A 57,671-nucleotide genomic window follows, 5' to 3' on the forward strand; every position below is an offset into this window, starting at 1 on the left:
CAGTCGGAGCGAGAGCGTCCTGTGCCGGGCGGACTTACGGCAGGAAAAGCGTCTGTTCCGGCGCCGCAAAATCATATGCATAAGTCCCCGGATTGCTTCGCAGCCCTGCTGCTCTCGCAATCCTTAACAGGTATTCACATTCCGGGCTGCCGCCCTCCATGCTCATACCTGTTGTCCTGTCAGATGCCGGAGCAGCCGCCCGTATAAACACGGCGTCTGCTCCGGCGCCTGACAGGGACTTATGCAGTAAAGTCCTTCTTTGTCTGGATCTCTTCGGTTTTGCTGCAGTAGGGCTGGAAGGCCTTTTTTATGTCCTCCAGAGAATATCCGAGCTTTTCACAGGTCTCCGTATTGATGGTCGCGATTCCGCTGTCAAAGGTCTGCACCGGAGTCTCCGCCGGATCCTTTCCCTTTTCCAGGATATCGGAAACCATGTCCGCCGTGGCCTTTCCAAGCTGAACATAGTCGACGCCGTAGCCGCAGAAGGCACCGTTTAACGCAAAGGAGTCCGCTCCGCCGTAGTGCGGGATCTTTGCCTTTTGAAGCTTCTCATAGAAGGAGAGCTCTGCCTTCTGCACGGTATTGTCCGTAGGAGTGAAGACCGCATCCACTCCCTCCGCGATCAGTGCATCCACCGCCTGAGACACCTCGTCCGTGCTTGTCCCGGTTTTCTCGATATAGCGGATTCCCTTTTCCTCGAGATACTTCTTCGCCGTCTCGATCGGAAGCTTCGAGGAGTCCTCGCTCTTGGAATAGAGGAGTCCCACATAGTCCGTCTCGGGATTTGCCGCGAAGATAAGGTCCATGATCGCATCGGTATTCAGAAAGTCGGAGGTCCCGGTGATATGTCCTCCGGGTTTCTCCAGAGAATCCACAAGCTTTGCGGATACCGGATCAGAGGCCGCGGAAAATACGATCGGGATGCTCTGCCCCTCTGTCTGAGCCTGCACGATCTGGATCGCCGGCGTCGCGATCGGAACGATGATATCGACCTTATCCGAGAGAAGCTGCGCCGTCATCTGATTTAAAGAAGAGGCGTCCCCCTGCCCGTTCATACGGTAGTCCTTGTACTCATATTTCACGCCGTCCTTCGAGAGCGCATCGAGCTCTGTACAAAGACTGTCCTCGATCTGATTGAGGGACGGATGGTCCATGAACTTCAGGATCCCGACCTTGTAGGTCTTTCCCTCCCCGGACTTCTCTGCCTTTTCCGCGCTGCTCCCGCTCTCCTTTCCGCTCGTCTCCGCATTTTGCGAAGAAGCGCCGCAGCCCGATGTCAATACCGCTGCCGCCGCAAGAAATGCCGTCCCCGCCCTAAGAATCCTTTTCATAAATCCTCCTCTCTCCGCATAATAAACGCCCCATACACAGCAAACAGCCATGTATGAGGCGAAATATTCCGCGGTGCCACTCATCTTGCCGGATCAGCTCCGGCCCCTCTGCCGCGCACTGACATGCGCGCCGCCTGATAACGGTGCGGTTCCCGTCGCTTCATACTCGATCTCTCTTTCTGTCGCGCCCTCCAGAGTCCATTCGTCTCAATCCCCCGGTACTGCTTCTCAGCCCCTGCAGCTCTCTGTAAGCGGGATAAGAGAGATTACTACTCTCTGTCATCGGTTTTGTTCTCCGCGTACTCTAGCACAGCATAGCCGCGCTGTCAATCCCCCGTCATGCCTCTGACGCGGCAATCTCCTCTTCTTCGTGTCCGAGCTTATCCATCGCGATCAGCTTCTCGAGGAAGGGCTTTACGAGGAACATCAGGATGCCGCAGACGATCAGCGCTCCGCCGAGGACGGAGAGAATCTTCTCATAGCCCCAGACCTTCGTCACCGCGACGAGGGCCCCGGAGGCGATGCCGGAGAAGAAATAGCAAAGATACCAGCCGCTCATTGCGAGAGAGGAAAATCTCTCCGGTGTGAGCTTACTGAAGAGCGCCATACCGACGGGAGAAACCAGGAGCTCTCCGATAGTCAGAATCGTATAGGCGACAAGCATATACCAAAGCGCCATCTTCACGCTGCTGTCCACTGCTCCTCCACCCCGGGACAGATAGCCGGCGAGGATGATAAAGAAGGCAAGACCGGTGATAATCATGCCGACCGCCATCTTCATGGTGACAGGCGGGTCCTTCTTCATGTGCGAAAGCTTCACCCAGAGATTTCCGAAGAGCGGAGCCAGAATGATGCAGAGGATGCCGTTAAAAGAAATCAGCCATACGACCGGCATATCAAAGCTTCCGATTTTCAGATTGACATACTCATTTGCCATGGTGTTTACGGTATAGGAGGTCTGGAAATAGGAGGTCCAGTAGATCGTGACAAAGACAAAGATGATGGCCATGGCGAGGATCCTCTTCTTGTCCGTATCTGTCAGCTTCTCCTTCTTCGCCGGGCTCCCGTCCGACTTCTCCGGGGCCTTCGCGGCCGGATATTTTCCGACCTCACCGAGCCACTTCGGAGTAAGGACGAGATAGATCAGGAAGGTTATGAACATTCCGATGGACACCATCAGATAGGCGTACTTATAGCCGTAGGTCACGATATTCCCGGCCTCATCCCTCACAGCCATCCAGTGGTCTGTGAGCATGCCGCCGAAGATCGGTCCCAGGAAGCTTCCGATATTCACCGCCATATAGAAGATCCCGTAGGCGGCGTCCTTCAGGGAATGATCCTGCTTGGTGTAGAGAAGACCCACGATGGCACTCAGATTATTATTCATGAAGGCCGCGGAGCATATATTGATCGCAACGCCTACCAAAACCAAAGGCACATTCGGCGTAAAGAGAAAGAAAAAAAGATAGGCGATGCCCTGGAAAAACAGCGCCCAGATCAGCGCCTTCTGCAATCCCAGAAAGCGGTCCGTGATGATGGAGCCAAGCACCGGGAGCAAAGATCCCAGAGCCCCCGCGATGGAGATGATGAGTCCCGCATCCTGATCGGAAAGCCCCAGTCCTCCCTGCGCGACGGAATAGGTGTAGTAGAAAATAGCGATACCGGATACCGCATATTTCAGGTAACTGGACGCGCCCATCCCGATGCAGGACAGCCACAACCCCTTCGGGTGATGAAACTTCTCACCCTTTTTTGAAAGTGCTTCTGACATAGATTCCTCCTCTTTATCCTGAGCCCGCGGCTCAGGAAACGATTTTTGGTAATACTATCGCATTTCAAAGGATACATCAAGCCATTTATGATAATTCCTACAAAACTCCGCCGATTGTTCACCAGTGATCCCCCATGAAGTTGTGCTTCGGGAATCAGACGGGGGACCGCGTTCAGGAGCGTTTGTTCATCGGTCCATCTCCGAGTGGAAGCCTGAGGAGGAGTGATCCGAAATGACGTGGTCCAGCTCCCTCCTGTCAGACTGCAAAAGATCGCCGGGGATCGTATTTTTCATCGCGGCGGAGGCATTGCCGTAGATGACAGCCTGCCTCACATTTCCCCCGGAGGAAAGAAGTCCGTAGAGAGCGCCCGCAATATAGGCGTCCCCCGAGCCGATCCGGTCCACTACCTCGATGTCCCGGTAGGGCTCCTCCTCATAGAAGCTTTTCTCCTCCGCGGAATAGGCGAGAGAAGTAAAGTCATGCCTCTTCGGGCTGTGTACCGTCCGCTCCGTCGCAAATACCAGACGGACCGGAAAATCCTCCGTAAAGGAGCGAAGAATCTCTCTCGTACTTCCCTCTCTTTGAAAGGTAAGCCGGGCTGTCGACTCGGAGCAGAAGAAGATGTCGATATAGGGAAGGAGCTCCTCGACGCAGCGCCTCGCCTCCTCCCCGCTCCACAGATTCCCCCGGAAATTCACATCAAAAGAGATGAGGGCCCCCGCCTCCCGAAAACGCCGTATCACCTCCGTCGCCGTCCTCCGAAGTTCCGGGCAGAGAGCGAGTGTGATCCCGGAAATGTGAAAGCAGCCCGCATCCCGATAGACCCGCTCATCGATCTCCTCCGTTCTCAAGGAGAAAAAGCCGGGATCGCGCCGGTCATAGATCAGCTTTGGCTTTCTCGGATAAGCTCCATACTCATAGAAATAAATCCCTACCCTGCCGTCCGGCCGGTCGTCATAGATAAAATAATCGTCGGAGACCCCGTAGGAGCGGATCGTCGACTTCAGATACTGCCCGAGGTCATGGGAGGGAAGCTTCGAGATCACGCCGGTGTGAAGCCCGAGAAGAGAGGCCCCCACCGCGACATTGAGTTCCGCGCCGCCCACATTTTTCTCAAAATGATCCGAGCGGATCATCCGTTCATTGCCGGGAGGGGAAAGACGAAGAAGAATCTGTCCCATCGTAATCAAATCAAAGCTCCTCTTCCTGATTTCCATACCGTCTCCCTCCCGCCGGTCTCCCCGCCTTATATCCGGGTCCCTCCGGCGATATGGACCCGCATTCTCCCCGCTGAACCGCCGCAAAAAGATAGAAAGCGGCAGAAGCAACTTGATTTTACTTCATTCCTATCCTATAATCAAGGAAAATGTAAACGCTTACAAATCAGAGGACAGCATGAACATCTACGATATCTCCAGGGCAGCGGGCGTATCCATCGCCTCTGTCTCCCGTGTCATAAACGGCGCGCAGAACGTCAGCGAAAAGACAAGGCAGAAGGTCACGGAAGTCATAGAAGAGCTCGGCTATACGCCAAACGTCTATGCCAGAGGCCTGGGACGCGGCTCCATGCAGACGATCGGAATCATGTGCTCGGACTCCGCAGACATCTACTTCGCGCACGCGATCTCCTATCTGGAAACCGCTCTTCGGAAAAACGGCTATAACTCCATTCTCTGCTGCACCGGATACGAGCTCCGGAATAAGATGAGCTCCTTCGAGCTCCTCCGCTCCCGGCAGGTGGATGCCATCATTCTCGCGGGCTCCCGATATGTGGAGCTGAAAGCGGAGGACAATCAATACATCCTGGACGGTGCGAGGGAGATTCCCGTCATGCTCATAAACGGCATCCTGGAGGGCGAGAATATCTACTGCACTCTGAGCGATGATGCCTCCGGCATGAAGCAGGCGGTGAGAAAGCTCCGGGAATCCGGCTGCCGCGACTTTATCTATGTCTATTCCTCGGACAGCTACTCCGGCCGAGCAAAGCTTCGGGGACTCCGCATGGGCTGTGCATCGTCCGGAGTAGCGGAGGATGCCCTCCGCATCGTCCGGGGGAAAAAGGACTTTCAGAGTATCGCCGCTCTCCTGGAAGAGGAATACGAGAAGCGCCCCTTCGACGCCGTCATCGCAAGCTCCGATACCACGGGAGTCGGAGCTGTCAAATTCGCAAACCGGCGGGGACTCTCTCTCCCGGATGAGCTCTCCATCCTAAGCTTCAATAATTCTGTCCTCGCGGAATGCTCCAGCCCGGAGCTAAGCTCTGTCGATCCCCGCTTAAAGGACGTCTGTGAGAAGACAGTCCGGCGCCTTCTGCAGCTTCTCTCCTCCGATGCCCAAGGGGCAGACGGGCGGAGGGATCCGGAAAGGCTTCCCGCGAAAAAACTTCTCCTCCGCCCGAAAATCGCGGAGAGGCAGACCACCCGCTTCCTCTCCTAGGAAGAGCGGCAGAAAGCGGATCTTCCGAAAAAAAAGCTCCGCCTTTTAGCCGGAGAGAGCATCCTTTTACGGCAGAGCGGTCCGGATCCAGGCCGCATGCCGTAAGACAATGTCCTTCAAGTTCAGGGGCAGAAGCTCAGAGGCAGACTTTTGACAGTAGCAGCAAGGATCACAGGAGGAAACAGATGAAAGCATTTATGGACAGGGATTTTCTTCTCTCTACAGACACGGCAAAGCGGCTCTACCGGGATCACGCAGAAAATGCGCCGATCCTGGACTATCACTGCCATATCAATCCGCAGGAAATCGCGGAGGACCGACGCTTCGAAAACATCTTTCAGGTCTGGCTCGGCGGAGACCACTATAAGTGGAGGCAGATGCGAATCAACGGCGTTCCGGAGGAGTATATCACAGGAAACCGGCCGGAACGAGAAAAATTCCAGAAATGGGCGGAGACACTCCCGAAGCTGATCGGGAATCCGCTCTATCACTGGTCCCACCTGGAGCTTCGGAAGTACTTCGGATACCGGGGCTATCTGAACGGCGATACCGCGGAGGAGGTCTGGCAGCTTTGCAATGAAAAGCTGAGAAGCCCCTCTATGTCCGTCCGGAATATCATAAAGGCCTCCAATGTCCGCCTGATCTGCACTACGGATGATCCCATCGACAGTCTGGAATGGCACAAAAAAATCGCGGAGGACCCCGATTTCGAGGTGCAGGTCCTCCCCGCCTTCCGTCCGGACAAAGTCACTAATATCGAGAAGGAGGAGTATCCGGAATATCTCCGAAGGCTCTCTGCCTGCTCCGGGATCGAGATCAGGGATTTCCGAAGCCTGAAGGAAGCACTCTGCCGGCGTCTCGACTACTTCCAGTCCCTGGGCTGCGTGGTCACGGATCACGCCCTCCGCTATATCATGTTTTCCCCGGCCTCAGAGCCGGAGCTGGATGAGATCGTAAAAAAGCGGCTCCGGGGAGAGCAGCTCAGCGCCGCAGAGGCCGCGGCCTATCGGACCGGCGAGATCCTCTTCCTCGCAAGGGAATATAATAAAAGGAACATGGTCTTCCAGATCCACTTCGGCTGCATCCGCGACAATAACGCAGCGATGTATGAAAAACTCGGAGCGGACAGCGGCTTCGACTCGGTCGATAACTACGCCCCCGCCGATCAGTTGGCAGCGCTTTTAAACGAGCTCTCCCGGACAGCCGATATTCCAAAGACCATACTCTACTCCCTGAATCCCTGCGACAATGCGGTGATCAACAGTCTCTGCGGCTGCTTCTGTGAAGCCCCCGTGAAAAACCGCGTCACACAGGGCGCCGCCTGGTGGTTCAACGATCACAAGGAGGGAATGAGCGCACAGCTCAAGGACTACGCGAATCTCTCCGCCCTCGGAAACTTCAACGGCATGCTGACGGACTCCCGTTCCTTCCTTTCCTACACAAGGCATGATTACTTCCGCCGTATTCTCTGTGAGCTCCTGGGAGGCTGGGTGGAAAACGGAGAATATCCGGACGATGAAAGGTCTCTCTCCGATATCCTCCGGGGGATCTGCTTCAATAATGCGGTCCGCTACTTTGATTTCCGGCTCTCAGAGTATTGATCCCGCCCCGTCTTCCCGGCTCGCCCTTCAGAAGTTCTCCCGGAGGATCCCGCTCTCGATCTCATGCTTTACGGCCCGGATCCTCGCTCCCTTCGCAAAAATCGTGAGCTCTCCTGCCTCCGCCGGACAGTCATAGAGGGTCCCGCTCAGAACGGACTCACCCCCATTCAGAAAAATCTCAAAGGAGAAGCGATCGAGGAGGAGGCGGAGACTCGCCTCCTTCTCCCGCTTCGGAAGGAGGACCTCCCGGTACTCACAGATCGAGGCCGCGCGGCCCGCGGCCCTTCGGTCCAGAATCAGCCGGCCCTCGGCCGGTCGATAGGAAAGGGATGTGAAAATATTCCCCTTTTTTGCAAAGCAGAGCCGCAGCTCGCAAAAACCCTCCCTCTCTGCCCTGAGCTCAAGGGAAAGATCCATCGTCCGTCCATAGAGCTCCGGGACGGACCTTTCTGAGTCGGCGCAAAGGTCGAGCTCCGTGCTCTCTCCGTAGAGCGACGAGATCTCCCGGATCGGGCTCTGAAAAAGTCTTCCATCCCGGATGGAAAGCTCCCTCGGAAAGCACATCTGCCCGTACCATCCCGCCCCCTCCGGCGCGAGATTCCCGCTCTCCGGGGCCTGCATCCATGCGATCAGTATCCTTCTCCCGTCCGGACTCAGCATCGTCTGCGGAGCGTAAAAATCAAAGCCGAGGTCCAGAGCCTGCACCTTCTCTTCCCGAAGATCCGGCTCTCCGCCGAGATCCTTCCCGAGAAAGGCGAGACTGCAAAAGCCATTTCTGAGCTCCGGCGAAAGGGCCTTCATCGCCATGGCGGAGACAAAGAGGACGGAGTGATCGTCCAGGCGGAAGAAATCCGGGCACTCCCACATCCTCCCGAATCTCCCGTCATTTTTCTTAAGGAGCTTCACAAAATCCCAATGAAGGAGATCCGAAGAACGGTAGAGAAGGACCGCCCCCAGGCCATCCTCAAAGCGGGAGGAGAGCACGGAATAGAAATACTCCCCCTCCCTCCAGATCTTGGGATCCCGGAAATCGGAGAGGGAAAAGCCCTCTGGAAGCCCTTCTTCAGAGATCACCGGATTTCCCTCCTCCTTCACAAGCTCCCTTTCTATGAGGCGTGCGATGCACTGCGTCTCCCGGACGATCTCCTCTCGTCCGTCCGGAATGATTCTGTGAGCCGTATACATGAACACAGGATTTCCCTCCCGGTCCAGGGCGGCACTCCCGGAAAAGCAGCCGCTCTCATAGGCTTCATCCGGCGCCATAGCCGCTCTCTCAAAGCTCCAGTGAATGAGATCCGGAGAGCTCCACTCCCCCCAGTGCATTCTGTCCCAGTGTGTGCTGTAGGGATTGTATTGATAGAACAGGTGGTACCTTCCCCCATAGAAGGAAAAGCCGTTCGGATCATTCAGCCAGCCCGTCCGCGCCGTGAGATGATAGAGAGGCCGCTCCTTCGCCGCGATTTTCCGCTCCATCCTCTCCTCATATTCTCTTGCCTCCTCTAAATATGACATTCTCAGCCGCTCCTCCTCCCGCTGTGTCCCGTCGTCATCCCCCTCCTGAGCTTAAGACTCAAAACGATCTTATCCCTTCGGAGCTTTTTCCCCTCGATTCTTTGAAGGAGAAGCTTTACACCGGCTTCCGCGAGCTTCTCAATCGGCTGCACGAGTGCCGTGACCGAAGGGTAGGCAGTGTTCAGCGCCTTTGTCCCATCATAAGCCACCAGTCTGAGCTCCTCCGGGATCTTCCTTCCCCGCATGAGCGCCGCTCTCATACAGTGCAAAACGATTCCATCCGTCCCGAAGATCCCATCGACATCCGGATGCTCCGAAAGCGCCTTCTCCGCGATCTCGGCGTAATAATCCTCCCGGAATTCGTTCCACTCGAGATAGACATTGCGGCATTTTGCCCCGGCTGAATGCACACTCTCCTCAAAGGCACGGTGCCTCTCCATAAAGGAGAAGCGCCCCGCCTCCTCGGCATCCCGAAACTGGAGAAGTCTGCGGCAGCCGGCCTGGAGCAGCTCCTCCGCCGCAAGCCTCCCTCCCCGCTCATGATCCACCGTGACCATCGGAATCTCTCCCTCGTGGTAGAACATATCGAAGGAGACGATCGGCTTATGGGAGCGGAAATACTGCTCGTGCTTTAAGGAATGCGTGGCCGTCAGGACACCGTCCACGATATTCCGATCCAGCATGGAGAGATGCTCCTCCTCATTCGTGCTCTGGCGGACCGCATTGCAGATCATCGTCTTATAGCCCTGCACCATAAGCCTTTGCTCCACCGCGCAGGCAAGCTCTGCGAAGAAGGGATAGGAAAGATCCGGTACGATCAGGGCAATGATCCTCGATCGATTCTGAAGGAGATTTCTCGCGAGTTCATTCGGCGTATAGGAGAGCTCCGCCACCGCCCTCTCCACCCTGTCCCTGGTCTTAGAGGAGACGTAGCCGCTCCCATTGATCACCCGGGACACCGTTCCGGTCCCCACTCCCGCAAGCCTCGCAACATCCTGTATCCCTGCCATCTTTTCTCCCGCCTGAAAATAAGCGTTGAGCCGGGCTCTGTCTGCCTTCACAGCGCCCGCTCCTCTTCCTTTGCACCCTCGCAGAATTTCGCCCCGCTTTTCCCCCTCCTTCTCCCGGAGGCAAAGCACGGAGAATGGGTTTTTCACAGCAAAAATCACTCTACGCTCATTCCGAAATCATAACACAGTATCCGGAAAATGACAGCATCTATCCCTAGCCCTTGATCCCGGTGGAGGCGATGCCCTCGACATAGTATTTCTGCATGAAAATGTAGATGAGAAGCATGGGAACAGAGGCAAGCGTCAGAGCGGCCATGATGGAACCATAGTGAATCGGCTGCGTGCCGAAGAAGGTCTGAATCGCAAGCTGCACCGTCCTTTTATCCTCTCCGGTTGTGATCAGGAAGGGCCACATGAAATCGTTCCAGCGCGCCACGAAATCCAGGATAAACACCGTAGCGAGGACCGTCTTTGCCAGCGGAAGAACGATCCGGAAATAGCAGCGGATCTCCCCGCAGCCGTCGATCCTCGCGGCCTCGATCAGCTCATCCGGAATATCCAGAAAATAGGAGTAGAACATGTAGATCGAAAAACAGTTCATCATAAAAGGAAGCGCCAGCCCCGGAAGCGTGTTCCCGAGACCAAAGCGGGAGACCTCGATGTAAAGCGGAAGAAGTATGGCCTCCACCGGCATGGACATCAGCGCGATGACCAGAGTGAGGATCGGCCCCCTGCCCCGGAAATCAAGCTTCGCAAGGGCATAGCCGCACATGGAGCCGAAAAGGAGATCTCCGAGAAGGACGATCGCGATATACGAAAAGGTATTTCCGAGAATCTGCGGGATATTCAGGCGGCGGAAAACCTCGATATAATTTGCCAGGCTGAAATGCTCCGGGATAAAGGTCCGGATGGAGTTAATATTGGAAAAGATTGCGAGCTCCGGCTTGAAGGATGCCGCGACCATCCATAGAAGCGGCGAGACGAAGATCAGTCCGATCAGCGAATTCCCGAGATAAAAGCCGAGGTCCCTCAGTCTCTTATGATTCTTTTTGCTTTTCATAACGCCACCTCAGTTAGTGCGGGTCAGCTTCTTCACAAGAAGAGACATCGTGACCACGATCAGGAAAAAGATTGCCGCGACAGAGCAGGCATAGCCGAAATTTCCCTTCTGAAAGCCCTGCTCATAGATGAAGTAGACCAGCGTCTTCGTCCGGTTCTGCGGCCCTCCCTTTGTCATGATATAGGGCTGCGTAAAGAGCTTCATGGCCTGAATCAGGGTAATCATGAAGACATATTTTATCGTATTTTTAAGCCCCGGGAGCGTGATATACCAAAACTGCTCCAGCCTGTTCGCTCCGTCCGCAGAAGCCGCCTCATACTGCTCTGCCGGGATCCCGTTCAGCCCCGCGAGAAAGATCATCATCTGATATCCCGCACCCTGCCAGGCGGACATGAAAATGATGGAATTCATCGCCGTCTTCGGATCATTCAGGAAGTCGATCGGCCCGATGTGAAAATGCTGCAAAAGCGCGTTGATCAGCCCGGTGCTCGCATTGGAATTATAGAGGATGACCCAGAGTATCGCGATGACGACCATGGAGGTCAGCTGAGGGCTGAAATACATGGTCCGGAAGATCGAGACACCGCGCCTCCTCGAATGGACGAGGAGGGCGAGTCCCAGCGCGAGTGCGCACTGAAAGGGCACGACAAGCAGCGTGAAATAAACCGAATTCCTCAATGCCGCCCAGAAATTCTGGTCCCTGAACAGCTTCTGATAGTTCCGAAGGCCGTTGAAGAGAATGTTGTCGGGCCTCATGACCTGATAGGTGAAGAAGGAAAAATAGATCGTTCCGAGGATCGGCACAATCAGGAAAAGAAACAACAGGAAAACGGCGGGGGCGGACAGGATCACACCGCTCAGAGAATTTCCGCCTCTTCCGCAGTTCGCAGCAGCTCTCATACTCTACCTCTCATTTCTGTCTTCGGAAGCGCTGCACCTCTCTCCGCTTCCCGCAGTCCCAGTCAATTTCTATCCATCATTTCTCAATTTCTCATCGGGCATCGTTTCTTCAGACATCATTTCGGATATCATTTCTTATAGTAGGTATCGTAGTCTTCCTTGAAATCTGCCGCCACAGTGTCCAGCTCCTTCTTCGGATCCGTGCCGGAAAAGACATTCAGGATCGCCGTCGAGAAGCCCTGAGACAGTACGGAATAGGATGGCGTTCTGGGCCGGGCCACACCGGTATTCTGAAGCTGCCAGAGGAAGAGTGCTCTCGCTCCTTCCTTCCAGCCCTCCATATGCTCATAGGCAGAAGTTCTGGAGGCCGGCTTGGAGATCGTATCGGCGTAGGACGCGATGTTCTCCGTGTTCATGAGCCACTTCAGGACTTCCTTTGCGGCCTCCGGATTTTTGCTGTCCTTTGTGATGGCGGCGGACCAGTCCCCGGTGGGGGATACTGCCTTTCCGTCATTGGAGACCGGGTAGTAGCTGACGCCCCAGTTCAGATTCGATTTCTCAAGATCCTGAACATTCCAGGAGCCTCCGAGCAGCGTCGCCGCCTTGCCGTTTAAGAATTCATCCTTCACCGGATCGATATTGGCATAGCCGTTCTTGATGAAGCGGTTCAGATATTCCATGGTCTTTACGGAGGCCTCACTGTTCACATAGCCGTCCGCAGAGCTTCCGTCTTCATTCACAAATTCCGCTCCGGCCTCCAGGAAGAAAGGCTCAAGCGCGTAGATCAGTCCCTCCCCCTTATCCATGATGATATTCGTTCCGACATGATCCTTCGTCGTGAGCTTCTCCGCGTTCTCATAGAACTGATCCCAGGTCCAGGCCTGATGAATATCCGTGTCCGAGGGATAGGGGATCCCGGCCTCATCGAGATAGTCCTTATTGTAATAGAGAGCGACCGAGGACTCCGTCGGTCCCATCGCATACATATGTCCGTTGTAGCTGTCCTGCTGCACGGTGCTGGCGACGAAATCCTTCTTGTCCTCCTCCGTCCAGACATCATCGATCGGGATGATGGTCTGATTCTCCGCGTAATAGGAGATCGTGGGGCCATCGACAAAGAGAATGTCCGGAAGATCCCCGGAGGTCATCGCCGTGGTGATCTTGTTCTCATAAGCATAGGAATCGGAGCGGTCAATCGCCTCCCTCTTCACCTGGATGTCCGGATGCTCCTTATTCCACTGGTCGATATGCTCCGTCCACCACTGCTCGATTACCGCAAGATCCGTGGGACTCCAGATCGTCACTGTGGCCGCGGCGCCGCTCTTTGCGTTCTCTTCCTTCGCGGCAGTGCTCTCCCCGCTCTTCTCCCCGCCCGATGCGGAGCTTCCCTCTCCTGTCTTCGCTCCGCCGCCGCAGGCGCTCAGGGACAAAAGAAGAGCAGCGCTGAGAAGCAGTGAAATCGCTCTTTTTTTCATAAATTCCTCCTTTAAAACCAAAATACTTCTTCTCTGCATCTGTGGAACCCGTTCCATGTGGAAAGGTTTCCACCTTTTCACAAAAAATACCACCGCTCCCCCGTCCCGTCAATAGCCTGCGTATATTTTCGTTATTTCCATGAATCCGGCGGGACTTTCTTGTGCAATTTCCCAAGAAATTCCCGCCGGATTCCGTCCCTGCCCGATCCTAATCCCAGCCTCAGAAAGGCTCTTCTCCGATCGCGGGATAAAGTCCTGCCCCCCCTCGCAGAAGCACATCTCCCGACCGCGCAGGCACCACTCTCCTTCTTCCTTCCCCGTCACGACTGCTGCTATTTCCTCTGAAAGACAGGTCCTCCGTTCTTCATAATCTCCTCTGCAAAATCTGCCTTCTCGTAAGTGATGAAATCCATCAGGAAGGTCGTTCGCATCACATCGCGGCAGCTATGATAAATCTGCGGAAATACCCTTTCCCGCGCCTCTTCCGGAATATCGACAATCACAAGATAGGATCTCGTCTCTCCATCATCCTTAAGCAGAAAATAAATGGATCCCACTTCTCTGTGGCTTTCCCCATATCGGAAAAGCCTCTCTCTCAGAGCCTCCGTCTCCTCATTGATCGCCGGATAGCTCAAAAGGATACTGCTTTCCGAAGGAAGCTTTACTTTTCTCACCTTCGCTTCTCCAAAGTCTCTCTGGTAGGCGCTGCTGCTTTCGACCGATCGAATCAGCTCCGGATCCATAAAGAACGGCACCGGGCCGAAGGGATTGATTACAACTGCATCCTCTTTCCTCATGCTCAGTGCGTCCGGAAAGCTGAATATCATGGTCTGCCTCTTATGTTTCAAAAAGGCAGCCTTCCACAGGTCGAGTGCGGGCCAATCCGTAAAGACCGGAAGCGCCCCGCATCCCCCTTCATAGCCCAGTGACGGCAGGGAAAAAACCGTTCCCTTATCCAGGGTGACGCTCCCCGTGGCAGAGGACGGGAGCTCCCCATAGACCGGAATGATATAATGGGCGTGACAGACCTCCCTGAGAAGGATATTCCTGTATTCCCGGTCCTGCGAGCAGCTCTTAAGTTCATACAAAAGTCCGAGAAGATAGGGATTTTCCACCGCCTCCCTCACCTTTGCCTCGATCTGAAAGGGTATATCGCTAATTACACTGTACTTCCAATCCGAAACGGTTCCCTCCGGGGCAGAGACAGAAAGATAAGCCTTCTGATCTCTGACAGAGGAACGCTCCTTCTTCTTTTTATCATAAACATGCGTGAGCGCCGCGTGTACAACTCTTCCGTCCGGACAGAGCCAGGAGACCTTCTCCCCCGCCCGCGCTGTTCCGTGCACATTTCCAAAGAAGAGCAGAGTCTCCTGCTCCCCTCTCTCCATCCTCTCCGGCATCATGGTGAAACGCTCTGACGAAGTGCCGGAATCTCCCGTCGGATGATTCTCCGTATTCTCAGGCTTTTTCCGAAATTTTTCAAAGATCTTGAACATATCCCCTCCAAATGCTGTCCTGCCGCACGGTAAACTATCTCGCCCACCGTGAGCCGGAGCTCTTCACAGCGACTTCTATCTGTCCCACAGGACTTATCACAGTACTTTCTTCTCTAAAATCCCCGTTCCTCCGCGATAACGGCTTTTTTCATCACGGCCACGGCGCAGGGGATCCTGCCATCCGCCATTATAATCTTCGCATCCCCATATCCCGCATCCAGAACTGTCCAAAAATCCCTCCGCTCTCCTCTTCGCCCCTCTTTCATAAGATCCTCCCCGCTTAGATGCACTGACCATCATAGCACAGCCCGCCCATGAAGGGAAAGAAACAGGCTGTCCCGCGCTCAGACGGGACAGCCTGCAAATGCGTCTTTATTCACGAAATCTTCTTTTCGAAGCTGTAAGTATATCTGAATTGGTCCGGGACATAGTTGTCAATCCTTTTCCCGTCAACTTCCCTTCCTCATCGATTCTCATCTCCATGCCCGTACTTTCCCGTAATGCTGCCTCTTGCAAGAACTCCGCAGCGGTCAAGCTCTGCCTCAAGACGGCGGAAATTACATGGAGCATCCATACCGGCTTTTATGCCGGACGGGTCCCTCGCAAGCGCATAGACATAAAGCTTATACTCATGCTCTCCCGTTCCCGGAGGCGGATATGGTCCCACATAAGCATCCTCCCCGAGAGAAGCCTCCGAAAGCTCCGTAGTCCACGCGCCGCTCGTAAACATGTGGAGCCAGTTTCTGGCAGATCGATCCACCATAATCGCAACATAATACTCTGCACCCGGGACCTCCTCCCACATCAGCTCAGGGTTCTTATTCTCCCCCTCGGGACGGTTCGGGCTGTGTGCCGCCGCACAGACCGTCTTCAGCCTTCCATCGACGATGGATTCCGAGCGCACATCCATCTTTGGGAATTTATCTTCTTCTATCTCGTTTCCCTGTCCTCCCAAAAATACGATCAGCAGAGCCCATAGAAGACACGCTGCCGGCACCAGAATCCGGAATTTCCATTTCCGTGTTTTATGGCGAAACAGAAGCATCCCAACAAGAGCTCCGGCCGCCCCGCCCAGGAAAGCCGAAAGGAGGAGAATCTGCTCCGGAATCCTCCATCTCTTATGGACTGCCTTATACTTGTCAATTCCATAGAGAAAAAAGCTGATCAGGTTCATAAACAAAGCCAGAGGCAAAAGTACCTGCGCTAAGCCGCCATATTGTACGGATTGGACTGTGATAAAGGAAAATACAGGAAAAAGATTTGCCCTGTCGAATAATACCGCCATCAGTTCTGCCCTCCCTCTTCCCTATGGAACCGGACAATCCTTCTCTTAGATTCGGATTCGCACTTACGTGACGTATCGACGATCCTCTTTGCCTGATTATTGTAATCGATCAGCCACGCCCGCTACAACTATAATATCACAAGCTCCGTCAGCATTGTAAAGAAATTTGCCTCCGATCTTATGCACAGAGGTGCACAGAAGTCTGCTGTCAGACGGATTCAGAGCATACCCGAGCCATACTCCCGGCACGAAGCTCACTGCATCAGTCCCTGTTTTTTCAGTAAACGCATTTTCAGCGCACGGAGCTTCTGCCCATGCTTCCCTGTCATCAAGACACCAACGACAATCATCCCGAAGGAAATCCCCAGCGTGAGTCCCTGCGCAAAATCAAAGAACCCATTCGGTGTTCCCGGCTTCAAAAAGAGCGTCACAAGATAGATGAGAAAAGAGATCAGCGCCGCAATATAGCAGCCATGCAGGCGCCTCATATACTTCAGTTTCTTCTCATTACTGTAATCCAGCATCTTCCATACGGTTTCCTTCATTTCTTCTTCCATTTGCCCGCTTCTCCTTTCACCATCCAATAATTCTCGGATATCGATCTTATAGTAATCCGCTATTTCGATGAGGATATCCAAGTCCGGCATATTGCTGCCGGTTTCCCAGCGAGAAACTGTGCGGCGTGATACATTCAGCATCTCCGCAAGCTGCTCCTGGGTCACAGCCCTTTGCCTCCGAAGCTCTTTCAGAAGCGCCCCGATTTTTTGTTGGTCCATCTAAGATCCTCCTGCAGTTTCATGCCTTCCCAGAAAGCTGAGACATCGTCAGAGGCAGGTATCTCTTTGCCTCCGGATGCAAAATAGCATAGACGGACAGAGGAAAACAGGACACAAAGCGAGCAAATCCCCCGTTTTCCCGAATGAGACAGAGCCTGTCCCCTTTTATCTTCCTGTTCCTTCGCTCTTTTTCAGAGTCTCCCTGATTTGGATCCCGTTCTCTCTTGTGTTGAGAAGTGCAGGCGGCTGCTTTCTGTATTCCGGGAGCTTCCCCATATACTGCACCGCGATTCGGTTCTCCGGATGGACCTCCGTAAGATACAGAAAAGCGACAAAGAGCCACTCGAGCGGCTTCATGAGAAAATAGACGAAGTCGGCTGCCCATTTGCTGCGGATCAGCCTGGCGATTGGGAAGCCGTATCGGTCATAAAAGGCCCTGAGCACTCTGTGGAGGCGGGGCGTTCTCTCCTCCAGAAGCTGCTCAAAGGCATTCGCCACACAAAGCTGCCGATTTACGATAACTATATGTCCGTGCCGGACGCCCCTTCGGATCGGTTTTACCACATTCCGGTGTCCGCCTGCCGCCACCGTACAAAGATAATGCTCATCGTAATAGATATTCTGCGGTGCCTCTTTCGCTGACAATGCCCAGTCACTGGTCTCGGTCCATGCCTTCACAATGGAATCCGGCGCCTGTCCGAACAGCACAAGGACCGCAATTAAAATCCCAAGAAGCGGCAGCATAAGGAGCAAAGCATAGATCGGCCAGAATCCGGAGTCGGACAAAAGACGATCGATCCTTCGAAAAAGCGCATTTTCCCGGATTCTTCGCTTCTCCATCGGCAGCTCCGGCCACGCATGGACCTTGCGGAGGATCGTCCTTGCGATGATGAGCGCGATACAGATCGGATAAATCAGGAGAATCAGATCCTCCCTCTCCCTCCCCATGATCTGTACGGTAAACACAATCAGTCCCGTCATCCCAAGATACATGGCAGACATGGAAAGAACGATGAGAAGGGGCGGCATCTTCTCCATCGGCCGGAAGCTAAGATAATAATACCCCGCCAAGGCAAGCAGGAAGATCACGATAATGGTGGGAGCCGCAGCGGAATAGATCGGAGTATGCGTTTCTCCATTCGAGAGCTGTACCTGCCAGTCTGCCCCCGTGATCTCTTTCATCAGTGCGGCATAGAAAACTTCCAGAAAAAGTCCGTACCAGATCGCCGCCTGATCAAAATGCCATGCGGCTTCCACAGGATGCTTCCTTGCCTCCAAAAACAAAAATACCGCCTCACATACTGTCAGAACCAGCGGGTAAAAAAGGAGAGCGCTGATGAGAGCAGCCGCCGGAATCGCTGCCATCACCGACTCCCCAGATAAGTCCGATACGGATCCCCGGACAAAATCTCTGATCAGTGTGTAAAAAAATATCCCCAGCGTCCCCGCCGCTTCCGTTAAAACGATACTGGCCGCAAGAGGATATTGAGACAGGAATTTTTTCATGGCAAATCCATTTCACTGTTTTCGCAGAGCAGCTTGCTTTTCTATGAGATTCGATCAGCGGCATCGGATGATTTCTGTGATTTTCCACTTACATCCCCGGGAAACCTTGCCTCCCCGGAAAATTTTCTATCGGGACTATAGCAAAGATCGAAAAGGATTGCAACAGTATTGCCCGGCGGGGGCAAAGAGTCTCTTCTTATTCCATCCTTTTCTCCCTCAGAATATCGACAATCGTCTTTTCCGTGCCCACCATACCCGGGGAAGCGATGTATCCCATATTGCGCATGGTCTCCTCCGGAGTTACAGCATTGATGCCGTGAACACTATCGATGAAAACATCCTGCATCGCCATCTCCACCGACTGCCACGCGGCGTCCACCGCGACCACGCCTTTCATGGTGCAGCCCTGATTCCCTCCGTCGCAGATCATGCCGGTGATGCTGCCCGCCATATTATTGATGCTCTCTGCCATCTGCCGGGTGCTGCCGCCGCGGAGCAGAACGAGTCCGCAGGCCATGCCGGTCCCGGCCGCAATGGCGCAGCCGCAGAAGGCGGAGAGCTTCCCGGAGTACTCCTTAATGTACATACAGACCAGGAAGCTCAAGGCCGTCGCCCGGAGCAGCTGCTCTTCGGAATAGCTCCTGACCTTAGCGGCAGCATAGAGCGGCATGGTGGCGATGATGCCGTGGGCACCGGACCCGGTAATGCTCATCGCCGGCTCCGAAAGCCCCAGGACACGGGCTTCGATCGCGGCATTGCAAAGCAGCGAGGCAGTCCTCTGCTCATCTTCCGAGATAATTCTGCCTCCGTTTTTTTCGAGCAAATAGCGGGAAAAACGAGTTTTCCTGCTGCTAAGCCCCGCTTCACACAGGGCATAATTGAGCTGAAACGCTTCTTGGATAAATCGAATCTCCTCCAGCGGAACGCTGAGAGCATAGTCATGAAGCTGCTTCAGGGTATAGCTGTGGATGAGTGCGCTGCTCCCCTCCCCAGAGGGCTCAGCAGACTCTTTTTCAAAGACGGTGCGTCCATTTTCCGTGATCCTAACGATCTTCGTATGGGCATCCCGGATGGTGACGCAGGCACTGCCTCCCGTCGATTCCACCGTCGCTTCAATGAAAATACGGCTGCTGATCTCACTCATTTCGACCCTGATTTTCCCTGCCTTTACCATGGCCCTTGCGCTCTCGGCCTGTTCCGGGCTGATGCCCTTAAGGCACTCCAGCCCCTTCTCCGGATCGGCCCCTACGGCGCCGAGCGCCGCGGCATGGAAGTTTCCAAGCTCATCGGAAGAAGGAATGCCGCAGGTGAAGGCATTCTTATAGATTCCGCTGTTGAGACGCAGTGTCACCCTCCGGACGATGCCGGGGGCATGCCTTCTGGCCGCTGCGACGGAGAAAGCGATCGCGGCGGGCTCGGTGACTCCCAGGGCAGGGCGCATATCCTGACGGATGAGTTTCGTTAATTCATGCATGAACGATCTCCTTCTGAAGCTGAGCTTTCCATAAAAATATCCTGGCACGGCCAGCGGAAGACTGCCCGGTTCTTTGATCCTCTGCCAGCCTGCTTCTCTCAGCTCTTCAGAGAGTTTTTTATCTGTCTTCGGAAGATGCTTCGTATATTTCATAAATGATTCTCCCTTTTCGATAGATAATACCCTCTGAGCCATGACTGCTGCGATACTAGTATACCACAGCGGACAGCCTTTCAGCTGCCCGCTTAGTACTTTATCACAGAGCCCGGTCGCTCTCTTTTCATTAATCAATGTATCCCGCAAAAAACTTCACGCTGTTTCCGGCTGAGAGCAGGGAAGCTCTTCCTAATACAGACGAGAAATCATGATTGTTCAGACGAATCACTTGATTCGAGTTTGCCAAGATAGCGCCAGAGTGTAGTACGGCTGATGCCAAGCTGTCTCGCGAAAGCGGCGCGATTCCCTCCATGGGCGGCGACGATTCGCTGTACGACATCACCGGTATGCGCGCCTAAAAATAGAACAAATTTCGCAGAAGATATAGTCCATATACGATCTTTATCTATCGAGATTTCGTATCCTCTTGATCATGGGGATACTGACCGCAATGCCAATGAGGCAGATTCCTGAAATCCCGATTATCATGGCAGAGCCTCGCCCCACCCCACGTCCGCTTAACGCTCCTAAAAAGTCAGCGGCAAGGCCTGATACGGCATATGCGGCGAGATAGCCAAGTTGGGATAGAAAACCAATCAAGCCCCAGGCTCTTCCCTGAAATTCATCAGGGATATTCGTTCTCGCAAGATAGTCCAAGCAATTATTGGCGAAAGGCAAAGCCGCAAAAAACAAAAATCCAAAGACGCACATCAACGGTATACTCTCAAAAGCGCTGAAGCCGACCATGAAAACGCCGGCGAGGGCAAGGGATATACTTAAGATTTTTATAAACTGCCTCTTGATTCCCCATATCCCTAAGATCATTCCGGAGACAAGCATTCCGCAGGCGCATATCGTTTCCATAATGCCCATAGTATTGGAATCAGAAAAGGATAATATCGCAGGAGCTGCCAATACCTGAAACACACCCATAAAAAGCGTAATGACCGATGTGACCATGATGAGCATGAATACGCCTTTTCTCTCATATACGGCTTGCCATCCTTCCTTCAGACGGATAGAAAACCTGTCTCTTATTTCCGTTTTCTTGTTGTCAATGTTTCTTCTGACGACTGCCGTGGATAGTACTGTCAAAAAGAATGTGCAGATATCAATCAGCAAAAGCAGCTTCACATCAGAGATGCTAAGAAGAAAGCCTGCGATGATAGGGGAAAAGAGATATTTTGCGCTTCCCGCCAGGGATACCAGCCCGCTCGCTTTTGAAAACTCCTCTTTCGTCAGCAAATCCGTAATTGTGGCTCTGTAGGACGGTTCCAGAAGAGAAGCGAAAATAGAACTGATGAATACCCCGATGCAAATCTGGATAAGCGTTGCCCCGCCGTTTATCATGCAAAATAGAATGAAAACGACGCCTGCGCCGGAGCATCCATCGCCAATCATCATGAGCAGCCTTCTGTCGTACTTATCCGCGAGGACACCTGCCGGGGCGCTCAAAAGGAGGCTGGGAAGAAAGCCAAACAGAGTGATAAGCGCCATGTCGGAGGCTCGTCCGCTCTGCTTGAAAACATAGACGCCTAAACCAAAGCTGCTAAGACCACCTCCGATTTGAGAAATCAGTTCGCCTGCCCACAGCAATATGAACTTCCCGTAATTATTCGCTTTATTTATCATGATTCTCTCCGCCCTGCATTGCAAGAAGTCTTCCAACATGATCGCTCTCAAAGAACATATCTTTTTTGAGCAAAACTATGATCGCGGCAGCCAGTGTAATGACTATCGTCTCTACGCATTTTGTCTCAGGAGTCATCGCGATCTTCTCCTGCATGAAGTTCACGAAGAAATGGAATATCATGCAGGCCAATATGGAACGGTCACTCACAAGGTACACCCATGTGATAACAAAGCCCATAGGCACTGCACTCACAAAGAAATTGATTGCATAAAGCGGATTCACCATAAGACCGGCATGATACGTTCCCTGAATAAAAATGAGAGGAAAATGCCAGAAGGACCAGAGCGCTCCGAAGATCATGGATTCCCAAAACCAGTTCATGTAGTTCCCGATCGAATCCTCACAATATCCCTTCCATCCCACTTCCTCGATGATTGCGGCGACCGTAATGGTAAAAAACGCACCCGCTATGCCGACACCGGTAAAAGAAAAGTCCTTCGTAAAGGAAAACTGATCCAACGACTGTCCGAAAAGGAGGGATAAGAGGATGGAGCAGACGATTATGATCGCAAATACGATCACTGCCCAAAGAACATTCCGCCATTTCACCTTGTAAAAGCCGAAAACCTTATTTTTCAGGTCCTGCTTCAGTGCATCTGAGCCCGATGCCATGACAAAAACAGTAGAGACTACGGCAGGTGCCATAAGTCCGATCAACATCAGGAAGGGGCTGATGCTTTCCGGCAAAAAGATCGCCGGAATCCAAAAAATCCAGGTAAAGAGATACGCGCATATAAAGAAGAGTATCGGTCTGTATCGGTAGCTGTCCTTTTCCTTCCCCATCATTTCCTCCTTCCGATCAATTCTCTGATAAAGCCCATTGTTCCCGCTTTCGCACCGAATGATTTTTCAACGATATCTATAAATGCGATTACGTCATTCGCTGTGAAATCACCGCTGTCGAATAGCTGAGAACTTATAATGAGTATCATCTTTACATGTTCTTCAATCTGCTCACAGTCAAAGACTCCCTGCCGGATACCCTCCCTTACTATCTCAGAAATCAGAGGAACCGCTTTGGAAATCAGTTTTTTGTAAACCTTATCGTGCAGGTAAATATTTTCCGGCCGATTAAGGGTATCCTGAATCACCAGCTCATCCGCCATCGGCCGATAGGCGAGCACGGTGCCGACGATTTTTTCCGGAATGGAAAGAGTGGAGTTCGACACTTTTACGGCCCGCTCCGAGCCATTTTCCAGCATCATTTCGACTACTTCTTCAAGCATCTCTTCCTTGCTCTGGAAATAATAGTAATACGTTCCTTTGGCAATATGCGCCTCTTCTATGATTTCATCCACACTGGTTTGTTCATAGCCCTTTTCCAGAAACTTTTTATATGCGATTTTAATCAGCTCCTCTTTTCTCCGTTCACCCTTTTTCATGATTTGCCTCCTATAATCGACTATTGGTCGGTTTTCTCTATTATAGGCTGTGCGAATTCCGATGTCAAGATATTTTCGACTATTAGTCGATTTTTCTGCCATATAAAGGTTTTCCATGCAATAAAAAAAACAGCGAGATCATAAAATATCCCGCTGTCCCTCTGTTTTATCGTTCCTAAACATGCTTTCGCGTTGGTTCTCGCTGCAAAGCATGGCATCGCTTTCTTTCCGAGTGCGCTATACTGCAAGCGGCGCATAGCGCTCCGAATTCAGAACCTGCAGCATGAAATGGTACGGGTCCAATGTATCCGTCTTCAGCATGGAGAAGATCCGTGCATTGCAGCCGGATATAAGACATACCCCCTGTTCATTCCGCGTAACCGGCTGCTGACGCCTTCTGCTCTGGACATTCCAAAACACAAGGCGCGGCAGCAGATATCCATGCTCCTCGAATTTCTTCTTTGCGGACTGGAAATTTGTCATTCCCGCGTTCCTGCAGCAGTCAAATTCCATATCGGAAATGATGTACAGCTTTACAGGAAGCTCCGCCTGGGGCAGATGATTCTTCAAAGCGGTATTCAAAATCAGGTCAAATACCTTCTCCAGATCTGTATTGCTGCAATCATTAAACTGCATGCAATAGCGCAGCTTCTCTGCAATATCCCGTCCTTTCACCTTCACAAGCTTCGGCGTGCTCGAAAAGGTAATGAAATGATCCTTAAACGCGCCCTTGTTTCGCTCCGCAAAATAGATCCCAAGGGATTGCGCCACCGCGGCCGGCAGAGGCGTCCCTCCCCAATACATGGAAGCGGAACCATCCACGACCACCAGCACATTCTCGTTGGCTGTAAAGTCCGGCTGCGCATTCCAGCTGATATCCATGCTTCTGCGCTCTTCTTTTGTGAGAGAGCGCAGATTTCCGCCTGAAATGGCAGGAGCGATGATGTCATATGGTGCAAGCGTTCCCGTATGCAGCACGGAGGGATTCGTCTCAGCGGCATTTAAAAATGCCTGATACCTGCGGGAATCATTTCTCTGAAAGGCCCTTCTGTACTTAAAAAGCGCTCTGGAAGGCTGTTTCTCATAATCAAAGCTATAGTCCTTCTCCCGAAGATTATTCTCCAGAATTCGGATCTGCAGGCGAAGTTTAGACAGAAGCTTCCGATACTGTGCCTCTGTCATGGCCAAGGCGCGGGCAATCTTCTTTGCCATGCGGACCGCTTCTGCGTTGGAAGTATTGACCGACGGCAGCCATTTCCCAAGGAGTGACACAGGCTTTCCGGAGGACATTGCTTCCTGATCCCTTTTCAGCTGTATGCGAATTAGATCCATCATATCCCGCTCGCAGGCAGTACCAAGAAGACAGAGAAGATCATCATACCTTCCATATTCTCCGATCAGGGCTAGATTTTTTCTGCATGCCTCAGGCTCATTGTCCGAAAGCCACTTTAATAAGACGCGAAACAGCCGTCTCTCTCCGAGCCCGCCGCGAATATCGCGGGCAAAGAACAGGATTTTTACCGCGATATTTGCATCCTCGGCATACGCACGCAAAAAAGGGCCTATGATATCTTCCTCGGATGCAAAGCGGAGGGCTCCGATGAGCGCGAAGAGATCAAGGCATTCTGAGCCCGTGCTCACGTTGCTCAGGGCATCGTTCTCTGTATACGTTCTATTCGCCTCTTTTCTTAAGAGCTCCAACATGACTCTCCCCTCCGGATACACATCGATCAAGCCGCCTGGATTCCTCTTTAGATATAAAATAGCTGCAAAAAATAAAATCCGTCTCTCCTAGAACCTTTTCCCATTACAAGACACTGTTGATTCATCAGACGCCGATGGATATCGGAATCCGTCAGGACGCTCTGTACATCGCATCTCTGTCTCCCATGTTTGCTGGCAGTGTCTTTATCTTTAAGAAGTTTCCCCAGAGGACGGATTCTCCGTACTTTGAGCCGCTGATCGCGGTCGGAACCTTTGATGCACCTATCTTATCAGGAAGAAAAACGTGAGTCATGGAAAAAAAGTTGCGAATTCGTCAGGATCTGAAGCCTTTCAATCGTTTCTGCATGCTGAGCCGCTCTCTGAGCAGCCGTACAAAACTCTCAGGAGAGGAAACCCGAAGCTTCGGGCCAAATGACAAAACCCGGATCAGGATCTCCATCTCGTCATCTTTCCTATAGCGCAGCGCGATCCTGTAATGCGTATCATCCAGTTTCACGGTCTCTTTCTCAAGGTCGGAAAAATGGATCATGGCCCGTTCCAGAGTATTTCTTTCATCCGAAAGCTCCAGCAGCACGGTTTCCTTCTCTGCCCTGGCGCCCGCCTCCTCCTCCGCCAGCTTCTCTGAAAGGCTCAGCTGACAGATGCCGGACATCCGGATCACATATGGCGTTCCCTTCGGAGAATGCGCGATCAGTCGAAACTTATCATCCTTTGCGGAATACTCCAGCCTTTCGGGGATATACAGCCGACAGCGTTTTCCTCGGCAGCGAAGCCGCAGCCCTCTCCTTTCCTTCAGGGCAAGAAGCACAAGGCGGAAATGCTCCCGGTAAAGACTGTCCTCATAGGGATCTCCATCTGAACAGCGATCAAAGCAGACAAAAAAACCCGCTTCAAAAAGCGGTTCCGTATCTTTAAGCTCCTGAATCGGAGGATCAAAGAGCCTTATGCGCGGATCCTGACAAATCGCTTTCATCCACTGCTTCTGAACCTCCGTGAGCGGCATCGTCGGCACATGCTCTATCGGCGTCGTATAATTCTCTCGAAGAAGCGGCCATTCCTTTTCCTCCAGCGCCTTCGGAATCGAAAGTCCGCTTTCCAGATAGGCCTTCTCCTCTACGATCTTCCGGATTCGTTCTCCGGACAATTCTCCCCGGACGGCCTCAGTGAGAATCTCGGAGACAACATTATAATACGTGCTGTACAGCTCATGAAAAATCACTGCCCTCGCCTCCATAAAGCAGATCCATTTCCTGAAGATCTCTATAAAACTGTTTCGTCACTTCCGGCTCTGTACATACAAGGCTCTCAATCCGGCCGGTAAACGTCCGTATCCACGGAAGCATTTCCTTCGCATCATATACGTCAATCGTAAACTGCCAGGTATTTTCATCGATCCGGACAAGCGCTCCCTGTCTTTTCTCCCGTTTTAACCTGTCTATGACAAAATACTCCTCTTTCTCAATATGGATATTCATCGTAAGCTTCTGCAATCTTCTGCCGCGGCCCGAACCGGCTGAAGTCCCCCAAAGATGCTCTGAAAACCGTTCCCCGGCGTAATCCAGCTTTTCCGAATCCGGCTGAGCGTCTGCTGCCCTTACGGAATGTATCCTGTCCAGACGATACATGCAGGGTCTTTTCTCACAAAAGCTGTAGGCGAGGAGATTTTCTCTTCCGTTCTGTGCGCTGATATAAATCTTCAGCGGGTAAACCAGGGCCTGATGCATTCCAGCCTTATCTTTCCTTGTGGAAAATGTAAGCAATGCATTTTTCTTCTCTTTACGGCAAAGAAGAATTCCTTCCAAAACTTCTGAATCCATGGCATTCAGAAGATAATGGTGCTTAAAGCCGAAATAGTCCGCTGACTCCGGCATTTTGTCGAGCAACTGGGAAGCGATAAGCCCAAGCGGCATGACTTCAGAAGCAAATGCCGCCGCATCCCGCCAGCCCTCCCTATCCCAAGGCGCATCATTTCGATAATAAAGCAGTTCCTTTCCACGCTTTTCCGCCTTTAGAATTCCAAGAGAAGCATATTCCTTCAGCTTATTGCGGATCGTGGAATCATCCGGCAGAAATTCCTCCCCCGCGATCTCCTGACAAGACGCGAGTACACGGTTTACGATACCCCTTAGCGGAAGCTTCTCTCCATCTGCGAGCACGTCAAGGATATAAAAGTGCAGTGTAAGATCCATATCGGTAAAGCTCTTCGCCTTCAGGGCCCTGTATAATGGATTATGGGGCACTTCCCGCTGATCCACGGAAATAAAAACTCTCTTCCCGGACGCATCCTGCCGGAAGGACATGGAATCTCCGAGCCAGCTCTCGATCCTGCGGCGTTCATTATCATAGCTGCGGGCACTCTTCTGCTCAAAGTCGCCGCGGCTTCGAAAGCCGTAGACATAGAAGTCACGCATATAGGACCGGATTTTCTCAAAATTCTTGATCAGCTCGCTGTACGCCATGGACTGCACCTTTCTGCCCCGATCAGAAGGAAATACCTTTTCCTATACCCTATCAAAGAGATGCCTTATTGGCAAAGCTCTCCGCAGCACTTAGGGATATCGGACATAACGTTGAAATATCCCTAATAATTCTCTCCTATTAAATCATTAATCTCTCTTACCTCATTCTTAATGCTAAGCATGTCAAGGTATCCACATAAAACCAGCATCACAAGAACCATAAAGCATAATACAGGGGTCGATAGACTCGAATACCAGCCGAAAATAATCCCGCTGATAAGCACAAGCGAGATGGAATACAATAGCTTTAAAGCAATCTCAGCAAGATAATAGCGAAATTCAATACTATTAAGCAGGGATATCCCTGCGTAAATTACCGCATTCAGCCCCAGTGCCTGAAAAACCGTGTCAAGACATAGGAAGCTGGCATGATAGCAAAGTGCCACCAGGGAAAGCACTGTCAAAGTCATTCCGGTCATGGCAAAGATATTCAGAATGGCCTTTTTCATCAAGCGTTCCTCCTTAAAAGCACTGCTCTGATCTCCTTAAGATACTTTCTGCTTACGCAGATTCTCTCATTATTGGAAAGAAATGCCTCAAGTCTTGAATTAGCCAGATTCTTGACCCCCTGAAGCTTCTCGATATTTAAAATTACCGATTTGCTGACCCTCACAAAACCCGCATGTGAGAGCATTTTCTCCAGCTCGGTAAGCCTTAAGCCTGTCTGATAAACCTCAGTCTCGCCATATACGAAGGTTTTCTTATCTACACTTTCTATGTAAAACACATCGCTTAGCGGAATGGAAAACTCTTCACCTTCTCTTTTACAGGAAATGCTCTGATCCACCGAGCGGACAAAAGCCGACACTCGTTTCACCCCATCCGTCAGCTCACGATATTCGATGATAACCTCAGGATGCTCTAAATCCTGCCTCTCTCTCAGTATTAAACGCATTGGTTCTCCGCCATTTGCAGTAATAAATAAGCACGAGGACGAAGGAAAGAGACTGAGCGATAAAAATCCTGGCAGTCATCATCTCGTCGGCACCGGTATTCGTCACCACGTGTAAAAGATTGACTATGGTATTGTTGAAAAAGTGATCCCCCATACTCATATAAATGCTGCCGCTCATCTTTGTCAAGATCGTAAATTTTAATCCGATCAGTGCGCTTATGACAAGTAAAAGTACGCATTGCACGATCATTCCGCTGAAGCTTTGCTCTCTATCCACATAGTTTCTGAGAGGCAAAACAATATGCCAGAATCCAAACAGCGCCGACGTAATGGCTGCTGCTTTGGCAAAAGCATATTTCTCTCCTAAAATCCCGGGAAACAATCCTCGGAAGTTCCCCTCTTCCATAAGCACATTTATCACATTTCCGATAATGCAGAGGATAAAAAAGAGGAATCCCGTTCTGTTTCCGCTGTTTTTATCAATCGCGTAGGCGCTTACATAGAATCTAAGTGAATCGAAGGAGCCTGCGGCCTTTGCCATAATTATTTCAGCTGCATAGGCGATTCCATATACAGCAAACCCAAAAGCCAGACCGTAAAATACCTTGAGAATGCTTTTCCCTTTGGAAAATCCGATTTCCTCAGGCTTAAATCCGAGTCTGCAGGCGATGATCGACATTATAACAATTCCCAGCAGCTTGTGAATGATGGCCTCCCCCACCCAAGTCTGATCGGTACGAAGTATAAAAAGGTCCATCACACGCAGTATGAAATAAAGGATGTATATTGCAGCTACCAGCGTAAAAGGCTTTGTGATCTTCTCTTTTTTCATTCTATTTACCCTCCCGTGCATCGTTATAGACGTTAGCACAGCCGTAAATAGACTTCAATACCTCCTCTTCCAAGCTGCAAAATTTCGATCCCCAAATGCAAAAGGGGAAAAGGATCCCTTTTCCGGGATCGCTTACCGTAGAAAGACATATTCCGTCTCCGAGGATCTTCCCTCATCAAAGCGGTAGCCGCTCCAGTTGAAGTCCTTTATCTGCTCCGGATCCTCTGCGTGAATACCGGACAAGAATCGAACCATCTCTCCTCTGGCCATCTTGGCATAAACCCCTTTCTGCACGATCTTACCGCCCTTTTCCTCAGCAAAGACACAGCTGATATAACGATCTTTCGGCTGCAGGTACTTCTCGATGCATTTGGAATACTCCTTCGATGCCAGATTGATAAGTATGTGACTTTCATCCATGACTTCCCGGTAAAGATCTCCGCCCCAGAAATCATAAAGATTCTTATACCCGGAAACCGCTGCCTTCGCCTGCATTTCCAGACGGTATGGCACTACGCCATCCATTGGCCTGACGACACCGTAGAAGCCCGACAGAATCCGCAGCTGCTCCTGCAGATAAGCATACTGGCCGTCCTCAAAGACCGCAGGTGCCATGTAGCTGTATTGAATCCCGTCATAGGCGAGAATCGCCGCTGTCAGGTTCCTCCGCAGATCCATATGCGAAAATCGCTCGGCGTTCAGCCGGGCAATCTTATCATTGCAGCCCCATAAGCTTTTCTGCTCATCATAACTTAGGCCCCGGATCCATTCTTTCAGGATTTCCGTCTTCTCCATAAGCACGGGGAGTTCCGTACAGAGAAAGGAATCCCTGTCCGTCCGCATCTGTTTTGCCGGAGAAATTATGATCCTCATCCGAGCTCCGCCAGCATCTGCGCCGGGTTATCAGCGGCCTTCACCTGATCGAACGCCCTTACGATAATCCCATTTTCATCGATCAGATAGGTCGTCCGGACAACACCCATGGAGACCCTTCCATAGTTCTTCTTTTCCTTCCAGACATCATACGCCTGAATTACTTCTTTTTCCGTATCGGAAAGCAGCGTGAACGGCAGGCCATATTTCTCTTCAAACTTCTTATGAGAAGCCACACTGTCCTTGCTCACACCAAGGACTGCCGCGCCTTTCTCCTGAAACTGTGGGTACAGTTCCCCAAACGCACAGGCCTGCTTTGTACAGCCGGCAGTCATATCCTTCGGGTAGAAATAGAGGATAAGCTTCTGTCCCCGATAATCCGACAGACTTCTCATTTCTCCGTTCTGATCCGGCAAGGAAAATTCCGGCGCTTTGATTCCCGTCTCCAGCATATGAGATCCTCCTTCTGTATAACTGGGGCTTATCATTCATGGCACATATACAGTTCATTTACCATGTTACCGGCCCGCAGTCCGATCTTTCTCTTCTCAAAAATAGACGGCAATTCACATTCTACCGCAGCCGGAGTAATGGCATCACATCTCGAAATGTCGATCTTAATGCTCTGAGCTGTGCTGCAAACAAAATCTATTTTCAGCTACCCGCAAATGCTGCTGCCCTTCTTCTCATTGATGCCGTATCGTACACATCTGCGTTGAAGCATCTTTCCGCAGTTATTTTTGAAGATTTTTCGGTTCCAGCGCATTCTGAATCTTTGATATTTGAAACCATAAACTATCAAATTGACTCATAGCTGCATTCCAGTGTATATGTCAGATCTTCAGCACCAATGTCCCGGATTATTAATTTTACATCGCCTTTGATATCTTCGTCAAACAGATATCTGGAAAGAGGATTGATCAGGAGACTTTCTACGATATTCCCCACACCACGGCCGCCGTTTCCCAGATTCTCCAATGTTTTTTCTTTCAGCTTGGCATATGCATTTTCCGCAATCACAAGTCGAATCTTCTTCTCTGCTTCCAAATTCTTAACGATCTTTTCGATCTGTGCTTTCAGAATCAACTCTGCCACTTCCGGGCGAATGAAGTCAAATACAACGATGTTCTCTCCGATACGATTCAGAATCTCCGGCCGTCCGAGCTCCAGCTTGAAGTAATCTTCAATCGCCTGACGCACTCTCTTCTGCACCTCCGGGTATTCCATATCCGGCGTAACATTCGGCTCGCGAATTCCCATTTCATTGCGGGTATAAATTCCCAAATTGCTGGTAAAGATAATAATGCACTCAGAGAAATAAACTGTATTCCCCTGCCCATCCGTCATGCGGCCATCCTCCAGAATCTGAAGAAACTTATCAAAAATCGTAGGATGCGCCTTCTCAATCTCATCAAAGAGCAGAATGGAGAAAGGATTGTTCTTCACAGCATTCGTCAGCTGACCGCCTGCTTCATATCCCACATATCCGGGAGGTGCTCCCAGCAGTTTCTGATCGCTGTGCCCCTGACTGTATTCACTCATGTCGAAACGAATGCAGCAGCTTTCATCTCCAAAGAGTTTCTCAGCCAGAGTCTTTGCCATTTCTGTCTTACCGGTACCGGTAGGTCCCGCGAAAAAGAGGATTCCCTTCGGCTTTCCATGCGCTGAGCCCTGCAGTCCGGACATGCCGGTCACTGCTCGTTTAATGACGTCCAATGTCTTCACAATAGCGAAATCCTGTCCCTTTACACGCTTCTGAAAATCCTCTTTTGCTGTCTTCAATTCGTTCACATCCAAAGAATCCCACGGATTATCTTTCACGCCATAGCGATATAAATCAATAATCGAGGACATCCGGCGGATATGGGTTCTCTCGTTTTTGCATAGCCTCCGTAAGCCATTGATTTCCGTGAAGGAAAACCCTTCCGTCAGCCCTGCAAATTTATCTTGCACCTTTTCCAGTTCGTCAGGATGTTTCTCATAGTACTGAATATCCTCATCATAGATATCTGCCGAAAAAAAGCTGGCGAAATTCTCCCCCTTGATGAGGGCTTCCCTCTCTTCCTTGGACGGCGTACTGATGCTGACTGTTTTTACATTCGGATTATCCAGATAGAACCATGCGGGGATGTCATTGACCTTGTTTACAATCATGACAACAATATTCTTAAGTGTTTCGCCCTCAGTACGCACATCCTTTCCTTCCAAAGATGCCAGCAGCAGATTGGTAAAACTGTCCACCTCTGCCTGATCCACATTATCCGGGGAAGTAATATATCTCGATGCCAGATTCATGATGATGGCAGTCGGCACCTGGTTCTGACCGATGGCCGTTCTGACGATAGAGGTCGCCGAATTGGACTTCCCCTTAAAATCGCAGTGGATAAAACGGCCATCCAGCTTGGAATCCATCATCCGGGCAAACGCATCGATATGCCCCTCTTCACAGGAGTTATAAAAGCCCTGCATGCTGTCATAAAATACAATCGTCTTATATCCAAGATCCGTGAAGTAATAGTGAAGATATTCCGGCAGCCGCAGAATACTGCCTTTGGAGATACTTCCTTCCGTCGGATACTGATATACGTCCAACACGTTCCCTTCCACGATGATCATCGGCTTTATTCTGCAAAATATAGCCAGCTCACGATGCCATTTTGCGATATAATCGGACATTTCCGCCTCCTCTCAGCTGCCTCAGCCGCTGAATCCTTTTCTGTGTATCCCTACCGAAACCACCCCGTTTAAAGTAGTAAAATTCTGAATCTGATTATGTGCTGATGCCAGATACTTCTCATAGCCTTCTGCCATCTCCGGAATCAGGATGTGAATTCTCTGATTGGATGATCCACGAAGCAGCACATCCATGTTCTCTTCCTCCCGATACTCTCCATCAATCAGCACCGCTGCCCGGGACAAAATGATATTCGTCGCCGGATCTTCTCTCTTCTTCAGCTCGTCTATGCGGTATCCGGTATAAATCAGGATGTCTTTGGAATACGCCGAAAGCTGTGTAATAAGCTGCGAAAGTCCTTCAGGCTGATCCATTGGTTCCCCGCCGCTTATCGTGAAGCCATCGATCTTATGTAAGTCGGAAATCCTGCTCACCAGACTCATGATGTCTTCTACCGTCACTTCATACTCCGGCTTTTGCACCCATAGTTCCGGATTACTGCATCCCTTGCAGCCTCTTCTGCAGCCGCAAACCCAGATGCCAAGTCGCTTCCCCGGCCCCAGAACTTCTACCGGGTACAGAATTCTCGCCACATTCATGATTTCACATGGAACAGGAAATAGGCTGCCTGATTCTGCCGCTGTCCACCAATCTCTGTCCCTCCAAGACCGATCTCATCCCCATCTGCAAGCGATATGGGCTCTGAACCGGGAATCATTTTATTATTGATAAATGTCTTATTGGTATTGCTCAAATTCTCTATTAAAACTTTTCCGGCAACGATGGTAAGTTTCGCATGCTGTCTGCTGACGTACATCTTACTGTCAAGATAGTCCTTCAGCCCGGATTCCCGTCCGATGATACAGACAGGCTGATCAAGCGTCACCGTAAACTCATCGCCGATTGCCGTCAGTTCATAGGAAAATGCCTGCTTATCCTGCGTGACGGTTATCGGCATAATATCTGAAATATCCTCTCCGCATTCCCTGCACTTTCTTGCCTGAGGCGGATTATGTGCTCCACATTCGCAAACACGCACCAGTACGGGCTCTGTATTTCCGGATGTCGGCTGCTCAGCCACTCTCCGGGCTTCTTTCTCCTGCTGTTCCAGGCACATGTCCATGACTTTGATCCCGGTGAGGTCAGCTTCGCATTTTCTGCATTCCAGAAGACTTGGCGGATTGTGTTCTCCGCAAGCAGGACAAATCTTATATTTTTCGAGTGACATTATTCTCCCCTCCTGAATACCTGCTTCGCACCGGTACCTTTTTTCCGTTTCTGTGTCACATTCATCTCTGTCACCTGCTTTCCGCTTCCCATCTCGTAGTCGCTCACATTGATGATCGCAGCATAGTCAGTAGTCGGAGGCATCAGGGCAATTCTGTTTCCTACGATGACCCCTTTTTCCCTCATTCGCTTCTCAAATTCGGCAAACTCACCACAGAAGGATTCCATGTCTTGTGTAAGGACATCCGTCTCTTCCGCTGTCGGGATTCTGTCTTCCCTGGCGATACCTCCCAACTCCATGGAAATCTGTCCTTCCGGAGAATATGTGATATTGATGGCCGTTTCTTCTCCGAATCGGTAAAGCTCATTTTTGAATTGCTTGCCGCTTTTCTTTCGTACCTGTCGATAGCCTATGAGATCATATCCCATATCATGCATGACTTCGTCTACACAATCCGCGATATAAGCCTGCTCCTTCTGCTTCACAACAATCTTTTCCAGCTCGGCGATTGCTTTGTCCAAAATATTTTTATCGGAAAATATACTCTCTCTGTCTTCCACTCGGCCGGCCATGTCACAGAGCATCCGGTAGCGCAAAAGTGCCTCCTGGAATTCATCTTTCTTTCTCTTACACTCCAGCCGATAGGATTCCAGATCACGAAAGATTTTCTTCACGGTAATACTGTCAAATGTGTCCAGTTGCTCCGCTCGCGCTATGCTTTCCAGATTACTTATGGCATTTCTGACTTCATATACCAGCTCCTCAGACAGGTTGCGCTTTAGAAGCTCCGCCAGCTCATTGCGGATTGCTTCTTTTCTATCCTCAAAGCTATGATCTTCTTCCGATGCATCAAACATATCAAACGATAAGACGCTGCTGATATCCTCTGCAATGCCGGATGCACGCATGGATAAATCCCGTCCGTCCGGTCCTTCCGGCATCTCTCCATCGCCGTCATTCAGATAGTCCGCAATGACTTGCTGCGTCTTCTTCCGTTCGTTTTTACCGGCTTCTTTTCCCGCTCCGACCGCTTTATCAAGCTTTTCCTTCAGCGCCTGTGCCTTATCTCTAATCGCGGCGAGCTTTTCAAGCTCCCGCTTTTTCTTATCCAGGGCTTCCTCGGATATAACGTATTTATGGAAGACATGGGGGATATTCCGATTAAACTCGCTTTGAATCCGTTTTCTTTCATGATCCATACTTTGCCGTATGGATTGAATCTCTCGGATCGCTTCTTCCTGTCCTCCATACTTTCTCTGGAGGACAGTCAATACCGCCAGTGATTGATCCAGTTCTCTGTCCATGCCGGAACAGCCGGCAAGAAGCTGTTTGATCTGTTCTCCGTAAAGCAATCCCTGCTGCTCGCATTGCATCAGTCCGACAAACACCCTCCTTGCCGGGCCGCTGAGATCATATACAGATATTTTCGGTCCGCTCATTGCATCTTCTCCCTCGGCTTTTAATTCATTGAAGCACGCCACTTATCAATCTCTTTCTGCTTTCCAATCGCGATCAGCCAGGTTTCAAGCTGAAAATCCAGATTGCCATCATAATCAATAAGTTTATGGCAAAGCGACTCAAAGCGTTCAAAGGACTCATCCAACACGCTTCTCATATAATTTGCCAGCTCCCCCGTAGTGCGGAACTGCTCTCCGTTTAAGAGCAGAAGCTTTTGCCCGGATAAGGTATACGCCATGAGATAATAGCTGCGCTTCATGTCTGTCCCGTTAATCAACTCCAGCTCATAGGAGTCTTCTATCGCAGCAGCGGCCTTTTTGAGTTTTTCATTCCTCGGTGCGATCTGATTCACATAGGCAGAGAGCATCTTTTCAGAGAGAACCGTGGCATAATACGGAAACTGGGACTCATCTTTATCCCAAAGACGCTCCAACACATCTCTTCCAAATGCAGCAATGCTTTCAAAGGCCTTTCCCTTCCAATAGAAGCCTTTCAGCTTCGGATTGATCTGGTAGAGCAGCCGCCAGAATATAATATCGTCCTTGCCATTTTCCTTTCCGGCCTCTTCCTCCGCTGCCTGACATTTTCTTGCCAGTTCCTGGTTGAACGTCCTGAAATGCGCCGTCACATGGCCGCGAAACAGCTGTTTCTTGCCTTCCTCCCAGTTCTTCGCAAAAGCTGCCGCCAGTGCGGCCGGATCTGTAAAGTCCTCTCCCAGGAATTTGAATGCAGGCATGCTGCCCTTGTCGACATTTCCGATTCCTTCCCCCGGAATCACAAGGCTCTCGCCATCCAGCCACTTCTTTACCTCTTCATATGTCCAACGCCGGTTTGGATTATTTTTATTTTTGCGGTTTGTAATATCGCAATAAGTCAGCGCGGATATAATGTCCTGTAAGAGCGCGGGCATCTCATCCGGGAACGGGATCCTCTGCACAGAAACATACTGCTCAATCTCATCCGGCTGCATATTGGCATAGGGCGTATATCCGCAGAACAGCTCAAAAAGAGTAATTCCAAAGGAATAGTAATCCGAACCCTCATAAAAGATATTCTTAAATGTTTCCGGAGCAGAGTATTCCGGAGTCATCCCGGTCTTTGTCACAAGAATCATATTGTCTCCATCGACAGCGGAACTAATTCCGAAGTCAATGATAGAGACCGTCTCCCCATCCGCATTCAGCATGATATTTGAGGGCTTCAAATCCTTGTGGATGATCCCTGCTTCATGAATCGCCTTTAATCCCTCGTTGATATTGGGAATAATCGTCTTCAAAAGCTCAGCCTCTGAATATCGTTTCCCCTGGAGACTGCCTTTCGCATAGTAATGCAGGATCTCTACAGGGAACCCATTGTGCGACTCCAGCTCATAGAGCTTCGCGACAAACGGCGAATCAATGGTCATGAGCTTGTTCATGACCTCCTGCTTGATCGCAAATTTCCGCTTATATACTTTTGCCACGTACTCCGCCCCATTGCGGGTGCAAAGATATAGATCCGCTTCTCCCGAAGACAGCTCGAGCTGCCGAATAACTTTGTATTTTCCGCAGATCTCATCCCCCTCATTGATCGGCTGCCCTGTACCGGGAGCATCCCCGTTCTGAGCGTCGTACTGCAAAGAGATCTCCTGATTAATCACGGTTGAAGACGAATCCTGCAGATGGCGATTGATGATCGTCGATGACGCCCCCTGCAAAGCCGGATTTATCACTGTCTGATTTGCCATAAGTACACCCTCCAAAGCTACGCTCAGCCCTCTTTCAGGAGCAGGCGCTCCCATTTGGCCTCTCCCTGATGATTTTTTTCCTCTGCCGCCTTCTGCACTCTTACAGCCTCCAGTCTTTCCTCTGCCTCAGCAATCGCATGGCTGATAAATTTCACCAGCTTCTGCCCTTCCATTTCAGGATTGCGATACCACTCTGCGGACCAGACGCGGTACAGATTCCAGCCCATATTCTTCAAGACTGCACTGCGCAGCCGGTCGCGGTCGCGGGCCGTCCGCGCAGATGCGTAGGATAAGCCATCACACTCTATCCCTGCCACAAACTCGTCCGGCAGTTCCGGATGCTCTACCGCTATATCAATTTTATAGCCGGAGCAGCCGATATACTGCCTTACCTTATAGCCCCTTTCGGAGAGAAAGCGGTAAATCACATGGACAAAGTCATCCGGAATGGTGCTCTGATTCGCAGATACAAGTGCAGCCCCGCCATGCATGGCAAACTCTATATAGGATCGGAGCATACGAATGCCTTCTGACTCCGTTCTGCTCAGATCAATATCGGAAGGCAGAATGGATGAGACCAGCTTCACATTAATCTTTGACCTGGTTACGGCAACATTCAGACGGCGTTCTCCGCCGGCCTTCATCACCGGGCCAAGGTTCATGGTCATAGGCTTATCACTCTGTATCTGTGCCTTGGTTCTTGCATAGCAGACGCTCAAGAAGATGGTATCTCTCTCATCCCCCTGCACATTCTCAAGGTTTTTAACAAAGAATTCCTCTTCCCTGTCCTCTGCAAAGAACGACTCGTACTTTGGATTCTCCTCTCTGAATTTCTGGATCTCATTCAGAATCGTCTGCTGTTGTGCTTCACTTAAGGCAATGATCCCCAACGATCTTTCCGGATGTTTTTCGATATGTTCTTTTACAAGCTCCACACACCGTTTTGCTTCCAGGATATTGTTTCTCTTTCCGCCCCTGTCGTAATAAGCTCCTTCCACAAAGGAAAACTCAACACCGGTATCCGGCTCATTCCCATGACTGCTCGGAAAAGTGACCAGCTCGTTCCTGTAGATCTCTTGGTTCGAGAAGGCAATCAGATGTTCATACTTGCTGCGGTAATGCCATAATAATGTGCGGTTTGGCAGCACATTTTCCATCTCTTCCAGGATGGAATCGTAAACCTCCTCGTAATCATCATGATCCTCGTCATAATCATCGCCGCTGTTTCCGGTGCTGGCAGAAAAAAAATTTGTCGGCGGAAGCTGCTTGGTATCCCCTGCGATAATGACCTGATCCGCCCTGAATATTGCTCCCACTGCATCCTGGGGAAATATCTGCGAAGCTTCATCGAAGATAACCATGTCAAAGTGGTAATCCTCCGCATTCAGAAAATACGCCACTGAAAGCGGTGACATCATAAGACACGGCTTCAGCGTAAGCAGCAGTGTCGGAATCTCGTGGAAAAGCTTCCTAAGGGGCATAATTCTGCGCTTCTTCTCCATCTCATGCCGAAGAATGCCGAGTTCAGACCCGGCACTGGTTATGGAATTCCTGCCGGGAAATGTACGGACGATGCTTTTTCTGATACGTGCTTTTGAGATCTCAAACTGTTTCTCATCCAGCTTTATAAACTTTTCAAGGCGCTGTTCATGAACGCTCCGGCGAAAGGTCTGTACTGCCGGTACATCATCAACAGCAAGATTGAGCCATTGCACATAGAATCCGCGCTCAAAGGCTGCGCGGACATCCTTCACGGGAGGATTCCTCTTTACGATCTTTTCTGTAAAATCCTCAAGCCCTTTCGCGTCACATTCCTTCCTGCTCTCTGTGAAATCAATCCATTTGTTCAGTTCACCAAACCCATTCAGGCAGGCAGTATACTTTTCAGCCACCTCATGAAATGCAGTGTTCTTCATATCCAGGCTCGGGAAGAGGCCATCGAAATATGTGAAGCCCTTTTCTCCGGCTTCCAGGAGTTCCCGGATTTTTCTGCACTGACTGGCAGCTATATCCCTTTTCGTGATATCATTCGATACGATACTGATAAATCCGGCGATTTCCTCCGCTGCGCCTTGGTTTTCGAAGGCGGATACCGCATCAATTTCCTGTCGAATCCGCTGCCAATCGGTATTTAAGCCGGCATACTTTTCACCGAACATCACTTCCAGATCCCCCGAACGAATATATTCTGTTCTCCCCGCATACCGTGATGTAATCGCAGATGCAAATTCCATCTGCTGCGCTAAAGTGCACTTGGAGAGTTCCTCTTCTTTTTCTTTAAACTGGAGTGTATTGCTGATAAACCAGCTCATCTCCCCGTGAAGAGCATCAAATATTTCTGCCAGTTCTTTGATATTCCGACAAGTGGATCTCTCATCTCGTCTTGCCGCATCCAGTACTGCAATCAAAGAGCGGATCTTTTCTTCCTGCCCTCTCACATTCTTAATACCAGGAAGAATGGTGGACTTAAGGGAAAGTTTTAGTGGAAGATCCGGAGTGTCCAGTGCCTTTTGTATGTCACTGGCACATTCCATAATCTTATCTTCCGCCAGATCTTCAGAAAGACGTTGTATAACGGATTCCTTTTCAGGATCCCCCATCGCATCCAAAATAGACCGGATCGTCTCTTCCGGTATCGCGCGTCCAGGACTCTGTGCGGCCGCATCCACAGCAATGCGAATGCCCCTGATCACCTTATCCCAGTCGGTATCCAATCCCGCGTAATTCTGCCGAAAACTCTCACGAAGATAAACGTCTTTATCCTGATACCACGCTTTTTCTGTGTTGACTTCCTTGATGGCAGCCAGAAGCTCCGCCGCAGCTGCTCCTGTAAGTTTTTCTCCGATACGCTTTGAATAGCCCATCAGATAGGCAATGTCCTGTTTATATAGATCATTTGTGATCCGGTATTTCTCGGTATATTCTTCGCGGAATCGTCTTAGAATATCCACCGGATCGATTTCCAAAGCGGAGACATCCCACTTTTTCAGGATTCCGACTTTCTTTTCATTCAAGGCAGCCCGATGCTTCCTCGCCTCATCCACAATTTTTACGGTTTCCCGGTCAACCATTCCCCAGTCGGTATCTTCCGCACGATAATAAGCCGGAATCTGCGCTGAAAATCGTTCCGCATTTTCAGAAAACCATTGCCTCTCTGCCTTGATCTCATCTAAGAGCTGAAGCGCAGCAACAATCGCCGTATCTGTTATCTGTGCCCCTACGGATTTGGACAATAAGCGCATCTGCTTGATGTCTTTTTTGTAGGCGGCTTTCATCTTATGGAAAAGCCCGACGTATTCCGTCTTAAAGCGGTTCAGCATAGAGGCAGAATCCATCGAGAGGATTCCTGACTCCCAGTCAGAAAGCAGCTGCTCCGTCAGTTGCTTCAGCTTCATCTGGTGTGTGGCTGCCTCATCTGCAAGGGCACGGACAGACGAAAGAACATAATCCCAGTCCGTATCCTCCCCTTCATAGAGCATTGGCAGCACGCCGCGAATGCGGGCATCATTATCTGCAAACCATTTCTTCTCCGCATTCATATCTACAAGAGATTGAAGCATAGCAATGATTTCCGTATCTTCAATATAGACACCGACAGATCTGTACATGGCACGAAGTCGAGTAAGATCACGATCAATATTCTCTTTCTTATGGTAAAAATCCGTCGTATATCTGATTTTGAAACGTGAAAGCAATTCCTCAACGTCCAGATCCAGTACGGATTTCTCCCAGTTTTCAAGAATTCCGGCACGTTTCTGCACGTATGTCGCCTGATGGCATTTCGCCTGCTCGGCCTGCTCCATATAGGAAGCAGTTTTTTGCACATTAAACCAGTCCAAATCCATCCTCGGAGCATCCTGCATGGTTTTCAGGATCCTTACAACCGTGATCACATCGGACAGCTTATCTCCCTCCGGTAAGTCAAAAAGCTTCGCTGCTTCCCGGTAGTTTTCTATTATTCCCTCTGTACTCTCCTGTGTATAATCCAGGAAAGCGAGCACTTCAGTATTGTATTCAGATGCAGACTGAGCCTCTTCTGCCCTCTTCGAATACCCCTTTCGATTGATAAGCATGGACAGATCATCTCTTGAAAGGCTGATGGCATGGACGATCCACTCCGTTCCTATCTTCTCTGAAAGAGATTTGCAAAGATCTGCATGCTTCCGCTCACAGCTCCGCTTTTCCTCTTCCCGGACAGCTCTGCTCCTAAGCAGATTGCGCCGTTCCCGACTTCTCCAATCCGCCGGAAACAGCGGCAGCGTAAATACTTTCTCGTATTGAGCCAAGCGGACGGAAAGCCCGCTCCATTTAGGCTCCAGCTGACAAGCAAAGTCCCGATTCAGCAAGACGAGAAGTCTTTCCATCTCCTCAAGATTTCGCTGCAAGCCCTCGGTGGCGTTCATCATCTCTGTCTTAAATATCTGTCCGGAGCTAGTTGCCGTGGTATTCGCCCAGGGATTATCCGTAAGTGATCCATCCATCGCATTCAGCGTTTTCTCGAAGGTATCCACCAGAAAGAGGAGGGAGGAAAACTCCTCTTTGCTGATCCTGGTGGGGTTTTTAAGCTTAAACTCGATGGCTGTGGCATCGGAAAGTCGCTCCAGCCTTCCAAATACCATATATACGCTCTCCCCAAAGGGTTCCATCTTCTTGTGAAGCTCCTCCGCATACTCGTCCAGGTATTGACGGTCGTGAAAGAGTTCCGTCAGCTCCCCCATGGCGGTGCCGTCTATATAACCTTGGCTCAGGCCAAGGTTCGCACCAATGCTGTCGATAATTTCTTTTTTGTTTGCCTTGTAATTATGAAGAGACAGGCAGAAATCATCCAAACGAGCCTCCGTCAGCCGCTTCAGAACGACCTGCAGAGCGGCGGACTTCTCGGCGACAAACAGAACCTTCTTTCCCTCTCCCAATGCCTCCGCGATAATATTGGTAATGGTCTGACTCTTGCCGGTACCCGGGGGTCCCTGCATCACAAAGCTCACGCCAAGCTTTGACAAGAAGATCGCCTCTTCCTGGCTGGAGTCCGAATCGACCACCTCATGCCACTCCGTCGGCCTCGTCTTATCGAAATTAAAATCGCGCGCCTGTGACGGCAGTTCACCAATGGCATGCCTGTCTCCGGAGATTGCCCGTATAACCGGATGGTTCATCATCCGCTGCAGATTATGATTGAGATCGTGATACATGCTGATCTTCAGGAAGGACAGCAGCCCGAGGCTGACCTCTCTCACAAGCTTCCAGCCCTTTTTATCAATAATCTTTTCGATCTGTTCAAGATAGTTCTCGAAGGAATCCTTGTTCTTTAGATCGAATGTTGGCAGATCGATCCCAAAATTCTGATTGAACAGGTAATCCAGAGTAGGGTTGATCTCGATCTCACCATCGTACTTGCTGATGGTGTAAGGCGCATTGAGAGACTTTAGCCCCAGCTGCACCGGCATCATCAGAAGCGGAGATTTCAGCCAGGGAGAGCTGTCCCTGTTGTGTTCCTTCCAGAGAATAAATCCGAAGGACAAGTACAGGATATTGGTTCCCTGCTCTTCCTGAGCGAGCTTTGTCTTGGAACGGAGATTCTTCAAGGTCCTCTCCCGTTCCATAACAGTTCCTTCTGCCTTGATATCACCTACATGTACCGGCATTGAATATGACAGGGTTTCCAAAAGCGCCAGCATAGAATATATCCTGAAATCGGAGTTCTTGCTGATTGGCCGCTGGAAAATCAGCGTCTTCTCACTGACAGCAAGCAGGTTGAACAATTCCTTTGGACCTGGTTCCAGGATCTTTAGCGTCGTCCGCTTCGTCTCCCGGTAGTTGATCATCTTATTCCGCTTGCCGGTATCCAGAAGTTCCCGCTTCCAGCGGTCGATCTTTCGCTCCATCATGGTTTTGGGAGGAACGATCACCTCCTCGGAAGGATCTGACGGGGCAGTGTTATCATCCATTGCGACGCTTTCGGCGAATTCGTTTCTTAGCATAATTACTTCTGTAGACACAGTTTCTTCTTTCCCCATCTTTGCAGCTGTCTTAGACCTCATGTTCATGACATCACGAAGCTCGCTCTTGCTCATCCTTTTGTCGATCAATAACTTCCATAAGTTGTTATAGCTCACGTGCATGTAGATCCCTCATATCACTGCATGAGTCCTAAGTAGTTCATGCTGCATAGCCATAAAACAACCCGATCGTATTCCTACCACAAATAATGCCATAAATCAAGATAGACCACGCCGCAGTCTTGAAGTGATTTGACAGCATGACTGCGCTTGGCTTAGATCCTCCCATGTACGTTGCCGCGTCCACAGATCGAAGCATGCCTCTCTCTTTATGCAGAATACAAATTGCTTTTAAATCATTCTCGCCGGAAGAATAGAGCTTCATTTAACACTTCCAAAACAGGAAGAAAGTATACATAGAATTGTCAAACCTTAATAATCCCTCTTATTTGTGCAATTCCACAGCTTATAATAATATCCTTTGGTATCCGACAGCAGGGCTTCGTGCTGCCCCGATTGAACGATCCGGCCATCTTGGAATACCAAGATCTGATCTGCGCTGCGGATCGTACTCAAATGATGGGCGATTACCAAAACCGTCCTATCCTTTGCCAACTCCGAAATGGCCTCCTGGATCAAAGCCTCGTTGACCGGATCGACGTTGCTTGTGATCTCGTCCAAAAGCAGGATCGGGGCGTCTTTCAAAAAAGCGCGCGCGATAGAAAGCCGCTGCTTCTGCCCGCCGGAAAGCCCCACGCCGTTTTCTCCGATCATGGTCTGATAACCGTCAGGAAGCGACATAATAGAGTCATGGATGCGTGCCTTTTTTGCAGCGGTAACAATTTCTTCCCGTGAGGCCGCTGCCTTTCCAAGCCGTATATTCCCCTCGATGGTATCCGCAAAAAGCCGGACGTTCTGCATGACGATACTGACAGAGCCTAAAAGCTCGTCGTAGCTTATATCACGTACATCCACATCGCCAATGCGGATTGCACCGTCCATTACATCCCAAAAGCGCAGCAGGAGATTTGTAATCGTCGTTTTGCCGGAGCCTGAGCCGCCGACAAGGGCAGTGAGTGTTCGTGCCGGTGTACGGAAAGAGATGTCCTGCATGGTGAAGCCGCCTTCCTCATAAGAGAAAGACACATCCTCAAAGGAAATCGAGTATTCCGTGGGGTGGATCGGCTTTTCCGGCTCTGAGACGGTTTCAGCTTCACTAATCTTTTTGATGCGGCGGTAGCTGTCTGTTACCATCAGATAATTCACCCAATGGCTCTCCAACGCAAGGAAGGGCTTGTAAAACTCGCGGCTGATAATGACAAAGAGCAAGAAACCGTAAACAGGGAGCTTTCCCGTCAGCAGCAGGAACAATCCGGCGGTGAGCATGATCCAAAAAGAGACATCGATGATGAAGCCATAGACGGACAAGACCGCTGCCCGATTTCCGGATACCGCCTTGCTGCTCTGTCCGAAATCGCGGGCTGTCTGTTCCACCTTTTTCTCAAAGCGGCGGCTTTCGGAAAATGCTTTCAGGAGGGGAATCCCTTTTACATATTCCACAAAGACACTCACCATATCGGCAAGATCATTTCCGGCTTCTTTCTCTAACCGCTTCGCGCGCTTCAATCCCAGAATAAGAAACAGGATTGCGACAGGCAAGGCCGATACCATAAGCAGCACCATTTTCGGGCTGTAAACGGCCAGGGCCGTAAGCAAAACGACAGACACGATAAAATCGGCAAGCATCCGCGTCCACACATGACCTACAACCATTTCCATTTTGTCTACGTCTTTATGAATGATGGTGCTGATCTCACCCAAACGCTCGTTGGTATAAAAGCCGAGCGAAAACTCTTTCAAGCGATAGATGATGTTTTTGCGTACCTGATAGACAATGTCAAACCCCGCATAGTGTTTTCTCACGTCTGCAAGTATATTGCTGCTGCCTTTTATCAGGAGGCAGGCGGCCAGGCAGGCCCAATACCAAAGCAGATTGCCGCCGCCTGAAATAATGGCTTTCAGTGCTTTCAAAACGATATACATCATAGCCGTCCCTGAAAGAGCATACAGGGTAAAGCCCATGACAGAGAGCGAGAAAGAGCGTTTCCCGCTGGGGGTAAGGGTATTCCAGATTTCCTTAATCATAGGGACACCTCCTTGATCTTCCAGTTATCGACCTTGTTTTGATCCTCCACCATCTTTCGATACAGGATGCAGCGCTCAAGCAGCGCGTTATGTCTGCCTGTATCGATAATCCTCCCGCTATCCATGACGATGATCTGATCTGCATCCCGGATGGTGTTTAAGTGGTGGGCAATCATAATGACGGTTTTATCACGGCTCAAATCGTCGATTGCCGCCTGAATAAAGGCTTCGTTTTCCGTATCTACCGCCGCGGTTGCTTCGTCCAAAATGATGATCGGTGCGTCCTTCAGGATCATGCGGGCAATGGAAATCCGCTGCTTCTGCCCGCCGGAGAACTTGACGCCTGCTTCTCCCGCCAGGGTCTGATAGCCATTGGGTAAGGACATGATAAAATCATGGATTCGGGCTTTCTTCGCTGCCGCCATGATTTCTTCCATTCCGGACTCCGGCTTTCCAATCCGTATGTTTTCTTCCATACTCAGATTAAAGAGAAAGACTTCCTGCTGAACGATGGAAAAAAGACGGTTTAATTGCTGCTCAGAAAAGAACGCCGTATCTTCTCCCGCTATGGTAATGCGCCCGTCTGTCGGCTCCCAAAAGCCCATAAGCAGATTGGCAAGCGTACTTTTTCCGCAGCCGGAGGCTCCAACCAGTGCCGTCTTGCTGTCCTTTGGAAAACGAAGATTGATGTTCTCCAGCACTTTCCCGCCGCCGTTATAAGCAAAGTTCAGATTTGAAATGACGATCTCGCCATTGTGCGGATCGGCACTTTGCTCCGGCCTGTTCGGGACAGCGACGCCCAGGATTGACCAAATCCCTTTCATGGCCTGCTTGAACACGATCCCGTAATGCTGGAGAGTTGCGACCTTGGTAATGGAGGATGTAAACAGTCCGCCTAAAACAATCGAAAGAATCAGCCGCGGAAGTTCGATTTGCCCGACAGAAAGAAGATGGGTACCGAGGATCATCACAAAGACGACACCAGATTCCATGAACAAGATAATCAATCCCATCGGGACAGAAATTCCAGTCATCGACTTCTTTACCCAATAATCATAGTCTTTTGCCGATTGAATTGTTTTTTCAGTTTTGCTTTCCTCTTTCCCAAACGCTTTGATGACGGAAATACCCGCAACATATTCCATGACGTTTTCCTGCATCCTTGTCACGGAATCGGCGTATATCTTAAAGTTTTTTGTCCAAAGCGGGACAGAGATTCTTTTCGTGACCCACATCAGCGGAAGCCCTGTGATCATTACGAGAGCCAGACGCCAATCTACCCACAACATGACGAGGAAAACAACGGCCGGAAGAATGGTTGCAGACATAATTTCCGGCAGGCCATGAGCAAGATACCCCTCCACCTGTTCCACGTCGTGCTGCACAACGTTTGTCAGATCGCCCGTCTTTCGTTCCTGAAAGAAACCAAGAGACAGCTTTTTCAAATGTCGGATGATTTGCAGTCTCAAATCCGTCAAGCAGGTGTAAGCTGCTTTATGGGCCGTCCATGTTGCAAAGTACGCGCAGACAGCCTTTCCAATGAAACAGATCAGCATCACGCCGCACTCCCGGAAGATCCGTCCTCTTGTAAGTGACGCTGCGAAATATAAGCCAACCATGTGGATTAAAAGCACCTGTGGGATCAGGTCAAAAATGATTTTGCAGCACAGCATGATGTTGGACAGTCTGTTTTTGCCTGTTATCTGTCTCACAAGTTCCTGTTGGTTTGTCATGTAGTACAACCTCCTTTTAAAAACGAATTTCTATTCGTTATTTGTCCAAAATAATAGTTATAAATAACTAACTCGCGCGCGAAAGAATAGGGCTTATGATGATCCAAAGCGGGTAAGCATAAGACCCTCTTCACAAAGAGTTTACGCCTTCATAATAGCACTTTGTCACGAGGGAAAGCATGGTGTGGGCAAACTTACGATCTTTATAATGCCTTGCAACTTCCAATATGCCCTCTGCAAAGTTGCTGGCAAGAATATGACAGAGCATATCATTATAGGAAATGTGAGTTTTCTTGCCAAGCTGCCGCTTGATATGCTCTTCGATGGAGCGGATCAACTGCTCCTTTGCAAGCTCGTAGCCAGTTCCCTGACTTTTATCCATGAGAATGACAAATATCTTATGGTTTTCAAGTAAATCAAGAATATAGTCCTCAGCTACATTCTTGTACTTCTCTGACGGAAGACCGTCAGCCTGTTCTTCCTCAAAGGCAATTTTGTCATAGTTCACATGCAGCGAGGAAGCGATCTTATCAAACAATTCCGCTTTATTCTTATAGTAATTATAAATCAGGCTGACCGGTATTCCTGCTCTTTCCGCTATTTCCTGCATCTTGGCACTGCGGTAGTCCTTTTCGTAAAACACATCTACTCCCGCATGGAAGATGCGCTCGAATATTTCATCTTTTAATACCTGAGCCAAATCACTCCTCCTTATAAAAGCGAATCTTAATTCGTTTTTAATGATACAGTATAATCAGGAGTAAAGTCAAGGGGGGCCTGTGACTTAATGGAAATTTGTCGTAATAGGAGGCGATGCACAGCTATGCCCGTTCAAAATTCCATACTCCTTAGTTCTCTAAACTGTTCTCATTCAGCAGAAAGTCATAAACACTCATAATCAACACGCCAGACTCATTGTAATACGGTGCAGGTGTGTCTTTGGTAATGATAATTCGCTTGAAGAAATCTCCGGTCAACATCAAAGACCTTTGCTCCTGCTCCATTTTTGCCTGATCAGGAACCGCATAAGCAGACTGAATGTAATAGCGTTTGGAACCCTGATTGCAGACAAAATCAATTTCCAGCTGCTTACGGATGCCGTTGCCTTTCTCATTAGTGTCATACTGCACAATAACACCCACATCCACATTGAAGCCCCTCATCCTCAGTTCGTTGAAGATGATATTTTCCATGCTGTGAGTTTCTTCAATCTGTCGGAAATTCAATCTGACATTGCGAAGCCCCATATCCGTAAAATAATACTTTACCGGCGTGCCAATATATTTCTTTCCCTTCACGTCATAGCGAATTGCGCTGTCAATCAGGAAGGAATCACTGAGATAATCTATATACCGCTTAATTGTCACATTGCTGATCTTCTTTTTCTTAACCGTTTGAAATGTCGCTGACAGTTTTTCCGGATTGGTCAGAGAACCGATAGCCGAGGACAGAATGTTCAAAAGTTCCTCCAATTCTGCCTTATTGCGAATATTATGCCTGCCGACGATATCTGAAATATAGGTTTCCTCAAAAAGAGATTTCAAAAACACAATTTTTTGATCCGGAGTGCTAAATTCAAGCACCAAAGGGATGCCGCCATAGAGCATATACTCATTCCAGCCGTCCTGCTTTGTTCCTTGATAAACTGACATAAATTCCGCAAAGTTTAAAGGATACATATGCACCTCATCCCCACGACCCCTGAACTCAGTAATGACATCCTTGGAGAGGAAACGGGCGTTGCTTCCAGTTACATATACATCCACATTTTTCATGCGTATCAGGCTGTTGAGAATAGATTCAAATTTACCCAGCAGCTGTACTTCATCAAGCAGCACATAGTACATAGCATCATCTTTGATCTGCTCCTTCAGATACGGATACAAGACATCCGGATCGCGAAACTTCTTATTTTCAAAAGCATCAAAAGCAATCTCGATAATATGCGCTTCATCTACGCCCTCAGACAGCAGATGCTCCTTAAAAAACGTAAAGAGGAGATATGACTTGCCGCACCTGCGCATACCGGTTATGACTTTAATAAGGCCGTTATGCTTCTTACTGATGAGTGTATTCAAGTAGCGATCTCTTTTGATTTCCATGTACAGCACCTCCTATTAAATATTTTTGCGGTTTTCCGCAGAAATCTTTAATAGGATCATACCCCGTTCGAGGCTGATTTACAACTGCTCTATGAAAGATTTTTGCGGTTTACTGCAAAAACCTTTCGTAGACTTCACGCATCAAAGTCTGGAATCGGCTCTAATGCATCAAATTCCTCGTCTGTCATCTGCGAGAGTCCAGGTTTTTGTCCGCATCCCCGCCTCGGATTTCAACCGACCAAAACTTATATCAGTTCAGGAGGATTAAGTGGCAAACTCGGGAGCATTATCATAGCAACGGCCACCATCACTGTTCATGCTCTGTGTTATATGGCAGTCCCGGACGGCTCTACGGTAACAATCACTGGTGTACTGTACTCCGCAATCACCATGGCAGATCGTGCCTTCGATCCCCGGGTAAGCCTTATGAGCATTCCTCAGGGTTCGGGCACACAACGGGGCCTTCATGTTGGTAGCCATTGCCAGTCCTAAGACAGCCGGATCGAAGCAGTCAAACATAGAGTTTACCATTACTCGCCTTGCAGTAACAGTCAAACCTGTCCCTTAAACTCCCATCTTTATCATTTGGATCGAATTCATAGCCGCTCATAGTCATAGTTATCCTTTCTACGAATAGCTCCTGATTCCGTCCTTCATTACAGAGAAGTAAATCCGAGGTCGAAATGTGGGTATAAAATTTGAAAAAATAAAATTCCTTTCAAGATATTTACATATCAACTTTATTATTATATAATTAAAGCGTGTAAGCATCTAGGAGGTGATGTAAAATGTCAAAACTTCGAGAGCAAAGAATTGAGATACTTAAAGATCTTGCGAAAAAAGACGGTGGCATGATAACCACCTCACAAATAGAAAAAGCAGGCATCAGCCGTGTACTGATACCCACTTTTATAGATGAAGGCATACTTGTAAAAGAAAGCCGGGGAATATATTATTATGCAGACGAGTTCCCGGATGATCTCCAGATCATACAGGCGAACAATCCGAGGATAATCTATTCCTATGGAACTGCACTTTACCTCTGGGATATGTCAGACCGTACTCCTCATGTATGGGACATTTCCGTACCACAGGGATTCAATGCGACCAGACTAAAAAAAGACAATAAGAATATCAGATTACATTATATAAATGCCGATAAATGGAGTGTCGGCATTACGGAGACCTTATCACCGGACGGCCATAAAGTCCGCCTTTATGATAAGGAAAGATGTATAATCGACCTGATCCAGAGAAAAGACAAAATTGACAAGCAGCTATATCTTCAAGCCCTGCGTGAATACTTTAAGGACAGAAATAACAATCATGCGCAGCTTATCAGATATGCAAAGATATTCCATATAGAACGTCCTGTCAGAGATTACATGGATATACTGACGGGCTGAAAGGAGCCACACCAATGAAAACACCGGAACAGCTTAAAGGTGCAATCCGTAACATAGCCAAAGAGAAAGACCTTCACGCCCAAGAGGTCTTGCAGATATTTATGTTCGAGCGCATACTGGATCGCTTATCACAGTCCCAGTATAAGAAGAACTTTGTCTTAAAAGGCGGCTTGCTGATTTCTTCCATGATTGGCATATCCGAGAGAACCACTATGGACATGGATACCACCGTCCGTGGCATTGATATGACCGAAGAAAATATCGAGCGGATCATAAAAGAGTACTTGCCATCGACGCCGGTGACGGGATCATCTTCCACTTTGAGCGTATTGAGCCGATCCGTGAAGATGACGATTACAACAATTTCCGTCTTCACTTCATCGCAGAATACGGCAGGATAAAGAACAAAATGAAAATCGACATCACTACCGGCGATGAGATCACTCCTGCCGCTATCGAGTATTCGTTCCATACGATGTTCGATGATAGGGACATAGATGTGTTTGCATACACTACGGAAACAATCCTCGCAGAAAAGTATGAGACCGTTATCCGCAGAGGAATAACAAATACAAGGTCAAGGGATTTCTACGATCTGTATGTCCTCTTCCATCTTTACAAAGATACTATCAGTCCGGCTCACTTCAAACTGGCTGTTGAACATACTGCAAAGAAAAGAGACTCCTCTGAACTTTTGATAAATTATAAATCCATCTGCGCAGAAGTGAAAGCGCAGGAATCACTGAAAAACGACTGGAGCAATTATACCTCCGAAGAGAAATATGCTGCACATCTCTCTTTTGATGATGTGGTCGATAATGCAGTTGTCGTGGGAAATTATCTGAAGAATATCCCGGATAGTAATTGACGTTCTGTTCCCACTCTGCTAATATGACCTCAGTTCCAATTTCATAAGACACCTAAACTGCTACTTTTACCGACGCACCCGTGCGCCTGTACTGTGGCAGTTTTTTATTTTGATGCTGTATAAATAAAGTTGACATCTTATTCTCAAGGGGTTCATTATAATCAAGAGAATAAGGAGGCGTTTACGGTGGCAACTAACAGACAGTACGATCAGGAGTACAAAATCCAGGCAGTTAAGCCGGTGTTAGCGGCGGGCGATAATCGCCAATGAAAAGTCAGATTAAAATCGCCAAATCAGTCGAAATAAAAAGACCAATGCATCAGTCTTTCCTTTCTGTTATCTACTTGCCTTTGGTAGCGAAGACGGCTGTCCAGCCGCCAGTGTCACTGTCTGAAGCTGTTTTCCTCGATAACTTTGCCCTTTGATGTTGAACACGGTCGCCATATCGAAAATCCGGTCCATGGAGCAGAGCAGCGAGGAATTCTCGCCAAAGAACTCTCCCCATCTTGAAGGCTGGAGGTTGCTTGTCAGGATAAGTGTGTTCGGGCCTTCTTTGTTATAACGTCGGTCGATCACATCAAAGAACATTCTCGTATTCGTCTTATTGAATTCGCAGCGTCCAATGGTAATATCTGTATAATGGTGTAAATTCTAAAATTCCAGCGTTACTTTTGGAAAAGTACAATGTCCGTTATGATGCTGCCGTCAGCATGGAATACTAACAAAAAAGGTAGCCTTTCGGATGCTTTCCCAATACAAACTATTTAAAATTTCAATTCTCTATTAATGGTCCTTGTATTGTCAATCCTGACGCTGGCAAAACCAGCGAAATCGCCTCTTAGCATCTCCACCTTACCATAGGATGCATTATGGCCATTCCGCATTACATCTTTGATCAGATTATTGACCTTTTTCAGCAGAGCTTTATCAGACTGAAGTTCCGTATATTCTTTCCAGGCATCGGACTGCCAAAGCAAAGTCCGCATAATCAGTCCTCCGCCAGATCATAATGAACTGCATTCCCTTTTCTCACATCACTGATTCTTCGCTTAAGCTCTGTCGCCTCAGCTGGAGTAAATCCATTCTCGTCACGAAGTGAAAAACTCATTCCCTGATTTCTGATTGCCTGTCTCACGAGTGCAAGAGTTGCAGAGGACATTGTAAGGCCAAGAGAATCACATAATGAGCTGTATTCTTCTCTGGTCTTTTTATCTATCTTGAATGTAAAGTTTGTCATATCAGCTGCTACCGCCATACAGATCACCTCCTGCATCTCCACTATATCCCATTTATATGTGCTTTTAATGTGCTTTTAATGTGTGTTTTTCGCATTAAAAGATAATCTAAATTGCAATATCAGGCAGGACCGTAGAGAAGAGTTCCTCCAGCGAAGCATAAGTGAAGGATTTACAGGTCAGACGATTCATCCAGTTCTGGATTGGGGGGTGCGGACATTTTTTTAGACAGCCACCCCCAACTCCTTTCTATACTGAAGAGGACTGAGTCCTCCGAGTGTTGATTTGATTCGATCTGTGCAGTACCAGCGAATATAACCGTCGATCTCATATTTTACCAACTGCGGTTATAGAACATCTCGTTTTTTAGATGTCCGAAGAAGCCTTCACAGGCAGCGTTGTCTGGTGAACAGCCTTTTCTCGACATAGATCTTGTGAGTCCTGCGTCATTAACTATTTTGATCCATTCCGGCCATCGGTAATGACATCCGCGATCGGAATGGATCATGGGTTTCTCTTCTGGATCCAGTGTACTGATAGCATCTCTCAGCATTGCGTTTACCAGATTGGCATTAGGAGAGACTCCCATCCTCCAACTGACAGGCATTCCATCAAAACAGTCAATGACAGGGGACAGAGATGCCTTCCCGGACGGAATGGAAAACTCCGTGATATCCGTGAGCCACTTTTCATTCGGTTTATCCGCATGAAAATCACGATTGAAGAGATTCTCCGGGGCCATGCTAAGTTCACCCTGATAAGAGTTGTATTTACGTCTCCTGCGTATCTTGACAACAAGGGATTCCTCCTTCATGATTCTGCGGACGATCTTTTCAGAAACGATTGTTCCCTTCTGCCTCAGAAGCTGATGGATTTTTCTGTATCCATAAACACATCCGTTGTCCTGAAAAGCCTTGATGATTCGGCTCCGCAGTTCGCGGTATTTATCATCTGCCCGTAATGCAGCCTTTTGATAATAATAGCTGCTTCTGGGGATTTCCAACTTAAAGCAGAGTTTTGGCAGTGAGTATTTATTCTTCAGGGCGCCGATGATCACTGCCTTCTCTCTGTTCCTGAGAACTGTCTGATCGACGCCGGGGTCTTTTTTTAAGACATTGATTGTCTCCTTCAGGATAGCGATCTCCATCTGCATATCAAGCATTTTTTCTTTCGGATCCTCGATATTGTCCGCCGCCTGAAGATCGGAGGGAGTCGTTTTCTTTGCTTTTTTCATGTTGAAGCAGATTCCTTTTTCTCTGTAAGACCGTAGCCATTGATATACAATGGACTCAGTGTATCCGATATCTTCTGCTATTGATCTTACAGGCTCGCCATCAATCAGGCAACGACGAATTGCCTGCTCCTTCCATTCGGCTGTTGCTTGCTTATAGTGTCGAACATGTGGCTTAGATAAATACTCCGGATACTTTTCAATCCAGTGATAAAGCATTGGATTTGAAGGATATCCCAGTGTTTGTATGACTGTATTTGCCGAGCCCGCTGCGCTATATAATGTCAGTGCGACGATAATCTGCTCCTTGGTCTACCTCATCTGTTCTCACAAAGGTATCATGATATCCAGGTTTTTGTCCGCACCCCAACCTCGGATTTCAACCGACCACAATTTTACTAATTCCCTTGTTTCCTATTACACTCAACTTAAGTGAGATCATTTCACTAAACAAATCTTCTGGTTTCTACTATTAGGTTTACCTGGATATAGATATGCAACTTCTCCTGTCTCCAGCATTTCCTTAACAACAGCCCGAAGTGTATCGTTCAAGCTCTTATATCCAAGTTCCGTAGCCAACTCATTCATTGACAGATCACCTTTTTGTTTTAGTACTTCAAGAACAAGCTGTTTTAGATCTTCTCTGTTCCTGCGTTTGGAATGTTTCTCCACTTTCGGCTCTCTCGCATCATTTTTATTTTTCTCAAGAAATGCTGGGTGAACAGGTAGAATCACGCGGAAATAACTTCTGTCCTCATCCGTCTTAAAGGTCGGCAAATCAGAACCGTTGTTTTTCATCTCATTCACAATCAGCGGAATGCCGGTATTCCTTCTCTCAACCATCTTTAATTCTTTGAGAAAATCACCGATTCGTCTGTTCCGGTATCGGCTTGAAACCAGCACTCTCTTTTCCAGATCATTATCCGTGATGGAGCGGTCAGGTCCTGGCAGACTCAGGATTTCCATTCGTTCAGGAGTAACCGTTACGGTAATTGGCTCATGAATCTGATAGGAACGATGGTAGACAGCATTACTGAGTGCTTCCTCAACTGCCCTGTAAGGCCAGTTGTACACGCGGATCGCCTCTGCCTGATCAGGGACCTTAGTGACATACTCTGCTATGACATAATTTCTGATATACGACAGAGCATCCCGCAGCTGTCGGTCAAGCGGCCCTGTGAAAATTCGTTCTTTCATTCCGACCCCGGTCGGATCAGGCTTGTCCACTACTTCAATCCGACTGTAAGGAAAAAATTTGTCCGGTCTTTCATTAAAAAACATCAATCCTACATTGATAGGTTTTCTTGCTTCCGGGGGACCACCAATAAGCCTCATATCTGTTGCCACATCTTCAACTGTACGGGAGAGCGAACCTTCGTACAGACCGCTATCAATTTCATGAAGATATTCTGAAAGCAGGCTGGAACGCATATCCGCTATTTGAGCATGAGGATTTGTTCTATCGTCAAACGGAATATTCCTCGCCAGACCGATCAGCTCCCGTTCCTCCAATGTATTTGCACGGATGGTGTTGGAGCCTTTCCGAATATAATATGCCTTTTCGCTTTTTTTTGCGCCTTTCTCCGTGTATATTTTGACCGGGCATTTATAGGGCCGATCGTCTCCTCCGGGAACCCATAAAATAAGGACATCCCGTCCATCAATCAAGGCCGGTTCTATGACCGGTATATACCGGGGTTCAATAAAGTTGCATTTGTTGAAAACTTCCTTCTGGATAGTATCCAGCATGTTTTTCTCAAGTCCTTTAACCGGGAACCTTGGATAACCGTTTTGTTCTTCAACGCCTATTACAATGTAGCCGCCACCAAGATTATCAAAATCATTGGCAAAGGCAGTAATAGAATGTAAAATCGGTTCCGGATTCCAGTCTGCCTTGTATTCTATGCGTGGACTTTCTATCACGCGTTGACGGAGCAGTTCTTCTACATTGATCGGGATGGCCATCATTTCCTCCTTCTTGAATAAGAAAGCTGCGCTTCTAACTCTCCCCTTAACTATCCCATATTTTATCAAAGGGACAGTTAAAGGGCAAGTAATTATTTTTACATACCCAACCTGTACTTACCATTTCGAAATCGCTGTCTGTTTAATATGGGTCGGTTGAAATCCGAGGTTCCAGTTTGAAAAGGTAACTTCCAGTTTCGTCCGGATTGCAATCAAAAGTTCAATTTTTTCGCCCTGTAGCGCTGTACAATGAGTCCGAAAACGGCTATAACTGAGACATAGGAATGGTCGTTTGATCCTGTATAAATAAAGTTGGCACCTTTCCTTCACGGATTACGTTTATAATCAATGAGAGAAAGGATGATTACAACAATGGCTAATAAAGGACGCAAGTACGACCATGAATATAAGGGTCAAGCCATAAAGCCGGCCCAGGAAACCGGCTCAACCGTCAGGGTTGCCAGCGAGCTTGGCATCTCGAAAATCTCTCCGAACCCGATAAGTGGTGTCGATCTTGTAGAGCACTCCAGCCTCTCTTGCCATACGAAGGATCACCTTTTCTGTCAGTCCGTAGTGCTCGTACCCCGACCTCAGATCAAAGAACTGCTTCCGTGCGAAGCGGATGTCAGTCTCATCCAATCGATCTGAAATCTTCCATAAATTACCCTTCATCCTTTATCTGCTCCCAGTGATTTCTCACCTTTCGAACCTGGCCATGGGTTAGAGGCTCCTGTCGGAACTTCTCCAGATAAGCATCGAAGATATCCCGGTTAATGAGAACAACCCCATCAAAGCGGTAAAAAGAGGCCCCTTCTTCAGAATCTCTTCTAAAGAAAGTGCCTCAATGGGTACTCTATGATTTCTGTCTTGCTACATGTCAGAATCTGTAGTTTTTTAACAAAAACTGCGGATTCGTTGCATGCACGTTGCAATTCATGTCCGGGAATTTATCCAGGTCTGCAACTTGTTACACAAACCCAAGTACTTTCAGTCGGATCAGTACAACTTCGCGCCTGCCGGGATGTGGTTGTCCACCATCAGAAGGTGGAGCTCCTCCTCATCACTGTCCTTCTTGTTATTGACAGCGGAGAGAAGCATTCCGCAGGAGTCGATGCCCATCATCTTTCTCGGAGGGAGATTGGTGATGGCGATCAGGGTCTTTCCAACCAGCTCTTCCGGCTCATAATAAACATGAATTCCGGAAAGAATGATTCGGTCGGTGCCGGTTCCGTCGTCCAGAACGAACTTCAAGAGCTTCTTTGACTTCGGAACTGCCTCGCAGGCCTTGACCTTAACAGCTCTGAAATCAGACTTACTGAAAGTATCGAAGTCTACTTCTTCCTCAAACAAAGGCTCGATCTTCACGTTGGAGAAGTCGATCTTATCATTCGGAGTGAAGAATCCGTTATTGTCAGATGCTGCTTCCTCGTCCTTTTTGTCCTCATGTACTTGAGTGTTATCCTTTGACAAGCTCTTGAGTGTGGGGAAGAGAAGCACATCGCGGATCGCAGGTGTATCCGTGAAGAGCATAACCAGACGGTCGATGCCGTAGCCGATCCCGCCTGTGGGAGGCATACCGATCTCCATCGCATGGAGGAAGTCCTCATCCGTGTGGTTGGCCTCTTCATCACCGGCGGCAGCCAGCGCATCCTGCGCCAGGAAGCGCTCTCTTTGGTCGATCGGATCGTTCAGCTCGGAGTAGGCATTGCACATCTCTCTGCCGTAGATATAGAGCTCAAAGCGCTCGACCTTCGAGGGGTCTTCGGGCTTTCTCTTTGTGAGTGGAGAGATTTCGACCGGGTGATCCATGACGAAGGTGGGCTGGATGAGCTTCTCCTCGCAGAACTCCTCAAAGAAAAGATTCTCGATATCCCCGATTCCGTGGCGCTCCTCAAAGGGAATATTCCTCTCCTTTGCAAGTCTTCTGGCTTCCTCCAGCTCCTTTATCTCATCAAAATCAATGCCGGTGGCCTCCTTCACCGCCTCCGTCATCGTGAGTCTCCGAAAGGGTTTTCCGAGGTCGATCTCCGTCCCCTGGTAGGAGATAAGGCTTGTCCCGCAGACCTTCTCTGCGATATGACGGAAGAGAGATTCCGTAAGCTCCATCATCCCGTTATAGTCGGTATAGGCCTGATAGAGCTCCATCAGCGTAAACTCCGGGTTATGGCGGGTATCGAGTCCCTCGTTTCGAAAGA

General features: G+C 49.4%; 50 protein-coding genes, 4 pseudogenes and 1 other annotated feature (1 of these 55 running past the window's edge). Of the genes and pseudogenes, 5 read left to right on the forward strand and 49 right to left on the reverse strand.

The genetic code is table 11. From position 1 onward, the window contains the following. Nucleotides 1-239 precede the first annotated feature (239 nt). The 3 genes from HMPREF1986_RS09250 to HMPREF1986_RS09260 form a co-directional block, all read right to left on the reverse strand. Nucleotides 240-1,331 (reverse strand): ABC transporter substrate-binding protein, encoded by a 1,092-nt coding sequence (locus tag HMPREF1986_RS09250; RefSeq protein ID WP_036600130.1) that lies wholly within the window; start codon nt 1,329-1,331, stop codon nt 240-242. Nucleotides 1,332-1,382: 51 nt separating this feature from the next. Continuing rightward, nucleotides 1,383-1,623: a binding site (T-box leader), on the reverse strand. Nucleotides 1,624-1,668: 45 nt separating this feature from the next. After that, nucleotides 1,669-3,102: a peptide MFS transporter gene (locus HMPREF1986_RS09255; protein WP_021774569.1), complete on the reverse strand. Its 1,434-nt coding sequence runs from the start codon at nt 3,100-3,102 to the stop codon at nt 1,669-1,671. Between the two features lie 186 nt (nt 3,103-3,288). Then, a complete protein-coding gene (locus HMPREF1986_RS09260) occupies nt 3,289-4,320 on the reverse strand; it encodes a sugar kinase (RefSeq protein WP_021774570.1) in 1,032 nt (343 codons plus the stop codon). 178 nt (nt 4,321-4,498) lie between these two features. Here HMPREF1986_RS09260 and HMPREF1986_RS09265 point away from each other — a divergent pair, with 178 nt between their 5' ends. Further along, the gene (locus tag HMPREF1986_RS09265) at nt 4,499-5,539 is read left to right on the forward strand and encodes a LacI family DNA-binding transcriptional regulator (protein ID WP_021774571.1); all 1,041 of its coding nucleotides are present in this window, start codon (nt 4,499-4,501) and stop codon (nt 5,537-5,539) included. Between the two features lie 185 nt (nt 5,540-5,724). Beyond that, entirely contained in the window at nt 5,725-7,140 is a 1,416-nt protein-coding gene (gene uxaC / locus HMPREF1986_RS09270; protein ID WP_021774573.1) for a glucuronate isomerase, read from the forward strand. 27 nt (nt 7,141-7,167) lie between these two features. Here uxaC and HMPREF1986_RS09275 read toward each other — a convergent pair whose 3' ends face one another. The 31 genes and pseudogenes from HMPREF1986_RS09275 to HMPREF1986_RS13850 form a co-directional block, all read right to left on the reverse strand. Continuing rightward, nucleotides 7,168-8,652, reverse strand: coding sequence for a glycoside hydrolase family 32 protein (locus tag HMPREF1986_RS09275; protein ID WP_021774574.1), 1,485 nt, complete (start codon nt 8,650-8,652; stop codon nt 7,168-7,170). 2 nt (nt 8,653-8,654) lie between these two features. After that, nucleotides 8,655-9,662, reverse strand: coding sequence for a LacI family DNA-binding transcriptional regulator (locus tag HMPREF1986_RS09280; RefSeq protein ID WP_036600167.1), 1,008 nt, complete (start codon nt 9,660-9,662; stop codon nt 8,655-8,657). Nucleotides 9,663-9,876: 214 nt separating this feature from the next. Further along, nucleotides 9,877-10,722 (reverse strand): carbohydrate ABC transporter permease, encoded by an 846-nt coding sequence (locus HMPREF1986_RS09285; RefSeq protein ID WP_021774576.1) that lies wholly within the window; start codon nt 10,720-10,722, stop codon nt 9,877-9,879. Nucleotides 10,723-10,731: 9 nt separating this feature from the next. Continuing rightward, nucleotides 10,732-11,622, reverse strand: coding sequence for a carbohydrate ABC transporter permease (locus HMPREF1986_RS09290; protein ID WP_021774577.1), 891 nt, complete (start codon nt 11,620-11,622; stop codon nt 10,732-10,734). Between the two features lie 128 nt (nt 11,623-11,750). Beyond that, the gene (locus tag HMPREF1986_RS09295; RefSeq protein ID WP_036600133.1) at nt 11,751-13,097 is read right to left on the reverse strand and encodes an ABC transporter substrate-binding protein; all 1,347 of its coding nucleotides are present in this window, start codon (nt 13,095-13,097) and stop codon (nt 11,751-11,753) included. 332 nt (nt 13,098-13,429) lie between these two features. Then, the gene (locus HMPREF1986_RS09300; protein ID WP_021774580.1) at nt 13,430-14,593 is read right to left on the reverse strand and encodes an enhanced serine sensitivity protein SseB C-terminal domain-containing protein; all 1,164 of its coding nucleotides are present in this window, start codon (nt 14,591-14,593) and stop codon (nt 13,430-13,432) included. Between the two features lie 113 nt (nt 14,594-14,706). Next, the gene (locus HMPREF1986_RS13175; RefSeq protein ID WP_021774581.1) at nt 14,707-14,859 is read right to left on the reverse strand and encodes a hypothetical protein; all 153 of its coding nucleotides are present in this window, start codon (nt 14,857-14,859) and stop codon (nt 14,707-14,709) included. 197 nt (nt 14,860-15,056) lie between these two features. Continuing rightward, the gene (locus HMPREF1986_RS13700; RefSeq protein ID WP_021774582.1) at nt 15,057-15,878 is read right to left on the reverse strand and encodes a DUF1294 domain-containing protein; all 822 of its coding nucleotides are present in this window, start codon (nt 15,876-15,878) and stop codon (nt 15,057-15,059) included. Nucleotides 15,879-16,132: 254 nt separating this feature from the next. Beyond that, nucleotides 16,133-16,654, reverse strand: coding sequence for a helix-turn-helix domain-containing protein (locus HMPREF1986_RS09310; RefSeq protein WP_021774583.1), 522 nt, complete (start codon nt 16,652-16,654; stop codon nt 16,133-16,135). A 165-nt stretch (nt 16,655-16,819) separates the two neighbouring features. Next, nucleotides 16,820-18,019 (reverse strand): DUF6688 domain-containing protein, encoded by a 1,200-nt coding sequence (locus HMPREF1986_RS09315; RefSeq protein ID WP_330365150.1) that lies wholly within the window; start codon nt 18,017-18,019, stop codon nt 16,820-16,822. 337 nt (nt 18,020-18,356) lie between these two features. Beyond that, nucleotides 18,357-19,634, reverse strand: coding sequence for an L-cysteine desulfidase family protein (locus tag HMPREF1986_RS09320; RefSeq protein WP_036600174.1), 1,278 nt, complete (start codon nt 19,632-19,634; stop codon nt 18,357-18,359). A 362-nt stretch (nt 19,635-19,996) separates the two neighbouring features. Further along, complete coding sequence (locus HMPREF1986_RS13775; RefSeq protein WP_081688478.1) at nt 19,997-20,206, reverse strand: helix-turn-helix domain-containing protein; 210 nt, start codon at nt 20,204-20,206, stop codon at nt 19,997-19,999. Continuing rightward, entirely contained in the window at nt 20,193-21,422 is a 1,230-nt protein-coding gene (locus HMPREF1986_RS09325) for an MFS transporter (protein ID WP_021774587.1), read from the reverse strand. The genes HMPREF1986_RS13775 and HMPREF1986_RS09325 overlap by 14 nt, the downstream gene beginning before the upstream one ends. Then, on the reverse strand, nt 21,412-22,266 hold the full coding sequence (locus HMPREF1986_RS09330) for a CPBP family intramembrane glutamic endopeptidase (RefSeq protein WP_036600136.1): 855 nt from the start codon (nt 22,264-22,266) through the stop codon (nt 21,412-21,414). The genes HMPREF1986_RS09325 and HMPREF1986_RS09330 overlap by 11 nt, the downstream gene beginning before the upstream one ends. Beyond that, on the reverse strand, nt 22,266-22,865 hold the full coding sequence (locus HMPREF1986_RS09335) for a TetR/AcrR family transcriptional regulator (RefSeq protein WP_021774589.1): 600 nt from the start codon (nt 22,863-22,865) through the stop codon (nt 22,266-22,268). Before HMPREF1986_RS09335 ends, HMPREF1986_RS09330 begins: the two co-directional genes overlap by 1 nt. Before the next feature lie 237 nt (nt 22,866-23,102). After that, nucleotides 23,103-24,569: a DUF2828 family protein gene (locus HMPREF1986_RS09345; RefSeq protein WP_021774591.1), complete on the reverse strand. Its 1,467-nt coding sequence runs from the start codon at nt 24,567-24,569 to the stop codon at nt 23,103-23,105. Between the two features lie 334 nt (nt 24,570-24,903). Next, nucleotides 24,904-25,809: a hypothetical protein gene (locus HMPREF1986_RS09350; RefSeq protein ID WP_036600177.1), complete on the reverse strand. Its 906-nt coding sequence runs from the start codon at nt 25,807-25,809 to the stop codon at nt 24,904-24,906. Continuing rightward, nucleotides 25,796-27,049: a WYL domain-containing protein gene (locus HMPREF1986_RS09355; protein ID WP_021774594.1), complete on the reverse strand. Its 1,254-nt coding sequence runs from the start codon at nt 27,047-27,049 to the stop codon at nt 25,796-25,798. Before HMPREF1986_RS09355 ends, HMPREF1986_RS09350 begins: the two co-directional genes overlap by 14 nt. 122 nt (nt 27,050-27,171) lie before the next feature. After that, complete coding sequence (locus tag HMPREF1986_RS09360) at nt 27,172-27,558, reverse strand: hypothetical protein (protein ID WP_021774595.1); 387 nt, start codon at nt 27,556-27,558, stop codon at nt 27,172-27,174. Further along, nucleotides 27,558-28,004, reverse strand: coding sequence for a LytTR family DNA-binding domain-containing protein (locus HMPREF1986_RS09365; RefSeq protein ID WP_009215066.1), 447 nt, complete (start codon nt 28,002-28,004; stop codon nt 27,558-27,560). The genes HMPREF1986_RS09360 and HMPREF1986_RS09365 overlap by 1 nt, the downstream gene beginning before the upstream one ends. Then, a complete protein-coding gene (locus HMPREF1986_RS09370; RefSeq protein WP_021774596.1) occupies nt 27,961-28,836 on the reverse strand; it encodes a CPBP family intramembrane glutamic endopeptidase in 876 nt (291 codons plus the stop codon). Before HMPREF1986_RS09370 ends, HMPREF1986_RS09365 begins: the two co-directional genes overlap by 44 nt. A gap of 132 nt (nt 28,837-28,968) precedes the next feature. Continuing rightward, nucleotides 28,969-29,709, reverse strand: a complete 741-nt coding sequence (gene yaaA, locus HMPREF1986_RS09375; RefSeq protein ID WP_021774597.1) for a peroxide stress protein YaaA — start codon at nt 29,707-29,709, stop codon at nt 28,969-28,971. Next, nucleotides 29,706-30,161 carry a thioredoxin-dependent thiol peroxidase gene (bcp, locus tag HMPREF1986_RS09380; RefSeq protein WP_021774598.1) on the reverse strand — a complete coding sequence of 152 codons (456 nt, stop codon included), beginning with the start codon at nt 30,159-30,161 and terminating at the stop codon, nt 29,706-29,708. Before bcp ends, yaaA begins: the two co-directional genes overlap by 4 nt. 202 nt (nt 30,162-30,363) lie before the next feature. Further along, nucleotides 30,364-30,501: a hypothetical protein gene (locus HMPREF1986_RS13405; protein WP_155978800.1), complete on the reverse strand. Its 138-nt coding sequence runs from the start codon at nt 30,499-30,501 to the stop codon at nt 30,364-30,366. A 6-nt stretch (nt 30,502-30,507) separates the two neighbouring features. Beyond that, nucleotides 30,508-32,385, reverse strand: a complete 1,878-nt coding sequence (locus HMPREF1986_RS13660; RefSeq protein WP_021774599.1) for an AAA family ATPase — start codon at nt 32,383-32,385, stop codon at nt 30,508-30,510. Nucleotides 32,386-32,406: 21 nt separating this feature from the next. After that, nucleotides 32,407-32,982, reverse strand: coding sequence for a 4Fe-4S single cluster domain-containing protein (locus HMPREF1986_RS09390; RefSeq protein WP_021774600.1), 576 nt, complete (start codon nt 32,980-32,982; stop codon nt 32,407-32,409). Continuing rightward, nucleotides 32,979-33,611, reverse strand: a complete 633-nt coding sequence (locus tag HMPREF1986_RS09395; RefSeq protein ID WP_021774601.1) for an FHA domain-containing protein — start codon at nt 33,609-33,611, stop codon at nt 32,979-32,981. The genes HMPREF1986_RS09390 and HMPREF1986_RS09395 overlap by 4 nt, the downstream gene beginning before the upstream one ends. Continuing rightward, nucleotides 33,611-35,050, reverse strand: coding sequence for a hypothetical protein (locus HMPREF1986_RS09400; RefSeq protein WP_021774602.1), 1,440 nt, complete (start codon nt 35,048-35,050; stop codon nt 33,611-33,613). Before HMPREF1986_RS09400 ends, HMPREF1986_RS09395 begins: the two co-directional genes overlap by 1 nt. Nucleotides 35,051-35,070: 20 nt before the next feature. Next, entirely contained in the window at nt 35,071-36,795 is a 1,725-nt protein-coding gene (locus tag HMPREF1986_RS09405) for a protein kinase domain-containing protein (protein ID WP_196806126.1), read from the reverse strand. 23 nt (nt 36,796-36,818) lie between these two features. Continuing rightward, nucleotides 36,819-41,276, reverse strand: coding sequence for an AAA domain-containing protein (locus HMPREF1986_RS09410; protein WP_242837370.1), 4,458 nt, complete (start codon nt 41,274-41,276; stop codon nt 36,819-36,821). A gap of 366 nt (nt 41,277-41,642) precedes the next feature. Then, nucleotides 41,643-41,984, reverse strand: a pseudogene (locus tag HMPREF1986_RS13850) (AAA domain-containing protein); the annotation flags it as partial. Here HMPREF1986_RS13850 and HMPREF1986_RS13590 point away from each other — a divergent pair. Continuing rightward, nucleotides 41,964-42,104, forward strand: coding sequence for a hypothetical protein (locus HMPREF1986_RS13590; protein ID WP_242837371.1), 141 nt, complete (start codon nt 41,964-41,966; stop codon nt 42,102-42,104). The pseudogene HMPREF1986_RS13850 and the gene HMPREF1986_RS13590 overlap by 21 nt on opposite strands. Nucleotides 42,105-42,161: 57 nt before the next feature. Here HMPREF1986_RS13590 and HMPREF1986_RS13855 read toward each other — a convergent pair. From HMPREF1986_RS13855 to HMPREF1986_RS09435, 6 genes and pseudogenes are all read right to left on the reverse strand, one after another. Beyond that, nucleotides 42,162-42,914 (reverse strand): annotated as a pseudogene (locus HMPREF1986_RS13855) (DUF4011 domain-containing protein); the annotation flags it as partial. Between the two features lie 37 nt (nt 42,915-42,951). Beyond that, nucleotides 42,952-43,176 (reverse strand): hypothetical protein, encoded by a 225-nt coding sequence (locus HMPREF1986_RS09415; protein ID WP_021774605.1) that lies wholly within the window; start codon nt 43,174-43,176, stop codon nt 42,952-42,954. 47 nt (nt 43,177-43,223) lie between these two features. Further along, a complete protein-coding gene (locus HMPREF1986_RS09420) occupies nt 43,224-44,936 on the reverse strand; it encodes an ABC transporter ATP-binding protein (RefSeq protein ID WP_021774606.1) in 1,713 nt (570 codons plus the stop codon). Continuing rightward, entirely contained in the window at nt 44,933-46,669 is a 1,737-nt protein-coding gene (locus tag HMPREF1986_RS09425) for an ABC transporter ATP-binding protein (RefSeq protein ID WP_021774607.1), read from the reverse strand. The genes HMPREF1986_RS09420 and HMPREF1986_RS09425 overlap by 4 nt, the downstream gene beginning before the upstream one ends. A gap of 130 nt (nt 46,670-46,799) precedes the next feature. Then, nucleotides 46,800-47,369, reverse strand: coding sequence for a TetR/AcrR family transcriptional regulator (locus HMPREF1986_RS09430; RefSeq protein ID WP_021774608.1), 570 nt, complete (start codon nt 47,367-47,369; stop codon nt 46,800-46,802). 148 nt (nt 47,370-47,517) lie between these two features. Beyond that, a complete protein-coding gene (locus HMPREF1986_RS09435; RefSeq protein WP_021774609.1) occupies nt 47,518-48,771 on the reverse strand; it encodes an ATP-binding protein in 1,254 nt (417 codons plus the stop codon). A gap of 788 nt (nt 48,772-49,559) precedes the next feature. Between HMPREF1986_RS09435 and HMPREF1986_RS09440 the strand changes: the two genes are divergently transcribed. Further along, nucleotides 49,560-50,177: a type IV toxin-antitoxin system AbiEi family antitoxin domain-containing protein gene (locus tag HMPREF1986_RS09440; RefSeq protein WP_021774611.1), complete on the forward strand. Its 618-nt coding sequence runs from the start codon at nt 49,560-49,562 to the stop codon at nt 50,175-50,177. A gap of 101 nt (nt 50,178-50,278) precedes the next feature. Continuing rightward, nucleotides 50,279-51,045 (forward strand): annotated as a pseudogene (locus tag HMPREF1986_RS12640) (nucleotidyl transferase AbiEii/AbiGii toxin family protein). A 336-nt stretch (nt 51,046-51,381) separates the two neighbouring features. Here HMPREF1986_RS12640 and HMPREF1986_RS13860 read toward each other — a convergent pair. The 9 genes and pseudogenes from HMPREF1986_RS13860 to lysS form a co-directional block, all read right to left on the reverse strand. After that, nucleotides 51,382-51,675 (reverse strand): ATP-binding protein, encoded by a 294-nt coding sequence (locus tag HMPREF1986_RS13860; protein ID WP_442950091.1) that lies wholly within the window; start codon nt 51,673-51,675, stop codon nt 51,382-51,384. 134 nt (nt 51,676-51,809) lie between these two features. Beyond that, entirely contained in the window at nt 51,810-52,031 is a 222-nt protein-coding gene (locus tag HMPREF1986_RS09455; protein WP_021774615.1) for a type II toxin-antitoxin system YoeB family toxin, read from the reverse strand. Nucleotides 52,032-52,033: 2 nt separating this feature from the next. Further along, nucleotides 52,034-52,300, reverse strand: a complete 267-nt coding sequence (locus HMPREF1986_RS09460) for a type II toxin-antitoxin system RelB/DinJ family antitoxin (protein ID WP_036600149.1) — start codon at nt 52,298-52,300, stop codon at nt 52,034-52,036. A 204-nt stretch (nt 52,301-52,504) separates the two neighbouring features. Beyond that, on the reverse strand, nt 52,505-52,621 hold the full coding sequence (locus HMPREF1986_RS13865) for an IS3 family transposase (protein ID WP_155978801.1): 117 nt from the start codon (nt 52,619-52,621) through the stop codon (nt 52,505-52,507). After that, the gene (locus tag HMPREF1986_RS09465) at nt 52,615-53,730 is read right to left on the reverse strand and encodes an IS3 family transposase (protein WP_021774617.1); all 1,116 of its coding nucleotides are present in this window, start codon (nt 53,728-53,730) and stop codon (nt 52,615-52,617) included. Before HMPREF1986_RS09465 ends, HMPREF1986_RS13865 begins: the two co-directional genes overlap by 7 nt. 219 nt (nt 53,731-53,949) lie before the next feature. Beyond that, nucleotides 53,950-55,479: an RNA-binding domain-containing protein gene (locus HMPREF1986_RS09470; RefSeq protein WP_081688475.1), complete on the reverse strand. Its 1,530-nt coding sequence runs from the start codon at nt 55,477-55,479 to the stop codon at nt 53,950-53,952. 441 nt (nt 55,480-55,920) lie between these two features. After that, nucleotides 55,921-56,148, reverse strand: a complete 228-nt coding sequence (locus HMPREF1986_RS09475; RefSeq protein WP_021774619.1) for a DUF6462 family protein — start codon at nt 56,146-56,148, stop codon at nt 55,921-55,923. Then, a pseudogene (locus tag HMPREF1986_RS13785) lies at nt 56,138-56,293 on the reverse strand (DUF6462 family protein); the annotation flags it as partial. The pseudogene HMPREF1986_RS13785 and the gene HMPREF1986_RS09475, both read right to left, overlap by 11 nt. Nucleotides 56,294-56,472: 179 nt before the next feature. Further along, nucleotides 56,473-57,671, reverse strand: partial view of a lysine--tRNA ligase gene (gene lysS / locus HMPREF1986_RS09480; protein WP_021774620.1) — the 3' portion only. The gene runs 772 nt beyond the window's last position; only the last 1,199 of its 1,971 coding nucleotides appear in the window; the start codon falls outside the window, past its right edge — the gene reads right to left on this strand; its stop codon occupies nt 56,473-56,475.

It is taken from the genome of Oribacterium sp. oral taxon 078 str. F0263, from assembly GCF_000469565.1.
GTDB lineage: Bacteria > Bacillota > Clostridia > Lachnospirales > Lachnospiraceae > Oribacterium.

Excerpts from the sequence above, each read along its gene's own strand:
- HMPREF1986_RS09250 (WP_036600130.1), bottom strand. The coding sequence starts at position 1,331 with ATGAAAAGGATTCTTAGGGCGGGGACGGCATTTCTTGCGGCGGCAGCG.
- HMPREF1986_RS09255 (WP_021774569.1), bottom strand. The coding sequence starts at position 3,102 with ATGTCAGAAGCACTTTCAAAAAAGGGTGAGAAGTTTCATCACCCGAAG.
- HMPREF1986_RS09260 (WP_021774570.1), bottom strand. The coding sequence starts at position 4,320 with ATGGAAATCAGGAAGAGGAGCTTTGATTTGATTACGATGGGACAGATT.
- HMPREF1986_RS09265 (WP_021774571.1), top strand. The coding sequence starts at position 4,499 with ATGAACATCTACGATATCTCCAGGGCAGCGGGCGTATCCATCGCCTCT.
- uxaC (WP_021774573.1), top strand. The coding sequence starts at position 5,725 with ATGAAAGCATTTATGGACAGGGATTTTCTTCTCTCTACAGACACGGCA.
- HMPREF1986_RS09275 (WP_021774574.1), bottom strand. The coding sequence starts at position 8,652 with ATGTCATATTTAGAGGAGGCAAGAGAATATGAGGAGAGGATGGAGCGG.
- HMPREF1986_RS09280 (WP_036600167.1), bottom strand. The coding sequence starts at position 9,662 with ATGGCAGGGATACAGGATGTTGCGAGGCTTGCGGGAGTGGGGACCGGA.
- HMPREF1986_RS09285 (WP_021774576.1), bottom strand. The coding sequence starts at position 10,722 with ATGAAAAGCAAAAAGAATCATAAGAGACTGAGGGACCTCGGCTTTTAT.
- HMPREF1986_RS09290 (WP_021774577.1), bottom strand. The coding sequence starts at position 11,622 with ATGAGAGCTGCTGCGAACTGCGGAAGAGGCGGAAATTCTCTGAGCGGT.
- HMPREF1986_RS09295 (WP_036600133.1), bottom strand. The coding sequence starts at position 13,097 with ATGAAAAAAAGAGCGATTTCACTGCTTCTCAGCGCTGCTCTTCTTTTG.
- HMPREF1986_RS09300 (WP_021774580.1), bottom strand. The coding sequence starts at position 14,593 with ATGTTCAAGATCTTTGAAAAATTTCGGAAAAAGCCTGAGAATACGGAG.
- HMPREF1986_RS13175 (WP_021774581.1), bottom strand. The coding sequence starts at position 14,859 with ATGAAAGAGGGGCGAAGAGGAGAGCGGAGGGATTTTTGGACAGTTCTG.
- HMPREF1986_RS13700 (WP_021774582.1), bottom strand. The coding sequence starts at position 15,878 with ATGGCGGTATTATTCGACAGGGCAAATCTTTTTCCTGTATTTTCCTTT.
- HMPREF1986_RS09310 (WP_021774583.1), bottom strand. The coding sequence starts at position 16,654 with ATGGACCAACAAAAAATCGGGGCGCTTCTGAAAGAGCTTCGGAGGCAA.
- HMPREF1986_RS09315 (WP_330365150.1), bottom strand. The coding sequence starts at position 18,019 with ATGGCAGCGATTCCGGCGGCTGCTCTCATCAGCGCTCTCCTTTTTTAC.
- HMPREF1986_RS09320 (WP_036600174.1), bottom strand. The coding sequence starts at position 19,634 with ATGCATGAATTAACGAAACTCATCCGTCAGGATATGCGCCCTGCCCTG.
- HMPREF1986_RS09325 (WP_021774587.1), bottom strand. The coding sequence starts at position 21,422 with ATGATAAATAAAGCGAATAATTACGGGAAGTTCATATTGCTGTGGGCA.
- HMPREF1986_RS09330 (WP_036600136.1), bottom strand. The coding sequence starts at position 22,266 with ATGGGGAAGGAAAAGGACAGCTACCGATACAGACCGATACTCTTCTTT.
- HMPREF1986_RS09335 (WP_021774589.1), bottom strand. The coding sequence starts at position 22,865 with ATGAAAAAGGGTGAACGGAGAAAAGAGGAGCTGATTAAAATCGCATAT.
- HMPREF1986_RS09345 (WP_021774591.1), bottom strand. The coding sequence starts at position 24,569 with ATGTTGGAGCTCTTAAGAAAAGAGGCGAATAGAACGTATACAGAGAAC.
- HMPREF1986_RS09355 (WP_021774594.1), bottom strand. The coding sequence starts at position 27,049 with ATGGCGTACAGCGAGCTGATCAAGAATTTTGAGAAAATCCGGTCCTAT.
- HMPREF1986_RS09360 (WP_021774595.1), bottom strand. The coding sequence starts at position 27,558 with ATGAAAAAGGCCATTCTGAATATCTTTGCCATGACCGGAATGACTTTG.
- HMPREF1986_RS09365 (WP_009215066.1), bottom strand. The coding sequence starts at position 28,004 with ATGCGTTTAATACTGAGAGAGAGGCAGGATTTAGAGCATCCTGAGGTT.
- HMPREF1986_RS09370 (WP_021774596.1), bottom strand. The coding sequence starts at position 28,836 with ATGAAAAAAGAGAAGATCACAAAGCCTTTTACGCTGGTAGCTGCAATA.
- yaaA (WP_021774597.1), bottom strand. The coding sequence starts at position 29,709 with ATGAGGATCATAATTTCTCCGGCAAAACAGATGCGGACGGACAGGGAT.
- bcp (WP_021774598.1), bottom strand. The coding sequence starts at position 30,161 with ATGCTGGAGACGGGAATCAAAGCGCCGGAATTTTCCTTGCCGGATCAG.
- HMPREF1986_RS13405 (WP_155978800.1), bottom strand. The coding sequence starts at position 30,501 with ATGGTTTCAAATATCAAAGATTCAGAATGCGCTGGAACCGAAAAATCT.
- HMPREF1986_RS13660 (WP_021774599.1), bottom strand. The coding sequence starts at position 32,385 with ATGTCCGATTATATCGCAAAATGGCATCGTGAGCTGGCTATATTTTGC.
- HMPREF1986_RS09390 (WP_021774600.1), bottom strand. The coding sequence starts at position 32,982 with ATGAATGTGGCGAGAATTCTGTACCCGGTAGAAGTTCTGGGGCCGGGG.
- HMPREF1986_RS09395 (WP_021774601.1), bottom strand. The coding sequence starts at position 33,611 with ATGTCACTCGAAAAATATAAGATTTGTCCTGCTTGCGGAGAACACAAT.
- HMPREF1986_RS09400 (WP_021774602.1), bottom strand. The coding sequence starts at position 35,050 with ATGAGCGGACCGAAAATATCTGTATATGATCTCAGCGGCCCGGCAAGG.
- HMPREF1986_RS09405 (WP_196806126.1), bottom strand. The coding sequence starts at position 36,795 with ATGGCAAATCAGACAGTGATAAATCCGGCTTTGCAGGGGGCGTCATCG.
- HMPREF1986_RS09410 (WP_242837370.1), bottom strand. The coding sequence starts at position 41,276 with ATGGATGGATCACTTACGGATAATCCCTGGGCGAATACCACGGCAACT.
- HMPREF1986_RS13590 (WP_242837371.1), top strand. The coding sequence starts at position 41,964 with ATGATTGAGATCGTGATACATGCTGATCTTCAGGAAGGACAGCAGCCC.
- HMPREF1986_RS09415 (WP_021774605.1), bottom strand. The coding sequence starts at position 43,176 with ATGAAGCTCTATTCTTCCGGCGAGAATGATTTAAAAGCAATTTGTATT.
- HMPREF1986_RS09420 (WP_021774606.1), bottom strand. The coding sequence starts at position 44,936 with ATGATTAAGGAAATCTGGAATACCCTTACCCCCAGCGGGAAACGCTCT.
- HMPREF1986_RS09425 (WP_021774607.1), bottom strand. The coding sequence starts at position 46,669 with ATGACAAACCAACAGGAACTTGTGAGACAGATAACAGGCAAAAACAGA.
- HMPREF1986_RS09435 (WP_021774609.1), bottom strand. The coding sequence starts at position 48,771 with ATGGAAATCAAAAGAGATCGCTACTTGAATACACTCATCAGTAAGAAG.
- HMPREF1986_RS09440 (WP_021774611.1), top strand. The coding sequence starts at position 49,560 with ATGTCAAAACTTCGAGAGCAAAGAATTGAGATACTTAAAGATCTTGCG.
- HMPREF1986_RS09455 (WP_021774615.1), bottom strand. The coding sequence starts at position 52,031 with ATGCGGACTTTGCTTTGGCAGTCCGATGCCTGGAAAGAATATACGGAA.
- HMPREF1986_RS09460 (WP_036600149.1), bottom strand. The coding sequence starts at position 52,300 with ATGGCGGTAGCAGCTGATATGACAAACTTTACATTCAAGATAGATAAA.
- HMPREF1986_RS09465 (WP_021774617.1), bottom strand. The coding sequence starts at position 53,730 with ATGCTTTATCACTGGATTGAAAAGTATCCGGAGTATTTATCTAAGCCA.
- HMPREF1986_RS09470 (WP_081688475.1), bottom strand. The coding sequence starts at position 55,479 with ATGATGGCCATCCCGATCAATGTAGAAGAACTGCTCCGTCAACGCGTG.
- HMPREF1986_RS09475 (WP_021774619.1), bottom strand. The coding sequence starts at position 56,148 with ATGAAGGGTAATTTATGGAAGATTTCAGATCGATTGGATGAGACTGAC.